Source organism: Sporolactobacillus pectinivorans (genome assembly GCF_002802965.1).
GTDB classification, from domain to species: Bacteria; Bacillota; Bacilli; order Bacillales; family Sporolactobacillaceae; genus Sporolactobacillus; species Sporolactobacillus pectinivorans.
Window position 1 is genome coordinate 1 of sequence record NZ_NXGA01000001.1, and the last position, 57,671, is coordinate 57,671.

Consider the following 57,671-nt stretch of genomic DNA (forward strand, 5'->3'; position numbering starts at 1 on the left):
AGCAAAAATTTTGAATTGACTTAAGGGTTTCACCCTTTAAATCACGCTTGGCTTTTGTTCAGTTTTCAAGGAACATTTCTTTTAGATAAATGGTGGGCCTGAGTGGACTTGAACCACCGACCTCACGCTTATCAGGCGTGCGCTCTAACCAGCTGAGCTACAGGCCCATTTATAAATAAAATGGAGCGGGTGATGGGAATCGGACCCACGACCAGAGCTTGGAAGGCTCTTGTTTTACCACTAAACTACACCCGCATCGTGAAAATGGTCGGGAAGACAGGATTTGAACCTGCGACCCTCTGGTCCCAAACCAGATGCTCTACCAAGCTGAGCCACTTCCCGATAAATCATGCGCCATGAGGAAGTCGAATCCCCAACCTTCTGATCCGTAGTCAGACGCTCTATCCAATTGAGCTAATGGCGCATAATAAAATGGTGCGGTCGAGAGGACTCGAACCTCCACGAAGTTGCCTCCACTAGCCCCTCAAGCTAGCGCGTCTGCCATTCCGCCACGACCGCATAATATTAAAATGAAGATGGTGCGGGTGAAGGGACTCGAACCCCCACGTCGCAAAACACTAGATCCTAAATCTAGCGCGTCTGCCAATTCCGCCACACCCGCTTAAAATGAGCCGCGAGGGATTTGAACCCTCGACCCTCTGATTAAAAGTCAGATGCTCTACCCCTGAGCTAGCGGCTCACATGAATAACCCAGCCAAATCCGAACTAACAATTCCTTATAAAAATCATTATTTTCCGAATAGCTGACATTGAAAAGAGCTATGTAAATGCATTGCTCATTTTCCGCCAAAGCTCGCATACCTGCGATAAATTGGAAATGCCATGGGCGGCATCATCCTCTTGAACCAACGCATTGGTTCTGAAACCATTCCGCCCCGGCTGCATAATTAAGGTGACCTGTGCGGGATTCGAACCCGCGGGCTGCCATATACGGCAGTGTCTTAACCGATTGACGAACGGGCCATAAAAAATAAATGGCGGAGAAGGAGGGATTCGAACCCTCGCACGATTTACACCGTCTACTCCCTTAGCAGGGGAGCCCCTTCAGCCAGCTTGGGTACTTCTCCATGGCTCCACAGGTAGGGTTCGAACCTACGACCGATCGGTTAACAGCCGATTGCTCTGCCGCTGAGCTACTGTGGAATAAGTGACCTTCCCACAACAAAGTCAAGGGATATTCTACTCTTTCAAAATCCACTTGTCAACACGGCATGAGAGACATCAACTATCTCTTGTCCTTTTGACGACCTTAATAATTTAACATAAAAGCAAAGACTGCGTCAACCCTTTTTTTCCTTTTCGTTTTCTTTATTTTGATTGACTCGCTCTTTTTGTATAAAAAGGATCTTGCCACCACATTTAGCGCAGACATATCTTCTGGTATCAAGGCGCCGCTTTCTAATGATGGGCAGGCCGCACTTTTTGCATTGATACATATAGCGGAGACCAGACAGATTCACAGCGCCCGGAATAGTGCCACAAAATCTGGAACCTCCAACCATTTGGAGCAGTTTTCGAAAATCAGAATCCCGGTGACGATATCCGGATCCGGTGAGATGAAGATGGTAATGGCAAAGTTCATGCTTTACGATTCCCACAAATGCGTCCAGTCCAAAATGAACCAGTTGGCGTTCATTGAATTCAAGGTTATGACTCTGAAGCAGATAGCGGCCGCCCGTGGTCCTCAGGCGTGCGTTGAACTTAGCCCGATGGCGGAATGGGCGATGAAAATAGGTGAGCGAAATTTCCTGAACCAGGCTCTGAAGTTCTTCATCTGTCATTTTATTCTCCTCCGCTGCCAAAATCTCTTTTAAATTGTTTGCAAATCCTCTTATATATCCGCTTTTCCCCTTGGAGCGACCATCGTCAGAGAAACACGCCCCTTGTCGAAATCCACCCCATCCACCCATACCGTGACAATCTGCCCGACATGAACAATATCCAGCGGATGCCGGACAAAATGGCCGGACAATTTGGAAATATGAACCAATCCGTCCTGCTTAACACCAATATCAACGAAAGCGCCAAAATCAACGACATTCCGTACTGTTCCTTCCAGCTTCATCCCTTCATTCAAGTCCTCAAGTTTCAGTACATCCGTTTTCAGCAGCGGTTTCTTGATATCGTCACGCGGATCGCGTCCTGGTCGGTCAAGTGCTTCAACGATATCCCGCAGCGTCGGCTCACCGATCGATAGTTCTGCGGCGGTGCGGCTAATATTCAGCTGCCCGAGAGCTTTTTTCAGCGCCTCCGTACCGAGATCGCCGATCCGGCAACCCGCTTTCGTCAAAAGTGTCTGCGTCTCAGAATAGCTTTCCGGGTGGATCGGCGTATTGTCGAGAGGCTCGCTTCCCCCTTCAATTCTCAAAAAGCCCGCACACTGTTCAAAAGCGCGCGGTCCAAGCCGTGGCACGTCTTTCAGTTGTTGCCTGTTTTCAAATCTGCCCCTTCTGTTGCGTTCAGCGACCAGATTGCCTGCAGCTGTTTTGGACAGCCCGGCTACATATTGAAGTAGTTCTGGAGATGCCGTATTGACATTCACGCCAACCCTGTTTACGACTGTTTCCACGACAAATTTAAGCGACGATTCAAGTTCACCCTGAGATACATCATGCTGATACTCCCCCACGCCTACTGATTTTGGATCAATCTTAACCAGTTCGGCAAGCGGATCCTGGAGCCTTCTTGCAATCGAAACGGCGCTGCGCTCTTCAACGTGGAGCTCTGGAAATTCTGATCTGGCAACTGCCGATGCTGAATAAACACTGGCCCCCGCTTCGTTCACGATCGTATAAAAAACCGCCTTGCCCTTAATATTTTTTATGGTATCCGCGATAAAGGCTTCCGTTTCACGCGACGCAGTGCCGTTGCCAATTGCAATGAGCTCAATGGGATACTTGTCAATCAGTGACAGTACTGTTTTTCGCGCCCCGAGAATATCAGATTTAGGGGGTGTCGGAAAAATCAGAGAGATGTCCATCACCCTCCCGGTCGGATCAACGACAGCAAGCTTGCAGCCAGTCCGGTATGCCGGATCAACGCCAAGCACTGTTTTGGCCTTCATCGGAGGCTGAAGGAGCAGTCCGCGCAGATTTTCAGAAAAAATATGAATCGCCTGTTTTTCAGCTTTTTCGGTCAGTGCCTGGCGCAGTTCACGCTCTACGGCAGGAGCAATCAGCCGCTTATAGGCATCTTCTGCACTGGCATCCAGAACTTCCTGTGCAGAAGTATCTCTCCCTTTAACAAGAAAGCGTTTAGCAGCAGGTAAAATGCTCTCCTCAGGAGCAATGACGGCAATCTTCAGAATGCCTTCCTTTTCACCGCGGTTTATAGCAAGAATACGATGGGGCGCAATCTTTTTTGCCATTTCCTGATAATCATAGTACATTTCATAGACCCTTTTCTCATCAAGGCTTCGGTTTTTCCCGGATTTGACTTGTATCATACCTCCGCCAAATGTCTCGCGCCGCGCCAGAGCTCTCAGTTCCGCGTGTTCGGCAACTCTTTCCGCAATAATATCCTCTGCCCCGCGGACCGCATCTTCTACTCTTTTCACCTCTTTCTCAGCAGAAACAAACTTGATTGCCTCTTTGGAAACCGGTGTCACGGGCAGATCCATCAACCAGTCAGCAAGCGGTTCCAAACCTTTTTCCCTTGCGGCCGTCGCGCGTGTCCGCCTCTTTTGTCTGTAGGGAAGATAAAGGTCTTCAACATCCTGAAGTTTTTCCGCCTGCTGTATCTTTTTTCTCAGTGATTCATCAAGTTTACCCAGCTCGTCTATTCTTGCCAGCACTTCATCCTTGCGCTTTTCGAGCTGGCAGCTGTATGCGTAGGCATCGTGAATGGTCCCGATCTGCACTTCATCAAGCCCGCCGGTCATTTCTTTACGGTAACGGGCAATAAATGGAATCGTATTGTCCTTTTCAAGCAACCGGATAACTTGATCCACCTGACCGGCGCCGATCCCCATCTCTTTTGCAATATGTATAAAAACAGTATTCATAGCGTCTCCCCCTGCCTCTTATCATACCAGAACCGCCATTCACAGTCTCCGTCATTGCAAATACTTTTTCCAGTGCTAAAAAAGCAGCCCAAAGATCGGGCTGCTAAAAAATATGTTGTGGAAAGTCAGAAAGTCAGATTCCGGAGCTTGACCATCCGTCATCAGCCGGCAGAACATCGCGAAGTTTCTGCAGCGCCCTTCTCTGAATCCGCGATGCATGCATCTGAGATATGCCAAGGCGATCACCCGCTTCTTTCTGGCTGAGATTTTCAAAATAAGTAAAAAGAAGAATTTCTTTCTCACGTTTGGAAAGCAGCTTAAATGCAGTCTCAAGGATCATTTTTTTGTGCACTTTTTCATAACCCTGGTCGCGGGTACCAAAAGTGTCCAGCAGCGTTAATGATCCGCACCCGGAATCTTCGTTGATCTGTGAGTCAACGGAAAGAGCATTGTAACTGCGTACCATTTCCATAGTCTCCAGAACCTTTTCCGTGCTTTCGCCAATGGCTTGGGCGATTTCATTGATATTAGGAGAACGCTGGAGGCTTCCCGTCAATTCCTCTGACGCCCGCCTGATTTTCGGGCTGAGCTCTTTAATACACCGCGGGACATGAACGCTCCATGTCTTGTCGCGGATGTAGCGTTTGACTTCGCCGATAATCGTGGGCACAGCATATGATTCGAAGCTTCGCCCATAAGAAGGATCATACTTTTTCATAGCAGAGAACAGACCAATCATCCCTACCTGAAAAAGGTCCTCACGCACTTCGCGGTTGCCGGCGAATTTTCTGGACAGCGCTCCGACCAGATTTTCATAATGACCAATGAGCTTGTTCTGCAGCGTTTCGTCATCAGGACTCTTCTGATAGGCAGCTATCAATTGACGAATTTCATTTTGTTGCAGTCGGGACTTTGTTGGCACAACGCTCCACCCCGTCTCATAGTAAAAATTGATCACGTTGCAATTGCCGCGTATTCAGGCCTTCGAACACCCATCTCATTATTTCTACAATATTCTGCAAATTAATATCTCAATCTATTATTTCATGAGAACGCTCTTATGGCAAACATAAAGGCTGGAAATGGGAAAAAAATAAAAGACATCAATCCGCAAACGGATCGACATCCTGATCGTTCTTATTCATTCTGCAATTGTCCGTTCACTTAACGTCTGATGACCGGCCACCACGTTTCCACTTGAATGTTTAAAAATCGACAAGGCTGAGACTAATTTGTATTGCCTTATTGACCCTGTTCATCATTTCTTCATCCAAATGAGTGATTTTATCTGTCAGCCGCTGCTTGTCAATAGTTCTTATTTGTTCAAGCAGGATGACCGAGTCCCGGTCGAAGCCATAACGTTTTGCATCAATCTCTACATGAGTTGGAAGTTTTGCCTTCTGAATTTGTGCGGTAATGGCTGCGACAACAACAGTCGGGCTGAACCGGTTGCCAATGTCATTCTGAATAATAAGAACCGGACGTACGCCGCCCTGTTCCGATCCCACTACCGGAGAGAGATCTGCAAAGTAAACATCGCCGCGCTTAACAATCACACCGTCACACCCCGCTAACGGAGCGTTCCAGAGTGACCTCTGCCTCCTCTTCAGCAAGGAATGCCTCAGAAGCAATGTTAAGATTTATTTTAGCCATTTCCATGTAGCCCTGACGCATGATCTCACGGACATAGCCCTTATTTCGCTCATGCAAATACATTCTAATTGCGCGATGGAGAAATTCACTGCGGTTCATCTTGTCACGACTGGCAATCCCATCAATTTCATTCAGTAAATATTGCGGTAAACTCAGCATGATTTCTTTCAAATTTGATTCCGGCATGCCTGCACCCCCACCACTTTAGTCAGAATAATTCTTTTTTATCTAAGAAACATCGTATCATTTTCAAAATAGTTTTTCAAAGCTATTTTCGGCAAAAAGTGAGGATTTTTATCCCTCTGGATAAAAAAAGTATTTTTTTGTTGAATAATGGAGGTCTTTACTGCTGCATATTACTGATCAGGACAGGATTGACTGTCCCCGTTTTTTTCCCGTCTTTCCAGAAAACTCTCGGCACACGCGGATGAATCATACAGGTTATTTCATAGTTAATGGTCTGCAGTTTCTGAGCCAGACCATCTGCTGTAATTTCTTCACCGCCGTTTTTACCGATCAGAGTTACTTCGGTTCCCAGCGGAAATTCATGCGGCAGCCGGCACATAAACTGATCCATACAAATCCGGCCAACGATCCGGCATCTTTCTCCTCCGATGAGCACATCCGAACCAGACAGGGCGCGCAGCCAGCCGTCTGCATAGCCGATCGGTACAGTGCCGATCCATTCCTCTGATTCCGCCCGATAAGTCGCCCCGTAGCCAATAGCCGATCCCGCCTCAACCTTTTTTACATTTACGAGCCTGCTGTGCAACGACAACGCTCTCTTCAGTGGAAAGGGCAGCTTATTGGCCATCTCTGTAGACGGTGACAAGCCATACATTGCGATGCCGTAGCGCACCATATTGAAAAGATGCCGGCCCTCTGCAGGATACTTCAGTGTTGCTGCGCTGTTTCCACAGTGAATCACCGGCGGGTGGATTCCCAGATCATGGATCCAGTCAATCATGGTTTCAAACCGGTTATATTGTTCATTAAAATAAGCTTCATCATCCTGGTCTGCCGTCGCAAAATGAGTAAACAGCCCTTCAACGACGAATCGTCGGTCTTTGCCAATCTCTTCAACCAGTGCTTCAGCCTCTTTGTCATTACGGATGCCAATTCGACCCATTCCTGTATCACAGGCAATGTGGAGGAAAACCGGTTCCTCATTCCGGTCAGCCTTTCGGGCCATACTGATCCATTCTTTCTGGAAAACAGTCAAAGAAATATGATATTTCGCTGCAAGCCCCGCATCTTCCGGTCGGATTGGTGACAAAACGAGGATGGGTGCCTCAATTCCATTCTTCCGAAGTGCAAGTGCTTCGTCGAAGATCGCTACCGCCAGCCATTCAGCACCGTTCGCCAGCGCGGTCCTGGCTACCTGCAAAGCTCCATGCCCATACCCATTTGCCTTGACGACAGCCATCAGCGCCGTCTCTTCCGGAATTCTTTTTTTCATATCCGCCACGTTATCGGCGACTGCATCCAGATTGATATCCGCCCATGTTTCTCTATAGAAAGACGTTTCCATTGTCATGTCCCAGCCTTTAATTAATAGTATGGATTTGACAGACAGCCAAAAACGCAACCCGTCCATCTAAATTCGACAAAGATTTCTTTTCTATTTAAGCACGAATCACGAAAAAACGAAAGATGCGGACCAGAAGACGTTAACAAAGAAACCTGAAAAAAAGCGGGTTTTTCCCTACACAGCCTTTTCGATAAATATGCATATGCAAAAAGCCCCCGGCCCGTTTCAGCCGGGGGGATTAATGACTGATTTACTTGATTACCGTTCCGTTCATCGATTGGGCGACTGAAATCAGTTCATCCTGCGTCAGTTTGTCTGAAGCCAAATAATAATCCGTTCCTCCGCTAGACCATGACAGCGTATTGTCGCTCACTGATCCGATTGCAAATCCCAAGTTGGCGGGATCACCTGTCGCCAAGGCCGGTATAATGGATAGAGACGCCACGCTTTTTGATTCAATCAGAGTGAACGGTTTCTTGCCGCTGTACTTAAGCACGTATTTTTCACCTGCCTGCGTGACTTCCGGCTTCATCATAGAAAGTTTTGTCCCCGAAATATCAGCCGTCGGATACTGCAGTCTAAATGTCGCATTGTCCGCAGAGACAGTCTGAGTATTTTTAATCCTGGCAGCAGTCATATTCTGTTTCACATCAAATGTTTTCTGATCAATCGGTGGATTGACTTTAAAATGGCTGAAGTTCACCGTTACAATAATATTCTGGTCCTTGTCCTTGACCTGGACCATTTCGGGTGTCAGGTTTTTGTTCAAAGTGATGCTCTGGTTGGCAAGCTGCGTGGTATTGTAATTTGTCTTTGTGTCAAAGATATATTGATTATCTTTGATCTTAAATCCGGGATTGGGGTCATTTTGTATATCCTGATTCAATGAATGATAAAGATAGGCCTGGCTTCTGTTGTTCGGCCAGGTACTCTCGAACTGATAGCTCTTGTTCAGCTCGGGCGTCAGCACAAAAACACCGTCAGCATTGCGAAGAATCATCTGTTTATTTTCATTCTTGCTGTCAGTCAGAGCCACTCTGTAGTAATATGGCTTTTTAAAAGTAATATTTGCCTGGTATATCTGTTTCTTGCCGTTATGCTGAAAAGTCATTGTCGCGTCAGTCTGATAACTGTTCATTTGCTCAATTTTATTGCCGAGATCCTTAATAACATCTTTTTCAGACTTTGCGCCGCATCCCGATAACAGAACAGCCATCAGAATCGCCGCCAGCCCTACAACCGACCATTTTTTCATTTATAATCCAACCCCTTTGCCTCTATTCGGTGACAAAGGAGGGCCTCTATACTAGCGCGTCGCATTTTGATAAAGATGATGCAAGACGGGAGGAATATGTTCAATCAGATCCGATGCCAGCACATCCAATTCCGAGTGGTTGGCACGCACCAGATCATCAGCCAGAGCGCCATGCAGGTAAACCGCATTGCATACAGCATCCATCGTCTTCTTGTGCTGCAGGAGAAAAGCGAACAGGATACCTGTCAGAACGTCTCCGGAACCGCCCTTCGCAAGAGCCGCGTTTCCTGTAGTGTTTACGACCTGACTGCCATCAGGTGCTGTAATAATCGTGTTTTTACCTTTCAGCACAAGATAAACACCAAATTTTGCCGCAAACATCTTAGAAACATCGAAACGGCTGCTTTCTACATCGCCGATAGTCATTCCCAGAAGATATGCCATTTCCCCCGGATGTGGTGTGAGAACAACGGGACTCTTTCTTTTTTTCAGCAATTCGGTCATGCTGCTCAGATGATAGATTCCGTCCGCATCAATCACACAGGGAATGCCCTCACATGCCACTACTTTCCTGACAAGATCGGCCTGTTCCGGTTTGCGACCGAGTCCCGGGCCGATGGCAATGCCTGAAAGCCCCTTGAAATCCAGGACCGAACGCTGCATAAACATCGTTTCCGGAAGATGGGACGCGACAATCGGTTGTATCTGATCGGGAACGCTCAGCCTGAGAAGACCGATACCTGAACGAAGCGCTGCTTTAGCTGAAAAAAAAGCGGCTCCGGGCATCTGTTCCGCCCCGGCAATCAGGAGTCCCTTCCCATGGGATCCCTTGTGTGAAAAAGGATCCCTCCGCGGCAGCGTGCGCAGGACATCTTCCTTCTGCCATATTTTTCTCCTGACACCTGCCTGGTACACTGCTGACTCCGGTATTCCAATGGACAGTGTCCGGACAGTCCCGAAATAGCGGGCGGCCGGCTGGACGAACTGTGCCAGCTTCGGGCACTCAAGTGTCAGCGTCAGGTCAGCGGATACAGCCGGGTGAGAAAAAGGCTGTCCGTCTGCCGGAACGCCACTCGGCAAATCTACTGAAACAACTTTTGCTTTGGACTGATTGATCCTATTGATGGTACTTAGATACTCCGCATAAGGCGTCCCATGGAAACCTGTGCCAAGCAATGCGTCAATGATCAAGTCAGCCTCGCTGATGTTCAGATTGAAAACTTCCGGTTCTTCCCGAATGTTCCTGATCTTTCCTCCGGAAGCCAGAAAAGCTTTCATGTGGTAGGCGGCATCGCCTTTAATTTTAAGCGGGTCCGGCAGAAGCCATACCTCCCCGTCCGCCGCGCTGTCCAGAAACATTCGCGCAATAACGAATCCGTCTCCCCCATTGTTCCCCTTGCCAATGACAATAATCACTTTTTCATCTTTTCTCAATGCAGGAGCAAGAGCGGCATAGACTGCCCGTCCCGCATTTTCCATCAGCAGCGGCCCTCCCAGTCCTATCTGCTGAATGGTGTAACGATCAATCGCCTGCATCTCTTCCCGCGATACGACGTGCACAATAGCCCCTCCCAGCGTAATAAACTATATGAGACAAAGTATATGAATATGCAGACTAGCATGACAGGCTTTCAATCACGCAAAACGCGGCAGCTGTCTGGTCCGTATGTGTGATTGAAAGGTGAACTCTTTCTTCCCCGGCACTCGAATTTCTGAGATACGGTTTGCCGGACGGATCATTGAGAATGGTCAGATCCTGAAATGAAACATCCCCGCCAATGCCCGTGCCCCTTGCTTTGGCATAGGCTTCTTTGGCTGAGAAGCGGCCGGCGAGAAACTCTGTTTTTCTCTTCTCTCCCAGTGTGCCGAAGCATTCGCGCTCCTCCGGCGTCAGAACACGGCGGATAAACGTGTCGTCGTTAATGTGCTTCCGAATCCGGTCCAGTTCTGTGATATCCAATCCGATGCCAGAGATCATCCGGCTCCCTCCAGTAATTATAAAAAGTTTGTGCTGTGTCAAGTATGTAAAAAGTATATCCCAGTGAGTTTCTGAGTTAATCTGCTTTAACTATCATTACCGTCTATTTTACCCTATACTTAAATGAAGATCATGCTTTGAGGAGGACAAGTTTTGTTTATCCGTACCGAATCTTTTAAACAGTTTTTAAAGCATTATCCTGTCACATCGGTGATTCTGGCGGTTAATATTCTTATCTTTTTAATGTTTTATGTTGCTTTACAATGGGGAGCGCTGTACGGATTCGCAAACGTTGTTTTTCAGTTCATGCTGGCTTCCAACTATGATATCATGCATGGTGCCTGGTGGCAGCTCATTACAGCCGTTTTTCTGCATACAACGTTCGAACACATCCTTTTTAACGCTTTCTCCATACTCATCTTTGCACCGGCACTGGAAATGATGCTTGGCAAGTGGCGTTTTACTCTCGGTTATCTGGGAACAGGCATTGTCGCAAATATTGCCTCACTTTTTCTGGAATCACAGGGCTTCAGTCATTATGGAGCAAGCGGCGCGGTGTTCGGTCTGTTCGGTATCTACCTCTATCTGATTGTGTTCCGGAAGGAATGGATTTCCAAACAGGATCAGACAATTGTTCTTGTTACACTGGCTATCAGCCTGATTTATTCGTTTATCATTCCGAATATCGACGTCATGGGGCATCTGACCGGTTTCCTCTCCGGGCTGCTTCTCGCTCCCGCCCTGTTTACAGGCAAGACGTTCCGGTGAGAAGAAAGTATTTTCTTTTCCGGTCAGGGATTGAATTATCACTTGAAAGTAGTCATAATGGAATGGAAAAAATGTGCTTTTTATCTTTTTGAAGGGAGATTTTTCTATGGCTTTTGTTATTACTTCTGCCTGTGAAAATGAAAAAGCAGGCGAATGCATCGAAACCTGTCCGGTCGACTGCATCGTTGAGGGTAAAAAGCAGATGTATATTGACCCGGACGTTTGCATTGACTGCGGCGCCTGTGAAGCTGTCTGTCCGGTCGAAGCAATCTATCCGGAAGATGAAGTTCCGGAAGAAGAACAGAAATATATCCAGTTGAACAGAGATTTTTTCAAGAACAGATAATGGAAATTTCGAAACACCCGCCCCGCTGTGCCCTGTGCAGCGGGGCTTTAAAATAATCGCTCATTCTTCTTTATCTTCATGCTGGTGATGCGGATAAGCAGAAATCACCTTTGTGCTCTCAACAATAGCTGTCAGCATGGTCGCTTTAGCCTGTTCAGTCATCAAATCAGCCTTAACGTATGCGCTTCCCGCCTGAAGACGGACATAATGCGGTTTAAGCCGGTTCAGGCTTAAAGCAAGCACATCCGTTTTGCATTCTCCGCAGTGGCAGGATACCGTCAGATTGTCCCACTGTTTCTCAAGCAAGTCTTCAACCGCGTCTTCCATCATGTTATGAACATGCATCATTAATCATTTACCTCTTAACCGAGTAAAAATTTTTCGACTTTTTCTACTGAATCGTAGCACAGAAGCGAAACCCGCTCAATAGAAAAAGTTCGGCATTGTCCCCGCCTGCCACTGGCCCCTACGATTACTTTTTTCGCACATCGTTTCTCAAGGCCATACTGTAACTGCAAAAAGAGCCGATTGCTTTAGCCTGGCGGCAAAAACATCTGGCTCGTCGCACTGATATTATACTGCTTTCTTTTCAAAAAAATCATGCATCTGAAAATGCTCAGCCATTTTCCAGGCCTGTTCCTAGTTCAGGATTTTAACTTTGACCGTCCTTCTGCCCCATTGCAGCGCAGTTCCGTTATCATTGAAGAAAACATCGATTTTTCTTCCCTTGATCGCTCCGCCTGTATCTCCGGCCACCGCGTAACCATAGCCCTCCACGTACAACTTCGTACCAAGAGGAATGACTGACGGATCAACGGCGACCACCTTTGTATCCGGATTCTGCAGCAGATTGATGCCCGTAGCTGTAGTCCCGGAACATCCCGCACATCTCGCTGTATAAGCGGTACTGTTCGCATAAAATTCCCTGACTGAAGCAATCTGTTTTTGAACGGGACGTTTCATGATGTGACTTTGCCTGGCTTCAGAAGGGGCTTTAATCATTGTCTTCGGCCTGGTCGCCTGGCCCTTGTTTTGTTCCATGCTCAGTTTCTCAATACTTCCCCAGGTTATTGGACCGACAATTCCGTCTACGGCTATATTCGTGCCCTTTTGCAGCACAATAACTGCATGCTCTGTCTTAATGCCAAATATTCCATCAATTTCGTCGTCATAATAACCAAACCTCTGCAGGTAAGTCTGAAGATATTTAACATCTTCACCGATGGAACCAACTGACAGCAGATTCATCTGCCGATGAGCGGCGGAAATAAGTGCCTGCTTTGTCTGAGTACCCACGATACCATCCACTTGAATTCCATTGACGCTTTGAAACTGTTTCACCGCTTTTTCAGTTGCGCTGCCAAAATATCCGGTTTCCTTCCTCAGCGAATACTGGCCGGTTGCTTTCAAGATAGATTGAACCGTTCTGATATCTTCGTTGTTCATGCCTTTATACAGTAAACTGTCGTCATTGATCAGATGTGCAGCGGCATACGATGGCAGTATAAAAAACGATGAGGTGAACGTGGCAGCAACCGCTGCGCTTTTTGCGATGGTCGAACCATAAAGCATGAGCGTCTCCTCCTGTCTTTTTTTCATTTTTACTATTATGACAGACGGAACCGTTCCATACTTTACAATCAGATGACAGGACGCGCATTCCTGCGACAGGGACGCCCACTCTTTTCTCCCCCCGGACATTTCTGTCATTTTTTCTGCAAGGCTGTGTCAATCGCCTGCTTCAAAATCGCATAATTCTGAGCCGCTTCAATAAGCTTGCCATTCACGAACACAGCAGGAGTGCCCGGCACGCCGAGTGACTCGGCCATCTCGTTATCACTGTCAATCGCCTGTTTATGCGATTGGGTGTCCAGCGCGTTCTGAAATGCCTTCATATCGAGCGAAGGAACCGTCTGCTTAGCAATATCAGTCAACAGGTTTTTTGTAACCCATTCCTTTGTTTCACTGCCCTGGGCCTTATAAAGCGCTTGATGGAACGCCCAGAACCCTCTTGGATTCTGGTGAAACACTTCTTCTGACGCCTCAGCAGCAAGAACTGAACCCGGACCAAGTATTGTGTAGTTAATAAAATAGAAACTGACTTTATTCGTTTTGATATAGTCTTTCTCCAGTCTTGGTACGATGCTTTCCTCAAACGCTTTGCAATACGGGCAGCGGTAATCCGCAAATTCAGCAATTTTAACCGGCGCACTCGTACTGCCGATAAAGGGCTGTCCGTCATAGTCAATCTGAGCAACCTGTTCCGTCCGGTGCGTGGCCGGTTTCTTTACAGGTTTCGCTTCATTTTTCTGCTGATCTTTGAAGATCATGATGCCAATAGCGGCGATCAACAGAATGACGATTGCCGAGCTGAACAGAACAATTCTTCTGCGCTCCATACTTTTTTTGCGATCTTTTTCTGTCTGATTCGCTTTACGTTTGCTTCCGGCCATACTGCACCTCATCTTTCAATGTACTAAATGTTTATGCTGAACTTCACGGATTGTCGATTCTGGAACAGTTCATCGATGGTAACAAATTGATAGCGGCCAGCAGTCTCTTCAAAAATATCCGCCAGTGCTGCAATGGTATTTTCCGGTGCGTCATTGTCCGCTCCTGGATTCTCACCATCATCGTGCAGGCAAATAAGAGCCCCATCCCGTAAATGGCGATAAATCCTTCTTTTCAGCCGTTCCTTACCAAGCTTTTTCCGCCAATCGCCAAGAATTGCCGACCAAAGAACAATCCGGAAAGAATGTGCTTCCAAGGGAAGGAACAGATTGATATGGCCCCACGGGGGACGGTAATAAACCGGCCGCACACCGGTTATCGCTTCAACAGCATCCGCAGCCATGTTGCACTGTTTTCTTGTCCCGGTGGGCGTAAGGAACCAGTTGCTGAGATGCCGGTAATGATGGATGCCGATCAAGTGACCATCAGCAGTCATCCTTTTCAATAATTCGCTATGTTCCGAAGCACGTTCTCCAACGACGAAAAATGTTGCATGCACATGATATTTTTTCAGAAGATCAAGCAGCCGGTTTGTGTACATTGCACTTGGTCCATCGTCAAAAGTCAGACAGATTTGCTCCTTTGCATCGCCGGATGGCTTGGCCCCGCGGAAAAAAAGCGGACGCATGACTACGGTTGGAATAATGCCGTAAACAACAACTATTGAAATAATGATAAAAAAAATTGCCCAAACTATATGTAGAAAGTGAATCAAACACTTTCGCCTCTTTTTGAAGGATGTTCAATATACCCGGAAAATATTACCTCCGGATTTTTGAAAAAAAGCGGATAACCGAATCGGGAGCTGGAACAGATACAGGCTTGCTGGCGCACATGGCCACCCCATGATCAACATCGGTCATGGTCATTGCTTGCTCACTGGCTATTATATCGGAAAAAGCCTCATGATGAAATACAGAAGGTATACCGTTCTGATGTCAAAGCGCTGAAATGCCCTTATATCAGCTTTCCGTTCTTCATGACTACAGTGATTCAAATCGGGAAAAGATAAATCAGCGGCTCGTCCTGCATCAATGGGCTGCCCCGCTCAAAGAAAATTTATCGTGTTGTATGAACATAAAGCCTGTATAATAGTTTTAATGAACTGCTGCTTCAGCTAAATGTTTCAGATAAACACGTCATTTTGCTTCCGTTCACAACGAATATATTATAAACTTGGTATTGGATATGCCACAAAAATGATGAAAATAGAAAATAAGTTTCAGGCAGAGGAGATTAAATGATGGATATTGCCAGAGTGCTCATATTAACAGGATCCTACGGCAGCGGCCATAAACAAGCTGCTTATGCACTTTCCGAAGCCTTCGCCGCCCATCCTTCAAAATATACAGCACGGGTACTGGATGTGACATCACTGGTGCCTTCAAAGCTTGATTCGCTGGAAAAGCATACATTCCTGTCCGGAGTCACTCACTTTCCGTCACTTTACCACTATATATACAAGAAGACCCAGAAAAACAACGCGGCAGCGTCATTGCTCAAAACCATCAACCATTTTGGCATTGACCATCTGATCACTGTTCTGGAGGAAGAACGCCCCGATCTTGTGATCAGCACCTTTCCCGCCGCTTCGGTGATGATGTCTCAGATCAAACAGGAAGGCTGGTTCCCCTCTTCTCCGTTTCTGACGCTGATAACGGATTATTCCTTCCACAGCAGTTGGGTCAACCGCAATACGGATGGCTATCTTGTCGCTTCCGACGCAGTGCGGGACAAATTGGTCGAAATGAAAGCTGACCCCCTGAAAATTATCACGACAGGCATTCCGATCCAATCCGGGTTTTCCATCCGGCAGAACACTGACAAGCTGAAAGAGAAACTCCATATCCCTTTGAATCAGAAAGTGCTGCTGATGATGGGCGGAGGCTGCGGCATCTTCAGAAACATGCTCCCGGTGCTCAGAGCCGTGGATAAAATGGAGACAGATTTCAGAATTGCCTTGATCTGCGGGCAAAACCGGAAGGCCTATCATGATTTTTCGAAGTTCGGCCAGACTTCACGCCATCCGGTTCATGTCGAAGGCTATGTCGACAACATGAACGAATGGATGTCCGTTTCCGATCTGCTTGTGACAAAACCCGGCGGCCTGACCATTTCCGAAGCCATTGCCTCGGAACTTCCGATGATCATTTATAGACCGCTTGGAGGACAGGAAGCGGACAACACACAATATCTTCTGTCTTCCGGACTTGCTGTTGCAGCCCCGGGTCAGGAAGAACTGATCGAAGACGTGAATAATCTGTTCAGCCACCCGTCTGCAGTGGGCATCATGCGCACCAATATGAAGCTTTACAGTTCCCGCCAGAGACATTCTTCAGAACGCGCTGTCAAAGCAGCAGAACTTTTTTTATCGGCAGCCCGGTCAATCGAGTTTGCCTGAGTTTCTGATGTTGTTCTGTCCGCTACAATTTCTTCAGATTTACCAATGGGATCACTATCAGACAAGATAAATCAAACAGTTTTCAGCAAAATCTATTTATAAGCGTTTTAATCGGCCAATCCAGTATCGTTCAGCTCTTTTATTATTCTATAACTCCTGAAAAGATGAAAAAGGCGGCCATATCCGGCCGCCAAAATTAATTTTCTATTTGTTTAAAATAGTGAACCAATCGCTTTAAAGATGGCCGAGAAGAAATTTGCGATTGCTGTAAATACTTGAGACAGGAACCCGCTGGTCTGACTTGAATGGGCCAGCTGGCTGATTTTATCTTTGACTTGCTGCATTTGGCTGCCCATCTGATTCCAGTCAATATTCATTGTCCGCATTTTATCAAAAAGATCCACCAGTTTCTGAATATCAGCATCGCTCAGCTGAACATTGACTTGCTGAGCGGCATTGCGGACGGCTTTCTCTACATCTGCTCTGGATTTGGGCATATTCTTCGCCAGATTATCTTTAATGGCCGTCACCAGCTCTGCCGCCTTTGCCTGACCGACGCCGTTCTGTTGTCCCAGTTCTGCCGTTGTCACGACTTCCTCATTTGCGACCTGTTGCTTTGCCTCTGGAATGACTGTGCCTGTTTTCACTTCATAGGCCTTAATCAGCCCTGTCAGCGCGGCCGTCCCGGAAACGGGGAAGGGGGCTGTGACGTAAACATCCGCATCTTTGACGCCCGCGGTGGCAAGCGCATTAATATACATGTCCTGTGTGACGTAGGTAATATTATGCGTGCTCGCCTGCAGCCCGGAACCCTTCTGCCCCAAAGTGATTTTGGAAGAACTGATCGCCCGCGTACCGATCTGGGACTGAGACAGATAGTTATCCAGATATTTATGTTCTTCACTGTTTGTCACTTCAATAATCTGCGCCGTTTTTGGATCAACATCCATCTCATTCAGCATTGACTGCCGCTGTGCCGGAGTCAGGTCTGCACCAAGCGTGACAATCACATCACCCGGGGCACTGTCGGCATAAGCCTTTCCCGTTCCGATCCCGCTAATCGCCAAGGCAGCAGCAAAAGCAAGCAAACAAAATTTTTTCAGTTTCATAATCAAATTCCTTCCCGGATCCAATCCATACGAATAAAATCTGGATTGTCCCATTAAAATTAGTACTTCATTCTATTCGCCAGCATTCATAAAAAGATGCACGTGAATCAACCTGCCACAAAAAAGTGGATATTTTGCGTCCAGCCATAACAGCGGGATGAAAAGCCGGAGTCAAGTATTAACAATATGGCGGAAAGCAAAAAAAATCCGTTCTGGCGTGAAACTTCACGCGGAAACGAATTTTTGCAAAAGAAATTATTTTTCAGAAGAAATTTCGAAATCAACAGCAAGTGAGTCGATCAGTCCAATTTCCTCCAAATAAGAATGAGCAGCCTGATGTTCCGGAGACGGCGTGTAATGCTCATGATCCTCTTTAGATCGGAACAGAACAGTCAGTGCCATCGAATAGCCCTTGCCGCGTGTTGAGTAATTCTGCCCGGCCTGTATGTCAATGATGCCCGGGAGTTCATGTATCAGGTGGCGCAACCTGCTGGCTCCCTCTTCCTTTTGTGCCTCAGTCGTGCTGTCGCTAAATTTAAACAAAACAATATGTTCAATCATCATGAACCCTCTCTTCGCTTATAAGCTTTGTATCACATAAACTATCATAACACGATTAATCTGTCTTAGCGGATATGCCTTAATTCATGCCGTCTTTAGATCACATTTTCCCGAAGCAGATTAAACGGTACCTCCTGTCCTGCGGCCGAGAACTGCGTGGAGCAGGCGCTCCTTCTCTTTTACATACTTAAGTAATTCAACAGTCATGGAGTATTGGCCCATCGGCGTAATCAGATAGATGCCCCTGAAGCACTCCATGGCTGTGTCAATCAATTCTTTCGCAATGCTCATACTTACATGCCGTGTCTCTTCTTCAGTTTCGGCATTCGCCATCCGGTCACGGACATCATCCGGAAGGCGGATGCCCGGCACTTCATTGTGAAGAAATTCCGCATTGCGTGCCGAAGTCAGCGGCATAATGCCAAGGTATACAGGCGCGGAAACGCCGCGCAGTGCTTCGCTTGTCTCAACAATCTGCTGCCTGTCAAACACGGGCTGAGAAATGAAGTAATCCGCTCCGCATTCGATCTTCCTTTTCAGCCGCTGCACCGCCCGATCAAGATTGCGGACGTTCGGATTGAAAGCGGCAGCCACACGGAAATGCGTTGGCCGCCTCAAATTTCTTCCCGAGTAGGAAATGCCGCGGTTAAATTGTTTCACTAGCTTGATCAGTTCCATTGACGATACGTCGTAGACCGAAGTTGCACCGGGAAAATCGCCAATTTTTGTCGGATCGCCGGTTACAACGAGCAAATCATGGAGGCCGAGCACGTCCAGGCCCATCAAATGGGACTGGAGACCAATCAGGTTCCGGTCACGGCAGGTCAGATGGACAAGCGGAGGGACGGTGAACTTTTCTTTGATCAGCCGGCCGATGGCTGCGTTGCTGATTCTCGGTGAAGCCAGTGAATTATCTGCCATCGTGACCGCATCTGCTCCGGCATCCTGTATCGCTCTGATCCCTTTAAAAAAGCCCGATGTATTCAAATGCCTCGGTGTGTCAAATTCAACAAAAACGGAACGCCCCGCTTTGGCTTTTTCAAAAAGCGGTGTGTCCGGATGATTGTCTGAAATGATGATTCTGTCGATACGTTTGCTTACGGATTTTTCTTTTATAGGTTCCAGTTCTGAGATTCCCTGCTTGAACGCCTCGATATGCACCGGTGTTGTGCCGCAGCAACCGCCCAAAAGCCGAATCCCTTCATTGCGGAAATCAATCGCATATTTTTTAAAGTAGCCGGGTTCGCTTTCATAATGGAGCTTGCCATCACGATAATCCGGAAGGCTTCCGTTCGGATAAGCCGAGAGAAACGCACGTTTCGGCAAAGGAATTCCGCGTAATGCCTGGATCATATGGAACGGACCAAGGCGGCAGTTTGTGCCGACAATATCAGCCCCCAGGCTCTCAAGTTCCCTCAGCGCCTCTGCAAGCGGCATGCCGCTGATCAGGACGCCGGGCTCCTGCATGGAAACATGCGCGATGATTGGAAGGCTTGTTGCCTTCCTGGCAATTTTCAGTACCTCGCACAGTTCGCTGAAATCATAATAGGTTTCCAGCAAAAGCCCGTCCACACCTCCGGCCAGCAGCGTGTCCGCCTGCTGCCGAAAACTTTGTTTGATTTCATCCAGCTGCAGAGACTGTTTCTGAAAGCCGCGGACCCCTCCGATTGTGCCGAACACATAAGTCTCGGGATTTGCTGCTTTTTTTGCAAGCTCAACTGCTGCCGTGTTAAAGTGCCCCACCTCATGCTCTAATCCATAGCGCGCCAGTTTAATTGTATTGGCCCCGTAGGTGTTCGTTTGAATCACATCTGCTCCGGCATGAATATATGCCTGATGAACATGTGTAATCTCATCCGCATGGGACACATTCAGTTCCTCAAAACATCGGTCAATACCATAAGAATATAAAAGCGTCCCCATGGCGCCGTCCCCGATTAAAATTCTCTTTTTCATTTCATCAAGAATCGGTGTCTTCATCATTTTTCCACTCCCAACCCGACTGCCTGGCTGAAGTCAATCATGCGGTGATCACCGGCAGACAGACCAGCCATTCACCGCAACCGCGTCCATTGAAATCATTTTCAATCCGCGCTGTTTTTGTTTCTTGACAGCATTACAGAAATTCTGGCCCAAGCCGCGCTTATAATCCGTCAAAATTTATTACTTTATTTTAGTGAAATAAAAGCCTTCTTCAGGAAGAAGAAGGCTTTTTCAGCAAATTTCTTCTTATCCCTCAGGCACACTTCTGTACCTGCTGGAATTAGCACCTTGCCACCATTTCCAGGCGACGGTTGCTGAAGCGTCATCGGGCCAGTCCCTCGACTTCTCTTGATAAGAATATAAAACTCAAACATTGTTTAATTGTTAGATAGTTTACAACAACAAATGGACTTTTTCAAGGAATTTCTTAACCAGCTTATTCTGAAATGCCCCAAAAAAGAACAGATGTTAATAAATCGTGAAAATCATGCATATTTTCCAGTAACCTTCACTGAATCGGCAATCCAGTTCATTCAATAGAAAAAAGCCCTCAAATGAAGGCTTTTCATCAGCTTTCTTCTTTTTATTTCCCTTGCTCTCCCCAGTTCGCTTCTATAAAAGCATCACGGCCGGATTCAGTACGTTCCTCAGCATAGCGATCCGGATGCTTTTTATAAAACATCTGATGTTCTTCCTCGGCAGGGTAAAAAGGAGCCTCAGGGAGAATTCGCGTGACGATTGGCTTCCTGAATCTGCCGCTCTCTGCGATTGCGCTTCTTGATTGTTCTGCGAGCTTTTTCTGCTGCTCGCTGTGATAAAAAATAGCCGTTCGGTAATTGGATCCGCGATCAAAAAACTGACCTTCGTCATCGGTTGGGTCGACCTGGGTCCAGTAAAGTTCAAGCAGCTTCTCATAGGGAAAGACCGCCGGATTAAAGGTAATCTGAATGGACTCCATATGACCGGTTGCGCCGGATTTGACTTGTTCATAGTTCGGATTTTCCACATGCCCGCCGGCATAGCCGGAAACGACTTTTTTTATTCCGGGCAGGGTGTCAAAAGGCTTGACCATGCACCAAAAACAGCCGCCGGCAAACGTTGCTGTCTCCAGCTTATGATTTGTCATCGGTATCCTCTCCTTCTATCTTATATTGATGCAGAGAATCACCCGAAGTCAATCGTTTGGTTTCATTTTCTTTTTTGACCAGAGGCAAGTGGACGGTAAACGTTGTCCCTTTATGAAGAGTGCTGCTGACTTCAATTTTGCCGCTGTGTTTATTCGCTATCCACTCAGCGATCGAAAGGCCGAGCCCTGTGCCCTTCTGACCGGTTCGCGAGGTGTCTGCCTGAAAGAAGCGATCAAAGACATGGGGCAGATCTGCTTCAGCAATGCCGAGCCCGCTGTCAGAAACGGAAAGCCTGGCCATTCTGTTTTCTTTGTCACATGTCACGATGATCCTCCCGCCCTTTGGCGTGAATTTCATGGCATTATCAAGCAGTATCACGAGCAGCTGATGGATGCGCTGTTCATCCGCCAGAATCATGATAGAAGCGGAATCTTTCTTCAGACTGAAACTTTTTTCTTCCAGCTCAGCCATCTCTGAAAAAGGTTCAGATACTTTTTCCAGCACAGAAACAAGGTCCAGTGGTTTCAGACTGACTTCAAGCCGGTTGGCATCTGAACGGGCGAGTGTCAGCAGATTGCCGACCAACTTGGACAACCGGCGCGTTTCATCGAGCATGACTGCAATGTCTTCGCCTGTATCCTGAATTCTCCGACGCGGTTGTTTGAGAAGCCCTTCAATTTTCAGCTGCAGGATCGACAGCGGCGTGCGCAGCTCATGCGAAGCATCAGCCACAAAACGATTTTGTTTATCCCAGGCATTCTGGATCGGCCGGAGCGCCCGCCGCGCCAGATAATAACCGGCAACCAGCGACAGTGCTGCCCCGATTGCCAGTCCATAAAGTATGATCGACAGCAGCGTATGAAGCAGATTCATTTCCGGGCTGACATCAATGCCGTAAATCACAGTAAAAGATCCGCTATTCAATTCCAGTGTCCGGGACAGGACATGATAATAACTTCCATGTGCTTTCTTTTCAATAATTTTATCATTCGCCGAAGTCATTAGCGGTTTAAAAAACTGTTTTGTTTCATCGTCGCTCAGCAGATTGCCAAAGCTGGAAACCAGCGGATTATTATTTTTGTCCATGATCGCTCCGACCAGCCTTGGATCATGCATGCCGGGATCGACGGCTCCTGGCATGCGCGATGGGCCCCTCATGACAAAAACCCGCGCGGGAGTGGCATTTTTCAGTATCGTATCACTATTCCGGAAGGTTATGCTTTTTTCATAAAAGTAAATCGTTCCGCCGAGCAGCGCAAGCATAAGAATGAGCAGCGCAGCGTTGATCAGCGTTAATTGAATTAGCGTTTTTTTAAACATCGTCCGGTTTCACTCACTTATCTGAAAGCATATAGCCGATGCCTCTGACTGTCTGAATGTCTGCTTCATAACCATACTTTTTCAGTTTTTTACGCAGCTGGTGAATATATACTTCGACGATTCCGACCGTCGTATCGGAATCAAATCCCCAGATCCGGTCAAAAATCTGTTCACGTGTCAGGATCTGTTCAACATTTTGGATCAAATACTCAAGAAGATCGTATTGTTTTGTTGTAAGCGGAAGATCTTCGCCATCAACTGTCACCTGTTTGCGCTTATCATCCATCTCAATACCTTTGTAGCAGAATGTGTGGTTCAGCGTCATCGGCGAACTGCGTCTCAGAATAGCGGACAGCCTGGCCTGCAATTCCTGATTCTGAAACGGCTTTACAATATAGTCATCACCGCCCAGATTCAGGCCCTTCACCCGGTCATCCAGCGCATCGCGGGCTGTCAGAAAAATAATCGGTGTATCGATGTTCTTATCCCGGAGCTGTTTCGTTACTTCAAAACCATCCATCCCGGGGAGCATGACATCCAGAACAAGAGCGTCGTAGATACTCTGTTCCGCCAGATACAACGCTTCCTCGCCGTTTTCCGCCGAGTCCACATCATAGTTGTCGGCAAGCAGCCTGACTATTTCCTTCAGCAGTGGGCGGTTATCTTCAACAACAAGCAGTCTCATGTCTGATCCTCTTCCTGATCGAAAATTAACATGCGTAAGATTCTTCTAGTTATTATTGTACACGTTCTTCGCCCTATTTTAAAAGGCCGCCGTTTATTCAGTGCGCAATGCTTCGATCGGACTCAGTCGGGAAGCCTTATACGCCGGGAACACTCCGAACACGATCCCGACCGCCGCAGAGAAAAGGAAAGCAAAAGCCATGACGGAGATCGAGTAAACGGCAAGTCCTCCCGTAGCCGATGCATAAATCTGCGCAGCCAGAATACCGAGCGCGACCCCGCACAGGCCGCCCAGCATGCTTAACACGGCCGATTCAATCAGGAACTGCAACAAAATGTCACCGTTTTTTGCACCGATCGCCTTGCGAATACCGATTTCCCTTGTGCGCTCTGTCACCGACACAAGCATGATATTCATGATTCCAATGCCGCCGACAAGCAGCGAAATGCCTGCAATACCTGCCAAGAGCATCGTCATCGTGCTGGTTACGGAACTCATCGCCTGCATGACATCCTGCTGATTGACCACAGTGTAATCATCCGTGCTGCTGTAGGTCTGACTAAGCAGTCTAGAAATACCGTTCACTGCCCAGTTCACATCGCTCTGATTATCCGCCTGGGCATAGAATTGCGTGATATACGTCGTTGCCATTAACCGCTGTGCCGTTGAGAATGGAATATATACCGCATCATCGCTGTTCTGGCCCATCGAACCGCCTTTACTGTTCATCACACCGATCACATTGTAACGTTCGCCGTTAATTAAGACGTTTTTGTTGACCGGAGACTGGGTGCCAAACAGTGTTTGAGCGATGTCGCTGCCCAAAACCACATTTTTCGTCCGGTTGTTTTCGTCAAAAGATGAAATAAAACGGCCATCCGCCACCGTAAGCTGCCTGATGCTCATATAGGCTGAGGTCGTTCCTGTCACGCTGACAGTGGAAGACGTACTGCCGTTCGCCACAGTGTCTCTGCCGCTCAACACCGGAGCGACTTCCTTAACACCATAGACCTGTCCGACCTGATTCAATTTGTCCATTGTAAAATGTGTATCCGTATTGGTAATATTGACCGTAATCAAGTTCGTTCCCAGACTGTTAACGCTATTCGCAACAGACTTGCTGGATCCCTGGCCGATTGCGAGAAGAGCAATCACTGATGCGACGCCGATAATGATGCCGAGCATCGTCAGAAGGGCTCTCGTTTTATTCGCACGTATATTTCTGAATGCCATGATTATTGAAGTCATCAGATTCATCAGATATGTTCTCCTTCCCACAGTCTGCCGTCACGGATACTGACCGTCCTTTTGGCCTTCCTGGCGACATGCAGATCATGTGTGATCAGGATAATCGTCCGCCCTTTTTCATTCAGGTCCGTCAGAAGATCCATAATTTCCTCACTCGTCCGGCTGTCAAGCGCACCGGTTGGCTCATCGGCCAGCAGTATCTGCGGCTCTCCGGTCAGTGCCCGGGCAATCGCGACGCGCTGCTGCTGCCCGCCAGAAAGCTGATTCGGAAGATGACCTGCCCGCTTTCCGAGCCCCACCTGTTGCAGACAGACCATTGCCCGGGCGCGCCTCTCCTTTGCCTTGATGCCCCGATAGAGAAGCGGAAGTTCCACATTTTCCACGGCTGTGAGTTTACCAAGCAGATTAAAATTTTGGAAAATGAAACCGATTTTCTTATTTCGGATCGCAGCAAGGTCCCGATCCTTTAATTTGTCAATATGGCTTCCAGCTAGGACATATTCTCCTGAATCCGGTTGATCAAGGCAGCCCATCATATGCATGAGTGTCGATTTGCCCGATCCCGACGGGCCGACGATCGATAAAAAATCGCCGTCTTTAATGGTCAGACTGACATGATCCAATGCATGAACCACGTTTTCGCCCAATTTATAGCTCTTTTCAATTTGGTTCATGGTGATGATCGGTTCTGTCATTGACCATTGCCGCCTCCATTTCCCATCTGGCTACCTTGTCCACCACCAGTGCCTGTGCCGCTTCCGAACCCACGGCCTCCGCCGCCTCCGAAGCCACGACCTCCGCCAAAGCCCTGACCTCCGCCAAAGCCACTCATCATGCCATATGAGCTCTGACTATTTGAAGTGGAATTCGTGCCGGATTGCCTTGTGATCGCGGTAAGCTGCACAGACTGTCCGGCTGTGAGTCCAGAAGTGATCTCAATTGACTGATCGTTGCTTATGCCCGTTTTGACCGCTACCATACTGCCCTGCTTCGTATCCATATTCATCAAGCGTCGGCGACCGAAGCCGCTTTGCTGACTCTGAGAAGCCGTATTTGATGAAAGGTAAACGTAAGACTGATTGCCGGCCTGATGAACTGCTCCGGTTGGCAGGTAAAGCACGTTAGCCTTTTTTTGAAGTACGATATTCCCGGTTGTCGTCATGCCGGGTTTCAGACCTGACGAACTGTTCAGGTGAACCGTTACATTGAAAGTGGATACACCATTCGTATCGGTTCCCTCCGCTGCAATTGATGTCACTGTTCCGCTGAATGTTTTGCTCGGATAAGCATTCACAGTCACCGCTACGTTCTGTCCGTCCTTAACTTTCGGTATATCGAGCTCATCAATCTGAAGTACAGTGTTCAGATCACTGTAATTGGTCAGATGCATCACAGCCCGGCCCACAGTGACCCTTTGTCCAGCGTACGCATTCACAGTGGTAATTGTCCCTGCGGCAGGCGCGTCTAGGGTTGTCCCGTCCGTATACGTCAGCAGCGCAGCGCCCTGCTTGACGGTGTCATTCGCTGCTACATCAACTGTAGAAATAGTTTTCGAGGCATCACCTGATCCGATGGTTATATCCTCATCAGTGGCAGGCACGAGATCCCCAGAACCGCTGACATCCGTTTCAATCGTTCCTTTCTGCACCGTCGTTGTTGGGTACAAAACTTGTGCAGCTGCAGATTTGTTTTGTGTGAGAAACCAGAATGCCCCTCCTCCGACAATAAGTATAAGAACAATGATCGTTATCCAGACCCGTTTCATTACAAATGCTCCCTTCGCTGTTCGCAAATAACTCTTTGAATGTTCTCAGTTTAAGTGGACAATCTTAAGATTTGCTTAAACCCATGATGAAGAATTTTCCTGATGCCTATTTGGCCTGTCTGACCAGGAAACGGGCCTCGTTGATCTTGGTTCATAAATCTCAAAGCATAAAAAACCTCCTGTGAGTGCTCTCAGGAGGTTCTTCTTTTCATTTATTCAAGTCCATCAATTTCCGATGCTCTGCCCCTCGCTTTTCGGATCTTTTCTGCTACCTATGCGTAGTCAGTGCTTGGGTGGATCAAAACGGCGTACTGATTTGGAAAAAAGTCTCGTCGGATTAACCCGACGAGACTTTTGTTTGCTGCTCGGAATGTTTTTGGTGCCGGGCCATCAGGCTGAAAAACGGCGGGAGAATGATACAGATGGCAAGAACCCTCAGCACTTGTACCGCAACGACAAAAGTGGAATTGGCATGAAGCACCACCGATGTCACGGCCATGACATCAATACCGCCGGGCGAAAAGGCCAGGATAGAGGTAACCGGATCAATACCGGTCACATCGGTCACAAGTAGGGCGCACAGGAACATCGCCGCCATCAGGCCAAGCGACCCGAGCAAACCCATGACGACCGTTCGCGCGACGCCCGCGAACATTTTACGATTCAGGCGCGCTCCGACACTTGCGCCAATCATTAATTGAGCGACAATGATCAGATCATGAGGCCACCAAATCGGCAAATTTTTCCCCGCTATCAAACCCGTCAAAGCCTGGGCGATACCCACGCCAAGCATGCTCCCCAGCAGCCACGGAGCCGGCATACGCAACTTTTTGCCTGCTAAAGCACCCGAAGCAGCGATCACCACAGCAAAAATGAGCCCTGCTGCTGTCACAGGATTCAGCGTCGCTGCCACTCCGCTAACGACCGCCTTCCCGCTGCCCAGCCCGCTCCATGCAGAAACAGTGACTGGGATCGTACCTTCAACGAGAATGACCCGCATTGTCTGTATAATACTGACGATGGCCACATTTGCACCAACGTCGGCCGCGATGCCAAGCATTGAAGACAGCCCTCCAGGAGTCGTCCCATACAGGCTCGTGATCAGATCCGTCTTGCTAAAGTGAAACAGAACAAAGCCGCTCGCTAGTGATAAAATAATTGAAATCAGAATCATCGCTGTTATCGTCAGCCAACCCTGGGTCAAAACATTAATTACCGATAAATTGATTTGCTGGCCAATCTCGATGCCGAGTAGAAGTTGACCGGTTCTAAGCCAATAGCCTTCAAGTCCTTTTTCACGGTGGAGACCCCTGATCAGTTTCGGATTCAAAAGTGAAAGTATCCCAGCAACAATCAATGTACCAATCATCCAGCCGATCGACAGGCCGGTCAGTGACAGGACGAGTCCGCCGATGCCGCTAATTATTATAAAAATCAGGTTGCTCCGGCCCAATCTAAAACTCATTTTCATTTGTCGATTCATTCCCTCCGATTCCCGGGCTTGTTATACCGGGACTTACACTGTACTTATAAAATAAGCATAGCCGTCGACCTGCCATTGGTAAAATACCATATTTAAATCAACAGCCATCAAGAAAATAAATGGCTGGCTGAAAAAATCAAGAAACAAAACGGAGTCCGATTGCTGATTAAAACACCGCTGCAGTACTGCCGGAACTTTTTTCCTCCAAAGTCAATAGAAGCATTCAACCTGTCGCCAAGAGTTTATGGCATTAAAAACCGCATAAAATTTTTGATGCCATTTGATGCCATAGGTTCGGTTTTATTCATCCAAGGCTCCCGGTGACACAATAAAGTCAACAAAAGCGCGGACAACATTCAAAGTCAGCATTTCCTTGAAGTAGATCAGCCAAGTTTCACGCAAAATAGGTTCACCGTTCCCATTGAGCAGATCCACCGATTCGAGCTGATCTTCCGGACTGATAATCAGGCTTGGAACGATCGCGTAACCTAATCCGCTCAAAACCATTTCCTTGCACATATCCGCTTTGTCCACCTCAATGCTGACGCGTGGCGGTTCTGAAAAATGTTTCGCCCACCAGTCATCAACAGACGCTCTTAGCTCATAATCTGAGTGATAATCAATACGCGGAAGTTCAGGCAATTTATCCATTTTGATTTTATCTTTTGAAATCAGACAAAGTTTTTCAGAAAAGAGCAGGCTTTTTTCACCTTTCCAATGATAATGGCCACGGATAATCCCGATATACACTTCCTGACGATAGACACGCTGCAAAATATCGCCGCTGCGGTGAGTCACAACTTTAAACTCGACCTTAGGATAATGATCTTTAAAGCGCTTAAGCACAAGAGGAAGCTTGTGGTAAGTGAATGAGTCCGACACACCGATAGAAAGTGTCCCGACAACATCTTCAGACATATCGGCTACATGTTCTTTTGCTGTCCGAATGACGTTAAGCACGCGATCGGCGATACCCGCCAGATACTCGCCCTGCGGTGTAAACTGAACACCTCGTCGGCCGCGATTAACGATCGTTACGCCAAATTCTTTTTCAATCTGTTGCAACCGATGGCTTAATGTCGGTTGAGAAATGTACAGACTCTGAGCGGTCTGCGTCATATTTTTCTTTTCATAGAGCCTCTGCAAGATAATCCAGTCGCGATAATCCAAAGCATCACCCCTTAAACCATTAAAAAAAAAGCAAAACCGCCAAAACGATTTTGCCAAGTCAAATAATCACCCGTCTATAAATCATTTACTTTTTAAAGTGGAACGGAACTGTTGCAATGACAACATCGGCATGACGGATCAGGCTGGCCTTGATCAGCACGCCAGACTGGTTGTGCAGCAGACTCTGCCACCATTTTTTCGTGTAAAACTGCGGGAATACAACCGTGACAGTTGCGCCATCCTTATCTGCCTTCCACTTTATCGTATCGACAAAGCGGTCAAGCGGACTAACAATGCTGCGGTAAAGCGAATGAAGGGTAACAAGACGGATGCCTGTATTCCATTCTTTCCACTCCCGCTCCATTTTTTCAATTGCCTCAGGACTGTCCCCCACATACACAGCAATCACATTGCCGGAGAGCGACTTGGCATAAGTCAATGATTGTTCGACAACTTTAGTGATTCCCGCAACCGGGACAACAATAATATTATCTGTCGTATTGATTGAGCGCAGAGGTATGGATAAATTGACGCGCAATTGCTCTGCCACGTGCATATAGTGCTGATGGATTTTATGAAAAATTATAATGACAATAGGAACAAAAATCAAAACCGGCCAGATCTGGCTGAACTTTGTCAGGAAGAAAATGATCAGAATCAAGTAGCAGATCAGTGCGCCAATAAAGTTAGTGAGAAGTCGAGATAGCCAGCCCTTCGGCTTTTCTTTCACCCAATGGACGATCATGCCTGTCTGAGACAGCGAGAAGGGAATAAACACGCCGACCGCATAGAGTGGAATCAGGTTCTCCGTCCTTCCGCCGGAAATAATAATCAGTATAATAGACATCACACCGAGCGTGATAATCCCATTCGAATAACCTAAGCGATCTCCTTTTATCTTAAATGGACGGGGCATATACTTATCCTTTGCCAAGTTGAAGGCAAGCATCGGAAAAGCAGAATAGCCTGTATTCGCTGCAAGCACAAGTATAAGTGCCGTCGACACCTGAATCAGATAGTAGAAAACATTTCTGCCGAATATTGTCCCACCAAGCTGGGAGAGCACTGTCTGATTGCTCATCGGGTGAATGCCATACCAATAAGAAAGAAAAACAATGCCACTCAAAAGAAGAGCAAGAATCCCGCCCATCATCAGCAGAGTTTTAGCTGCATTTTTAGGTGCAGGATCTTTAAAGCTTGGAATCGCATTTGAGATTGCCTCAACACCGGTTAAAGCCGTACAGCCGGATGAAAAGGCACGCAGCAACAGAAACAGGCCAATACCCATAACCGGAGTACCGATCGCTGCATGAGGATGAACCGGAACCGCATGTCCGGTTGCGGCTTCAAAAAAACCGACACCAATTACAAGAAACATCATCAATACGAAAAAGTATACTGGAAAAGAAAGCAAGGTCGCAGAATCCGTCAATCCCCGCAGATTCAGAACGGTAATGATTACAACGATAATCACCGCAACCAAAACTGCATGAGCGTGAAGGGCCGGAAATGCCGACGTGATCGCATCCGTACCAGCAGAAACACTAACGGCCACAGTCAAGATGTAATCGACCAGCAGTGAGCCGCCTGCCGTCAGGCCAAAATTGGTACCCAAGTTTTCTTTTGAAACCATATAGGCGCCGCCGCCCTGAGGATAAGCGAAAATAATCTGGCGATAGGAAAGAACCAGTGCCACCAATAATACAAGGACGCCAAGTGCTATCGGCAACGAATACCACAGCGCAGCGCCGCCCGCTGCAATGAGTACAATCAAAATCTGTTCAGGTCCATATGCAACTGATGAAAGGGCGTCAGATGACAGAACAGCCAGCGCTTTTAATTTATTCAATTTTTGGCTGTGCGATTCATTTGACTTAAGCGGTCTGCCAATCAGCAGCCTCTTAATTTTCGTAAGCATAAATTTTTCACCTTCAAAATGAATTCAAAATAATGATATGAATAAACCGTCTTTCAAAAAGAAAGGGCTCTGAGCGAAATCTCTCGGTTCACTCGAATGCCCATTTTCTGTCAATACAATTTTGTTGATAAACGGCAGTTTTCCTATAAAAAACTTTCCTTGTGCATACTGATTCTATGCTAACCTGGCAAAAGTTGCAACACTCAAATTATAGGATCATAATAAAAAAAATTGCGAAATTTCCCGGGAAATTCCCAACAACCGACAGCATTTTTCTTAATTCCTGATCTCTATGTGTCGTTGCCCTGCCTTCCGCGACCATGACAGGACAACTACCGTTGACACAATACAGGCTGCACCCAGCCAATCCAGTGCCGTAAAGGGAACATTCAGCCAGACCACACTGACGACCGCCGCTGACAACGGCTCCGCACAGCCGAACAGGCTTGTTTCAATGGGTCTCAAAAATTTCAGGCTCACCAGGTAAAGATAAAATGCGGCAAGCGTGCCAAATAAAATGACAAAAGCTACACCAAATAATGTTTCCGGGGTCAGCTGCCCATGAAAAATCCATGGTGGATAAAAAAAACTCATGGTAAGTCCGCCAACAATCATGCCCCAGCCGACAATCACCGCTGCTCCCCACTTTTTAAGCAGTGCAGCAGGCTGGGTTGAATAAACCGCTCCACCAAATGCTGATAAAATTCCCCAGAACAGTGTAGCCGGTGCGATTGAAATCTGGTCAAGATGTCCTTTGGTCACAAGAAGAAACACTCCGGTAAGAGCCAGGCAAATGGCTGATAGCTCTCTTCCGGTCGGCCTTTTTTTCCACTTAATCAGAAAGTAGACGATAATAATGACCGGATTAAGATATTGCAGAAGCGTGGCCGTAGCAGCGTTCCCGGCAGCAACAGCCTCAAAATAAGTGTATTGAGCGCCGATCATCCCAAAAGTTCCGAAAATCAGCAAGCCGATCCTTGATTTTCTTTCAGTCCAAACTTTCCATACTTTCCCCCGCTCGACGGTTGTCGCCGCAGCAATGAATAGCGCCCCGGCACTCAGCATGCGGACCGAAGTCATCCAGCCCGGATTAATGCCATGCGCGCTGAACAAATATTGCGCAACGTTTCCGGAAACGCCCCAGAGCATCGCTCCGCAAACGACAAGCATCATGCCAAATAGGCGATTCAGGGATCCTCTATCGGTTAAAACGTGCGCATGATCTGTCACTCTGCTCTTCCTCTCCCACCGTAATTTCCATATTAAATGAGACCTTATCGGGCGTCAACGTCTTCAGGTTTTTTCTCTGTTGAATTCTTTATCTTTACACGGTATGATAAAGTCAGTTTAGCAGAGTCAGGCAGAGAAGAGCAGAGTTGAGAAGAGAAGCACATCGGGACAATAATAATTGCTCCCTCAGGATTATTATGTCTTTGAATTTTCCATTCTGATTCAAGATGCTCTTCTGTATAAAATCAATTATACAGGGGGTCCCCAAATGAGTTTGTTGTCACATCTCCATGAGTCAAAAGAATCCATCATTTATTCAACTGAAAAGAATTTGCAGATTATCCGCAGACAGTCGGCTGTATCTGCAGATGAGACTGTCTCACAGCTAACCGGCCAGCTTGACGAGTATAAAGGCGCTTTATTTTCAAGCAGCTACAACTTTCCCGGCCGCTATTCAAGATGGGATATTGGTTTTATCAATCCCCCCATTGAGTTGACGGCAAAAGGAAAAACATTCGATATCAAGGCACTTAACACCAGAGGGCAAGTGATCCTTGCCTATTTTTCAGAAAATCTTAGCGATCCGGCCTTTTCATTGACAAGAAAAAAGAAAGACGAATTGTCCGGCATGATTCATACGGACAGCAACAGCATAATTAAAGAAGAAAGCAGAACGAAACAGCCGTCCGTTTTCAGCCTGTTGCGGCAGATTCAGCTGCTTTTTCATACAAATGATGATTTTCTTGGTTTGTATGGTGCTTTCGGATTCGATCTGATCCTTCAATTTGAGCCTTTTCCCCTTCATAAGAAAAGAGAGACAGAACAGAACGATTTGCAGCTCTATCTTCCAGACGAGCTTATTGTTGTTGACCGAGAGAAGAGTGAGGCCTTCAAGCTTTCCTATGACTTCCGGCTTCGGGATCTGTCAACAGCTGGCATTGAGCGAACCGGACAGCGCTTCCCCTTCCGCTCGTTCAGCAGGAACTTTCAGCCTTCCCGGTCGTTTGCCGACAAAACAGGTGATTATGCAAAGATGGTACAAGAAGCCAAACATGCTTTCAAAAGCGGTAATTTATTTGAAGTCGTCCCCAGCCGTATCCTTTCCAAGCCGTGCAAAAGCAGACCATCAGAGGTCTTCAAGAGCCTCCAGCACATCAATCCAAGTCCCTACGGATTCTTGATCCATCTGAACAATGAAGAATTTCTCGTCGGCTGCTCGCCAGAAATGTTTGTCCGTGTAGATGGAGCCACGGTAGAAACCTGTCCGATCTCCGGCACCATCCGTCGCAAAGGTTCAGTCATTGAGGACGCCGAGCAAATCAAGACACTGCTTGGATCGGCAAAAGAAGAATCTGAGCTGACTATGTGTACCGATGTTGACCGAAATGACAAATCAAGAGTCTGTGTTCCCGGTTCGGTCGAAGTCATCGGACGCCGGCAGATCGAAGCCTATTCACATTTGTTCCACACGGTGGATCATATCAAGGGCCTTCTCAAGAAAAATTTTGACGCGCTCGATGCATTTATCAGCCATATGTGGGCCGTAACAATTACTGGTGCGCCAAAGCTCGAAGCCATCAAATGGATTGAAGAGCATGAAAAAACACCCCGCGGCTGGTACGGCGGTGCTGTCGGCTGGTTCGGATTCAATGGCAATATGAATACCGGGCTTACACTGAGATGCCTGCGTCTCCAAAGGGGAACAGCCCAAATTCGTGTCGGCGCGACTCTTCTCTATGACTCCGTTCCTGAAAACGAGGAACAGGAGACACTGACCAAGGCAGGGGCACTCGTCGCAGCGCTTCATTCTTCAGGGACATCAGTAAACCGCAATGGAACTAGCCTTCCCGCAGTGCAAAAGTCAGGAAATGGGCTTCACATCCTTTTCGTTGATCATGAAGATTCTTTCGTCCACACATTGTCCAGTTATTTTCAGACTTTGGGAGCCAAAGTGACTGTATGCAGAAGCCCAGCCGCGCGAACATTGATCGAACGAGGAGATGAGCCTATTGATCTCGTCGTGCTTTCCCCGGGGCCGGGAGAACCCGGCCGCTTTCATATGAATAATACCATTGATCTCTGCCTGAAGCGTCATCTTCCGATCTTTGGGATCTGTCTCGGGCTTCAGGGCATTGTCAGCTATTTTGGAGGTAAGCTGAATATTCTCCCCGTTCCGGCTCACGGAAAACAGTCTGTGGTGATTCAGAACGGCGAATCCCGGCTCTTCAAAGGCATCCCTCAGCGATTTAAAGCTGGTCGCTATCACTCGATCTGCGCTGCACAGTTACCGTCTGAACTTCTTGTTTCAGCGGAAACCGAGGATCACGTCGTCATGGCTGTCGAACATCGGAGCCTGCCGATTGCCGCCGTTCAATTCCACCCGGAATCGATTATGACGATGAACGATCAGGTAGGCATGAAAATCCTTGAAAACGTGCTCCTTATGATTGACATGCAACCTGCATTGAAATAAGCAAGTGGAACGTATCATCTTTTATGAACCTTGAGCATGATAAACAACAGCAACGATACAGCGGCAAAGAGCAGGGTCTGTAAAGGCATCAAATTTAGATGCTTTTAATTCAGATCAAGCGCAATAGGACGGAAAAAAGGTTGTAAGGGAACCAGAATGCCTATATAGTGTACAGGGAGTAAATACCGTGGATTTGTAAAGTTATAATATCACCGAAGTGTATTTCGCATAATATGATTGCCCAAGGGTATCTTAAACCCTTGAGCTATTTTATTAGCTAATGCATTATAATCTGCATAACTTAATGTACTGAAGACTATACCCGGCCACTTTGTGCAGTCAAAACGGATGGCGGCCATAACAAAAATAAACATGACATCCGACACAGGCAAGTTAGTAGTTAGTTAATATTTCACCGACATTCACTGTTCAAAAAGGCCCGAAAAATTTACGCTGCGTGGCAGACAATACACGTGCGGTCAGATTGAATATTGTTTGATCGATATCTATTTTAGGCGATTTGTACTGAAGCTTAATCATAAACCGCTTGTTACAGTAACGAGGGGGTACTTTCATGAAGACTGCGATTTTTGCCCACCGCGGAAGTAAGTCAAACCGTCCGGAAAACACGCTCTCTGCATTTGAGGAAGCGATGCATGTCGGAAGTGACGGAATCGAATTGGATGTCCACTTAACAAAAGATCAGGAAGTTGTGGTCATGCACGATGAAAAAGTAAACCGGACAACGAATGCCAAGGGACAGATCAAAAGCTTTACAGTAAACGACCTGAAAGAGCTGGATGCCGGTTCCTGGTTTTCCCCGCAGTTCAGAGGTGAACGCGTGCCGACACTTAAAGAGGTGCTTGACCTGCTTTCCGATTTTCCCGGCGTTCTGAATGTCGAGTTCAAGACAGATCATAATGTTTATCCTGGAATTGAGGAAAAAGTTGTGCGCCTGATCGACCTTTACCGCTCTAATCTGCCTGTTGTTTACTCATCTTTCAATCACGAATCACTGATCCGGATGAAACATATCGATCCAAGTGCCGACGTTGCCCTGCTTCTCTGGGAAAGGCTCGCTGATCCCTGGCGCTACACTGAACAGGTAGGGGCATCTGCTCAGCACTTATGGGAGGCTTCCGCTTTGACTGAAACCTCGGCACAGCTTCAGGAGCATGGTATTAAAGTCCGCGCCTGGACCGTGAACAAACCTAAAAATATGCAACGCACGTTCGAAATGGGAATTGACGCCATGATTACTGATTATCCCGAGGTGGCGCTTGATCTCCGGAAAAGTTTTGAAGAGGCAAAGGCTTTACGCCGGTAACCTGTATCGGAAAAGAACAATTCCAATTCTTCTAAATTTATTATTGAATCGCTTCAGCAATAATCATATTAAACCATGATTTTCAAATCCAGGGGTGGATAAGCACCTCTGTTTTTTTTGCACCTAATGTTTAAGATATTGTTCTTTATTCTTTCGAATACCATGATATAGAATGGATACGAAGCTATTATTACTTCTTAATTTTTGAATCATAAATAGTAACCGCTATCATGAGTTAGGGGTAATGACTTCATGCAAAAAATTGATAAAATTTATTCAACGATTCAACAGCATATCAACAATTGGAAAGACGGCCTGACTGCTGCCGATCTTGCCGAATCTTTGCGTCTCGACCGTTCTACTGCAAGCCGCTATTTGAATGAACTGACGAAGAATCGGAAATTAATCAAATCCGGGGGCAAACCCGTCCGCTACTTGCTGGCATCACAGGATCATTCTGTCCCTGACACTGAGGATGATACGCGAAACAAAGCGTCGGGAAATCGTTCAATTATCTGTTTGCCGGATCACCTGGAAACTCAATTTATCGGAACTAATGCCAGTCTGAAACCGATTATCGAGAAGGGTATGGCTGCCCTTTTCTACCCAGAGCAGGGACTCCATATTCTGCTATCCGGTGAAACAGGTGTCGGCAAGAGTTATTTCGCAGAATATCTGGCAAAGATCGCAGCCGCCCAGCCATGGAATAAAAATCCTGCTCCATTCATCACATTCAACTGCGCAGACTACGCCCAAAATCCTGAGCTATTAATGGGGCATATTTTCGGTATTAAGAAGGGCGCCTTTACAGGAGCAGCGAATGATGAAGCGGGGCTTGTAGAGCAGGCTAACCATGGAATTCTTTTCCTCGATGAAATCCACCGTCTCCCTCCCAGCGGTCAGGAAATGCTTTTCTACCTGATTGATAAGGGCCTGTATCGAAGGCTTGGTGAAACAAGCAGCGTTAGGCATGCAAAATTGATCCTGATTGGTGCCACGACTGAAACCCTGGAATCCACTTTGCTGCCGACATTGCTGCGCCGTTTTTCTCTCAAACTGTCAATTCCGCCGCTTAGAGAACGATCGGACTCGGAGCGTGAAACTTTTCTCACTCATTTTCTGAAACAGGAAGCAAAGAAAATGAAAGTTCCGCTTCTGATTGAAGACCACTGCCGCAAAGCTTTCTCGAAATATGCCTGTCCCGGAAATATCGGACAGCTGAAGAGCGACATTCAAATATCCTGCGCGCGTGCCTTCATGCGCCATCTTCAGGGAAGCACAGCAGAGGTCACGATCCGGAACGATGATCTTCCATCTCATGTGCTTAGCAGCCTGCCGGAAAGTGATCGCGAGCATGAAGCGGCCCACCTTGTCCCCTCTCTGAACCAGGGCGAAAAGATGCCCATTCAAAATATCTACTCAATCCTAGCTTCTATGGAGGGAAAAAGTCCGCCCTATTCCCATTACCCGTCTTCGGAGCAAGATATGCAGCTCGCGGTTAATCATTACCTTAAAGAGCTGCAGTCACTGTCTGAAAAAAGGATGGAATCCGAGCCCGGCTGGGCCCGTTTTGTCGATCATGACCTGCTTGACGCGCTTAGAGATTCAGAATTTTATTTCAGGGATGAGTTCCCCTTTGAATATAATACAAAACAGTTGATCGCCATTGGTCTTCATCTGGAAGCATATCGCCGGCAAGTAAGGAAAGGCAGCAGCTCCCCTCTCCCAGCTGTGCCTCACGCCGGTTCTGTTTACAGGACGGCGGCAGAGAAGCTTGCAGACTTTCTTGAAAAAAGGATTCACCTTCAGCTGCCGGAACGTGAAAAAGAGCTGCTTGCACACTTGATGGCGTCAACATTGCCGGAATACAAGCGAGAGAACGGCGTCGCCGTTTATCTTGTTACACATGGGCGGTCAACAGCCAGTTCAATGGCTGAAGTAACCAACTATCTGCTCGGAAGCCCGGTGATCCATCCGGTGAACATGCCGCTTACCGAGGCAACGGGTATAACCTATAAAAAAGTCCGCCAGCTGATCATGCAGCAAAAAAACTATTCCGGAATATTGATGCTTGTCGATATCGGTTCGTTGGTCACAATGGGAGATGCACTCAGTCAGGATCTTGGTATCCCGATCCGGACATTGGCTAACGTCAATCTGCCGATGTTGATTGAAGCAGGCCGAAAATCATTAATCGCCGATAATAGTCTGAAAGCGGTCTACAATTCGGCAAGATCGGCTTTTATTGCCCTCGCTCCAGAAAGTCAGCTGCCGGAACATCGCGAAGAAAGACAGAGGCTGATCGTTACCGTATGCTTCACAGGAGAAGGAACAGCACAGCTGCTCCATGACTGGCTCACCGAGCAGCTCTCCGTTGAAGACGGTGATGTTGCTGTAAGAGCCATTCGTATCGATCCGGTATCGAAAGACTCCGCAATGCTTGAAACTTTTCGGAACCAGTACCGAATTATTGCGATTGTCGGCACCGTGCAGGTGGCATTCAACGATATTCCGTTTATCCCCGCCCTTGAATTGCTGACAGATGACGGACATACCCGGTTGCATAAGTTGCTGGAGATTTCACGTCCTGCAGTTGTACCTGCTGTCTCTCGGCTGCCGGAATCATCAGCAGGTGAGCAGGAATTGATGCTGCTCGCCAGCACGGGTCTTGGAAAAATAACACAATTTTTGAATCCGCGAGCCTTCTTTCAAGCCATATCCTCCAGTTCCGAACAGATAAAGATCTTCTACCATTGGGATAATGATATGGAACTGGGCATGTGGATGCATCTGGGCAGTCTGGTTGACCAAATGATTCAGTCCGGCCTTGCCGGTTCAACCGAATCTTTTCTTCCTGAAGATCAGCCGAACAGCCAGACTGCTGTCAGCCAGAAAGACCAGGAAGTATGGGGACCGCTCTTTAAGCAACTTGAATCAACATTCAGGATCAGTTTCACGATGCGGCTCAGGAATGCCTTAATAATACTTGGAAAAAGGGATCAGAGTACTGTGTAACAGTTTGTGTAAAAGCGTTTGCACACTCAACATAATCACTTGCACAGTTTGAATCACCGTGCAAAGAGAAAAACTTCGGCAAAAACGGCAGAGGTTTTTCTCTTTTTTTATGGCTTAAGGACGGCGCTCCCCAGCAAGCGTGTCCACAGTGCCGTCTCTTCATCCACATTGGCATGAAATTTGCTTGTTATAAAGTGTACGGCAAACAGACAAGGAGGTGAGGAACATGAGCAGTTTTGCTAAATTTTATGTCAGTGTTTTTTCTATCATTTGGGTTGGTTATGGTCTTTTCAGTGTACTGATGAAACAGTCGCACAGTTTGGCATTGCTCTTGTTCGGTATCAGCTTTGCAGTTGTTTTTTTCCTGACCACCTGGTTCAGTCAGTGGATCTTCCGCAATTACAAGCGCATTGATGCAATGGCAAAGACAATTTTTGCAAAGAAAGCTGTTAATCGTAAGTAGCTATTATTTTTCATGACGTGTTTACTTTTTTGTCTGTTCGGCCTCGATTTAAAATAACAAAACACACATTTTTAGGAGGGGATTAATGATGAGCGAACCGATCAAATTGATCATCCTTTGCAGCTGGGGTGCGACTTCAAGCCAGCTGGCCGTTCAGGTTGAGAAAGCTGCAAAGAAAAGGAATATTGAATTGACTGCCGATGCCGGGGGTACGGGGGAATTCAAGAAGAAAGCCTCAGAATATGATGTTGCACTTCTGGAACCGCAAGTCCGCCACCTCAGGAAAGAAGTGACCAAAATCGGAGACGCAAACGATGTTCCGGTTGAGCTTGTCGATCAACGTGCTTTTGGTCTGATGGACGGTGACCGAGTTCTTGACCAAGTGCTGGAAATATTAAAAAACAAATGATTCATTAATTGGGGGGAAATAAAATATGAACGATGTAATTGACTGGATAGAGGATAAATTCATGGGTCCTCTTGGTAAAATGGCTCAGAATATCTACCTGCAATCCATCCGTGATGCTTTTGTCATCTTTGCACTGCCCGTTATTCTTACCGGAGCACTGTTCCTGATTGTAGCCAATCCGCCGACTTCGGTAAACTGGCCGATCATTCAGGCCTGGGCGCATGCCGTCGCACCAATCACGCCGCAGATCATGTTTCCTTTTAACCTGACATTCGGCATTATGGCCATCACTGTTGCCTTTGGTGTTGGCTACAGCTTAGGTGAACGCCGCGAACTTGACTCGGTAATGTCCGGCATGCTTTCAATGCTGGCATTCTTCATGACTGCGTTCCCTGTAACGGATATCACGAAAGTTCCTTTTGGCGATGTTCTTAACTATCTAGGTGGCCAGGGGCTGTTCGTTGCAATCATCTTAGGCATTCTGACGACTGAATTTATGCGTTTTCTGATCAGTAAGGGCTTTGCGTTTGAAATGCCTGCAGGGGTTCCTCCTTATGTCATGCGTGTCTTTCGCGCCCTTGTTCCATTCATGATTACACTGCCGCTTGTATGGGCGCTGGAATGGATCTGCTGGGCCAACCTTCACATTACGATTCCGCAGGCAGTACTTGAACTTTTTAAGCCCTTGGTTTCGGCATCCAACTCATATCCCGCCGCTCTCGGCATGATTCTTCTGATGCTGCTGCTCTGGTTCATGGGGATCCATGGTATGAACGTTGTTTCATCTGTCGTCTACCCGTTCTGGATGAGCAACCTGGCGGCAAACGCTAAAGCAGTTGCCGCCGGCCAGGCTGCTCATGGTATCGTTGTGGAACCATTCTTCCATATGTTCGCTCATATCGGCGGTTCCGGCGCAACTTTCGGCCTTGCGATCTTTATGCTCTTCTCTGCTTCGAAGCAAATCAAGCAGATTGGGCGCACTGCTATCATTCCGACGCTCTTTAACATCAACGAGCCCATTCTTTTCGGTCTCCCGATTGTCTTGAACCCGATTATGTTCATTCCGTTCATTCTCGGACCTACAATCATTGTCACGCTCAACTATATCTTGTTTGCCACGGGCGCACTTCCTCCTGTAATCATTCAGCCGCCATTCACTGTTCCGATCTTCCTCGGCGGGTTTATCGCAACGGGCGGACACTTCTTCGCCGGCCTGATTCAGGTTGTTGACGCTGCCATCGCTGCACTAATCTACTGGCCTTTCTTCAAGAAATATGAAGCGCAGCTGGTTCAGCAGGAAAAAGAAGGCGCCGAAGACTCGGTTGAAAAAGCAGCCGAAGCAAAATAACAGCGCTATATCGTTTAGATTGGAGGGTGAAAAATGACAGATCGATCTGAAGCAGCGGTTTTCCAACTGATCCTTCATGGCGGAAACGCCCGGGGTGAAGCTTATGAAGCTCTGGATGCCGCAGAAGATTTCAATTTTGATGAAGCGCAGAAGCATATTGATGCTGCTGAACAGGAATTCCTTCAAGGGCATAAATGGCAGACCGAAACCATTCGCAGTGCCAGCGAGGGCCATACGCCAAGTTTTCTGATGGTTCACGCACAGGATCATGTGATGACAGCTCAGGCTGAACTGAATCTGATCAAGCGCATCATCACAAATTACAAACTGATAGAGAGACTCGAAAAGCGGGTTGAAGTCTTGGAGAATAAATGATCTGCAAGATTCCGTTCGAAAAGGTGACGAAGAAATTTGTTGCTTATCATTCGGTACCTCTTTGAACGCCCTCTATAAGATTGCTACTAAAAGCCGTTCGTTTTCCGGGAACGGCTTTTTAGTGTGCTCCTTGACTGTCGCAGGAGCTAAGAAATACAATGTTTTTAGACAGACAAAATACAAATCGGGTGATATTTATGGACGGTAAAGAAGCCGCCGGACGAAAAGCAATTGATGAAATCAGAGAGGGCATGACGGTAGGCTTGGGAACAGGCTCGACTGTTTATTATTTTCTTCAAGTTCTGGCTGAAAAAGTCGCTGAAGGCTTGTCGATCACAGGAGTTGCTACTTCACAAAAAACAGTGAAGTTGGCAACGGAATGGCAGATTCCCATGAAACCACTGAACAGTGTTGATCAGATTGATATAACAATAGACGGGGCAGATGAATGCGACCCTTCCTTGAACGGGATCAAAGGCGGTGGCGGGGCGCTTCTCTACGAAAAACTAGTTGCCAAAGCCTCGAAAAAACGAGTTTGGATTGTGGACAGCCGCAAAGAAGTGGAGCAGCTAGGCAGCTTCCCTCTGCCTATTGAAGTAATCCCATTTGGCTGGAAACAGGTACGGCAAGCTATGGAAAACAAGGGATACCGCCCTGAACTGCGCCTCAATGAGCAAGGCGAGCCCTTTGTTACAGATGCTCACCACTATATTCTCGATCTTCATTTGAGAGCGATTCAGGATCCTGCCTCCTTGGCCGCTGAATTAGATCATGTGACAGGGATAGTGGAACACGGTCTGTTTGTCGGCATGACCGATGAAATTCTGATTGGTTATCCCGATGGGCATGTCGGAACTTTGAGCCGAAAAGACATTTTAAGGAGAAGCGGGAAATAAATTTTACCTTTCTTTATAAACCATTTTGTATTGTTTCAAAAAATGAAGCAACATACCATATGGATTTTGCCCTTCTCCCAGCTGTCATTAAAAAATAAATGGCAATAGTACTGAGAGAGATGTCGGAACTGCGGGCAAACAGAGGAAAAGCGTTCTAAGATCAATGACCTGTTTTCTTTTTCATTTAAAAAGGGCCCCTGCCGTTATGAGCAGAGGCCCTTTTTAATAGCTGATTTATAGGATTTTTTCGTAAAAATTCGCTTCAATGTATGCCATTAAATAGCCAAGTTTGTTACTCATGAATGGGACAATTTGAACAGCACAAACCGGCTTGCTATTTCTGTCTGCGCAGACTTAAGCAATAATCAGATTGTTCAGTTCATGAAGTACTTCTTTGCAAGGCTTTGTAATTGACTCGGATCCAAAACAACCTCATCGTTGTCCGACTTTAGCATATCATCATACAGCACTTCATTCGTTCCCTTAATTTGAAGGTAATGAATTTGCTGCTGCAGATGGAGATGACTCATGACACTTAATCCGGCACTAATCATATCTTCTTGGGTCATATTAGTGGCAATCAGATATTTTGAAACGGAGCCCAATAAGCTCGGCAGCTTTGTCACATTAGCAGGCTGACCGACCTTTTTAGCGATACCAATCAGTGCAGCTTCCTGTAATTGCTGACGTCCATAATCGGTTCCGGGAACCGAATCACGTTCGTGGACGATTTCATTGACCATTTGACCGTTCAAAGCATGTGTACCTGCTGTAAATGTCTTATTCTTATCTTGCGGATACCACGGGTGGGTCAGGGTGACATCAAACGGAAGCGTCATATCGATGCCTCCAATCGAGTCTACCATATCCTGAAAGCCCCAGTTATTTGTCTCAGCAAAGTAGTTAATCGGTACACCCGTAAGCTGTGAAATCGCTGCCACGGCGTCAGTGGACCCCTGTTTGATGCCATGGTTCAGTTGATCCATGTAGTTAACACTGGTCAATTTTGTATAGCCAACCCCCGGCATATAAACCCGGGTATCGCGGGGAATGCTTAGTATGTTGTAGGTATGGTTGTTCAAGTTCGCATGCACGAGAAGCAGTGAATCACTGTGACCAGCAGGATCTCCCGGCCGTGCATCTGAACCCATCAGCAGCAAATTGAATGTTCCAGTCCGTTCTTTAATTTTGCTGGTCGTTTTCCCAATAGACGGTAAGTTATTAAAGTGATGTTGCGGCCTGAGATTATAATATTCATAAGCGCTGCAGCTGGCCGCTGCTATAAGAAGGACAGCAAGAATCACTAGTATATAGCGTAAAAATCTGTGCCGTTTTCTTACTCCTTTTTGACTGCGCGATTCCTCAGGTGAATTTTTCCGTGCCATTATATTCCTCCTAAATTTGTATAACATCAAAAGATTATTATTTCATGTTATAGATAAATTCGAATGGTGACTGCTTTACTTTGACATTGCAAAGAAATTTTATGTTGGATTACATCATTTTTTTTTGATTAAGGAATCATTTTGTCGTAATTAAAGAATTATTATCCGTTTATTAGTTTGATTGTAATAAAAATAAAGCTCCATAGAAGTCATAGATTTTATCTTAAAAGCGGCAAATAAAAATAAGTACAGCAACATTTCAGGCAGATAAATAAAAACCTTCTGTCCTATTTATCGTATACAGAAAGGTTTCACATTCGTTCGAAAGCCAGGCACTTTTAAAAATCAGAAAAAAATATTTTTTCTTTTTACGGCATGAGGCTCATCTTGATTAAACAGAAACTGCCAGCATACCCGCTACACTGACCCAGCTTTCTTTAAAAATAAAAATGTGACAAAGTATTGACAAATAATCATCCTGTAATTAAAATGGTTACAGGTGGTGAGGAAAATGATCAACAGTCGAGTCGCAGTAGCCATTCACATCCTAGTGCTGATCGCTTCCAAGCCGCACGATGATCTGCCTTCTGATTATATTGCATCAAGTGTTAACACCAATCCGGTCGTGATACGCAGGATACTCGGGATGCTCAGGAAAGCCGGGCTGATTCATACAACGATCGGCAAGGCGGGAGCATCACTGTCAAGATCTCCGGCCGAAATCTCTCTGCTCGATGTCTATAGAGCGGTAGAGCCGGATGACGAATTATTTGCGGTTCATGAAAATCCCAACCCGCACTGTCCCGTTGGCAAACGTATTAATTCGGTGCTTGATGAGGCATTTCACGGCGCGCAGTCAGCGCTCGAAATGAAACTTGCCGGTCAGAACATTCAGGATATAATGGATCATCTTTTTAGTGAAGGATGATTTCGTTATCGCCAAGATGTAACTTACTTAGTTACAAATATTTGTGGAGGTGAGAAATTGAAAATCGCAATTATTGGGGCCGCAGGAAAAGCGGGTTCCCGCATACTGAAAGAAGCCAGCGATCGTGGTCATCAGGTCACCGCGATTGTCCGCCATCCGGAAAAGGTCGACAAGAACATCCCCTATCTTCAGAAGGACATTCTTGAATTAACCCGAAGTGATCTTGAACCTTTTGATGTCGTCGTCAATGCCTTCTCCGCGCCGGCCGGCAGAGGAAATATCCATATAGAAGCCGGCAGGGTTCTGATCAGGGCGCTTTCCGGCACGGATACACGCCTGATTGTGGTCGGCGGTGCCGGCAGTCTTTATGTCGATGAAGCAGAAACAGTCAGGTTAATTGATACGCCGGAATTTCCGAAACAGTTTTTTGAGGCAGCTTCCAAGCAGACCAAAAATCTGGAAGAACTTCAGCAATCCGAAAATTTGAACTGGACATTTCTGAGCCCTTCAGCGATGTTCGCTCTTGGAAAACGCACAGGCCACTATAAAACAGGTCACAATCGCCTGCTCGTTAATTCTGACGGAAAAAGTTACGTCAGCTATGAAGATTATGCTGCAGCTCTGGTTGATGAAATGGAACACCCTGAACATTTGAATGAGCGCTTTACCGTCGTCTCCGAGTCTGAATGATCCAGCCGGGGACGCTTTAAAAATAAAAAAGACAATTAAAGGGAGTGGATTTACATGGCAAATTGGACGATTGACACAGCGCACACGGAAACGGCATTCTCGGTAAAACATATGGGCCTTTCAAATGTCAGAGGAAATTTCCAGACAACAAAGGGAACAGTAACGACAGATGACAGTGGCAAAATCACAGCAATTGATGCCATTATAGAAATTGGAAGCATTACAACACGAAACGCAGACCGCGACAATCATCTGAAAAGTGCAGACTTCTTTGATGCGGAAGAATTCCCGGAAATTCACTTCGTGTCAACATCGATCACGAACAAAGATGCCGAAGAATACACGATCAAAGGCGATCTGACAATCAAGGGCGTCACTAAATCTATCTCTTTTGATGCCGAAATCGGTGAACCGATCAACGATCCATACGGTCTGAAGCGAAGCGGAGCCAGCCTCTCGTTCTCTATCGACCGCCGTGACTATGGACTGACCTGGAGCCAGGCACTGGCAAACGGCAACCTTGTTGTCGGTAACAAAATTAAAATTAACGTCGATGCCGAAATCACCCAGAATCCCGCAGCGTAACGATCTGCGAAACAGTAAATCCAGGTATGCAATATGGAGTGCCTGAAAAGCTGGTGCTTTTTCAAATAAAATATAAACACCTGTATCAAAAAAGGCGACTCAAAAATTCAGAAAATGAATTTGGGCCGCTTTTTTTATACAGATTGATTTTATCTTCAATTAGTTGAATCCGCAGTACGGACTGATTCTTTGTGACTACCATGCAGGCTTGTTCTTCCTCACTAGTTCCCTTTGTCATTGTTCTCTCTCTCTCGTACCATTACTCACCTTTAAGTCTTGAAACCCTTGCGGTTCTATGGCTCCCGGATTTTCTAAAATATTTAAATATCTTTTAAAAGATTATAAGACGCGCGGCCTTCTTACCTGAAGAAAAACTTTCAAAAGAACAAAAAACGTTGCCAGATTCGGAAAAGCCATTCACTTGATATTGATGGACCCATTTCAGGACGGTATCGTGTCCGGATATATGGATATTTATGGTGTAGCGAAGTGCTGCCTGCCCCGGCTAGGTATTCACTAATAATTTTTATCTTAAAATATCATTAGAATACTTTGTCATATGAAAACCCCCCTGAAGTTGGTTTATTGTCCAACTTCAGGGGGTCACTTCACCTATTGTTCTCTTTATTTAATTTTTACAGTGTAAGGTTTTGTAATTGTTTGGTGATGTTTTGCCCTACGTTATAGTCTGATTGGCTAATATCTCCGTTCTTTAAAAGAACATCTAAGCTATTAGACATGTAAGAACCAAATTCTTTATACGTGTCTAGAGAATTTAAATCTGAATTAGTATTTCCAATGAAATTCTGGAAATTGAATAGTAGTTGACCACCGATATTGGCTCCCTGGTTTTCCTCTGCATCTAAAATATTACTGATCGCGTTACGAATTTTTCCAGGCGCAGATACGGGAGGGAAGGTGACTAATCCTTGTTTGACGTCATCAAACGATTGTATGGAGAAGTTTACGCCAGACCTTTTGAGATTCTGATATAGTTTCAAGTCTGCTGAACGTTCGTCAGGGTCCGTTTCTTTATTTATTTCAACGATATTCGGATCAATAGTACTTGTATCAGAGTCACTTGCTCCATCAAGCGCAGATTGAAACGACGAAGAATCGGTTTTATTGTTATTGGTCATAGATGTTCCTGATGTCTTTAATGAACTGTTAACATAAGAGTTGGTTCCTAATTCAGTATTCAAATAAACCATTATCAAAACCTCCCAATTGGATATAATCATCCATAATATCGTCTAATTTAAAAATATTTTCAAATTCCACCATCCTTGCCTTGCTTTCAATTACAAAATCATGTAATTTTTCAAACCGATATGCCACTCGGCCATGACATCGAACGTCCCATTTGCCACTTCGTCATCACCAGTAATATTGATCAGGTCACCATTTTTTGAATCGTCCAGTGCCATTTTTTCGGATCCTGTGGGCCTGTCAGCTCCTTATCCTCCCTCGCTCCGCTCAGTCCGGTACCGTTGAAACGCCCTCGTAACAAATAAATATATTATATAATCATTTCAAGAGATGATTATATATTCACAATATAGAATAATATGGGTTTTTTTCTCTCTGGTTGCCACTCTCAATTTTTTTGGCAGTAATTGCAGCAACTGTTTGGGTTATAGTTCGATTATTCAAAAGAAAGTTAAAAAAAACGAAGTGGTAATTTCACTTCGTTTTTACCTAATATCTGATTTTAATTTTTCAATAATAGTTAAAAAAAGCGTTAGTTGCGTAGCTATTATCACCCACATAAAGTGCTAAAGTTTCGGTGGTCTAGTAAATTCCACTATGCATCTAAGATTAAGGTCGAGTGAAGCTTGCGCTTTTCCAGAAGCACTTTCGGTACTTTTAATTATACCAAAGTGAGTAAATAGGGCATTAATTTTTCTTCTTCAGTTTTTGGGATGCGGCCTCACATCGATTTACCCACTGTTCGACAAACTGATCATGCGGCAGAATCCGATCCTTCAAATCACTGATGAACATGATCATCTCTTCTCTGCACCACTTGAGACAAGTTTGATAGACTTCTATGTCCAGATCGTCTTCGTCCCAGTACACGGGAATCATTGAAATTTTGCTACAATCATACAAATAGGCCCGTGTGTGTCCGTCGGTCAGAAATACTTCCCCACCAATCTTTTTGACTGGTAATGGCATATTATTTCTTATATTCAAAGGATCAAACTGTCCTTGAAGCCGGTCTATTTTTGATTGATCCAGATATAGTTGACTGGGGCGGATCTGGTACAGGTCCAGAAAAAATTTTTGCACAATGGGTCCTTCCTTTTTTACCTGATTTTCAGGCTTTTCTCCCGATAAATATAAGATAAACCAAAAGTGCCCCGATGTCGCAGAAAAGTATTAAAAGCGCCATTGGAAAATAGGTCCCGCTACCGCCGAGGCCGACAAGCGGAGATAATAGTGCACCAACTAAGTTCATCCCTAATCCAAGTATTGCCGATGCACTTCCGGCCGCTCTCCCCTGCGTCTGCATCGCAAGCGAAAAGGCTGTGGTGTTGACAAGTCCAACCATAGAGACGACGAAGAACAGCGGAAGCATGACGGCAATCAGCCGTGGCGGATTGAGCAGCAATCCTGAGAAAAGCGCAATACTGCCCGCCGCCGCGATCAGCGTGCCGGTGCGCAGCACTTTCTTCGCACCTGCCCTGCCTGAAAGAATTCCTGCCAGCTGCGACATAGCGACAATCCCTAGGCCGTTTGTCGCAAAAAACAGGCTGAATCCAATCGGCGAAACGCCGAACATGTCCTGCAGCACAAAAGACGATGCGGAAATATAACAGAACATCGCGCCCATAACCAGCCCAAGAACTGCCGCATAACCCATAAACCTCCGATCACGGCATATGTTGCCCATGGCGGAAAGCGTCCCGCTCAGTCCACCGGTAATCCTCCTTTCCATGGGCAAAGTCTCAGGCAGTCCGAAAAAAGCGCCAAGAAACAGGATTATACCGATCACACCAAGAACGACAAAAACACCATGCCAGGATGTAAATTTAAGAATCAGTCCGCCCATTATCGGTGCGAGTATCGGAAAAATTCCGTTGATCGCCATCAGCATCGAGAAGAATTTCGTAAGTTCCGTCCCTGAGTACAGATCACGTGCCACAGCTCTGGAAATCACCAGTCCCGCAGCGCCGGCCAGTCCCTGCAAAAAGCGGAGAATGACCAGCAGAATGATTGAAGAGACCATCGAGCAGAGAAATGAAGTACCGGTAAACACAATCAGGCCGGCGAGCAGCGGTCCTTTCCGCCCGTGATTGTCACTGTAAGGCCCGATAATAATCTGACCGATGGCGAGCCCGATCAGGCAAGCTGTAATGCTTAGCTGACCAAAAGACGTAGTCGTATGTAAGTTAAGCGTCAGGGAGGGCAGTGATGGCAGATACATATCCATCGACAAGGGTCCGAATGCCCCCAGTGCGCCCAAGATAATGACAAGCCAGGTTTGTCTTCGACGACCCGGCTCTGTGACTACTTCATTTCTAGAATCAGATAAACTCGCTTTCACGTGCAACAGCCCTTCTCTCTATTATTGAGTTTTTAAAACGATCACCTATACAAAAGTGTCTAACATTCATGTTATCACAGAATAAAAAGGAAGAAATCATTGAATTGTTTGAAAAGATTAATGAAGATGAGAAAGAATCCGCATATAATTATCTGCAGTGTCTGGACAAGTTTAAATACTGAACATGCAAAAGTTACAGCTGACTGACAAATAAAAGTTTAATAAAAATGTGGGGTCCATCCGTTTGTTCGTAAATCGTATGGACCGTTAATTTTTAATGAAATTAAAAAGACACGGCTGCTCATGTTCCAACTTGAGTGTAGTGTTTTTGGTTCGGTTCTTTCTTGTTTTGGTCCAGTTTTCTGATTTCGATTCGAATCCACCGCATTTCGGTTCCGTTTTCTGACTTTGGTTCGAGTCTGCTGTATTTCGAGCGTGTGAAGCATTCTATAGCTCAGTTATCCACAAGTCGATATTTTTATAATTTTCAAGAGACAAAAAAACACCGAATACTCAATTCCGGTATTCGGCAACCTGTATAAAAATATAGGGGGTCAACATTTTTAATAGAATTGTCTTTCAGTTACGGCCGATTTTTTCTTCAGCCAGCATGATCTGTTTCTCAATCTGATGAGGCGCAGTGCCGCCTTCGCTTTCACGGGCGCGCATCACATTTTCCGGCTTCAGATCTTCAAAAATATCCTCTTCAAATAAGAGGCTGAACTGTTTGTATTCGCTCAGCTCCAGATCAAGCAGATACTTTTTATGTTCAATGGCATAAAGCACCATTTTTCCTGTAATCGCGTGGGCTTCCCGGAAGGGCATCCCTTTTCTTGCCAGATAATCGGCGATATCGGTTGCATTGGAGTAGTCCTTCTCAACCGCGTGACGCATCCGGTCTTTATTAACCGTCATTGTCTCCAGAATCGGAGCCAGCAGCTGCAAGGCGCCCGTTATCGTTTTGACTGTATCGAAAATGCCTTCCTTGTCTTCCTGCATATCCTTATTGTAAGCAAGCGGCAGTCCCTTCAAAACTGTAAGCAGGCCGACCAGATGGCCGAATACGCGTCCTGTTTTTCCGCGCAGCAGTTCGGAAACATCTGGATTCTTTTTCTGTGGCATGATACTGGATCCCGTGCAGAAAGCGTCATCCAATTCAATGAACTTGAATTCCTGACTGCTCCAGAGCACCATTTCTTCCGACAGCCGCGAAAGATGCACCATAATCAGCGAGCAGGCAGATAACGCTTCAACCACAAAATCCCGGTCACTGACTGCGTCCATGCTGTTCGGATAAATGTCGTCAAAATCAAGCAGTTCGGCCACGCGCCGGCGGTTGATCGGAAAAGTCGTTCCCGCCAGTGCCCCGGCGCCAAGAGGCAGTATATTGATCCGTTTCACGCTGTCTTTCAGTCGGCCTTTATCCCGTTCGAACATCCAGAAGTAAGCCAGCATGTGATGGGCGAATGAAATCGGCTGCGCGCGCTGCAGATGAGTGTAGCCCGGCAAAATGGTATTTACATTGGCTTTCGCTTTCTCCAGTAAAGCGGATTGGACATTTTCCAACAGCTCAATAAGCAGTTCTGTTTTACCGCGCATATAGAGGTGCATGTCGGTCGCAACCTGATCATTGCGGCTGCGGCCGGTATGGAGTTTGCCGCCGACCGGACCGATTTCATCAATCAGCATGCGCTCGATATTCATGTGGATGTCTTCCTGATCGACAGAAAACTCCGCTTGGCCTTTTTCAACTTTGTCGAGGATTTTTTGCAGGCCATCCTGGATGGTTTGCGATTCTTCCGGCGTAACAATGCCGCATTCACCCAGCATCGTCACATGGGCGAGACTGCCCTCAATATCTTCTTTCGCCAGTTCCCGGTCATAGGAAATCGACGCGGTATATTCGTCAACCAGCTTATTTGTTGACTTCGTAAACCGGCCGCCCCATAGCTTCGCCATGTTCTGCCTCCGTTTCAGCGTCATCTTTGTGCACTTCCGCGTTGACCTTTGTCGGCAGTCCCCACAGTTTGATGAACCCTACAGCAGCATTGTGGTCGAACGCGTCACCCTTGGTGTAGGTCGCCAGTTTTTCATTATAAAGGCTCTTATCCGAAGCGCGGCCGACGACGATGTGGTTCCCCTTGAACAGTTTGACCTTTACTTTTCCGGAAACTACTTCCTGTGTTTGGTTAACAAACGCTGAAAGTGCTTCTCTGATTGGTGAGTACCAAAGGCCGTCATAGATAACCTGCGACAATTCTTTATCAATCAGCGGCTTGAACTTAGATACTTCCTTAGTCAGTGTGATCGTTTCAAGCGCCTGATGCGCATTGATCAGAATCAGGGCTGCCGGGTTTTCATAAACTTCACGCGATTTAATGCCGACCAGACGGTTTTCTACATGGTCGATCCGTCCGACGCCGTGCAGTCCGCCGATTTCATTTAATTTTTTAATCATCTCTACAAACGGCAGTTTTTCACCGTTCAGAGAAATCGGAACGCCTTTTTCAAAAACAATTTCGATGTATTCCGGTGCATCCGGTGTTTTTTCAATCGGATTGGTCCACTCAAAAGCCGCTTCAGGTGCTTCGTTCCATGGGTTTTCCAGAACCCCGGCTTCGCAGGCACGGCCCCAAATGTTGGCATCGATGGAGAAAGGATTGTCGAGATCGACCGGGATCGGAATCCCGTTCTTTGCAGCGTATTTGATTTCCTCATCACGCGTCATGCCCCATTCCCGTACCGGAGCGACGACTTTCAGAGAAGGATCAAGCGCTTGAATCGATACTTCAAAACGGACCTGGTCGTTGCCTTTGCCCGTGCACCCGTGGGCAACAGCCACAGCGCCCTCTTTATGTGCTACGTCAACTAAAAGTTTTGCGATCAGTGGACGGGACAGACCCGATGAGATCGGGTACACGCCCTCATACAGGACGTTGGCTTTAAGAGCCGGAGCAAGGTAGCCTTCAGCGAGCAGATCTTCAGCGTCAACGACGTATGATTTGATGGCGCCGACATCCAGTGCCTTTTGCTTGACCATCGACAGATCTTTGCCCTCACCAACATTAATGCTCAACGCGATTACATCGTAGCCGTACTTCTCCTGAAGCCATTTAATACAAACAGAAGTATCAAGACCACCGGAATAAGCCAACACAATTTTTTCTTTTGCCATAATTGAAATCCTCCTTTTTTTAGTGCTTATATTTTAATTGCTTTCCATCAGACATTTTAGAATAGCTTTGTGTGCATGAAGTCGGTTTTCTGCTTCATCAAACACCACAGAATGGGGCCCGTCAATAACGCTTGGAGCGACCTCCTCTCCGCGATGCGCAGGCAGGCAGTGCATGAAAAGGTAGTCCGGTTTTGCCAGAGAGGCCAGAGCACCGTCAACCTGATAGCCCTGAAAATCATGCAGCCGTTTCTCCTTTTCCGCTTCGTCACCCATGCTCAGCCATGTATCTGTAATCACAATGTCACACCCTTCCGCCGCTTCCTGCGGAGAGTTTGTGAATCCTACATGACATCCGTTTTTCTCGGCCCTTGTTTCTGCTTCATGCAGGATAGCCGGATCAGGCTCATATCCCTCCGGACTGGCGACGGTCAAATTCATGCCGACTGCCGCTGCACCCTCAAGAAGTGAATGTGCCATATTGTTGTAGCCATCGCCGATAAAGCAGGCCTTCAAGCCGTCCAGGTGTCCCTCGTGTTCGTAAATCGTCAGCAGGTCGGCGATAACCTGTGTCGGATGATGCATGTCCGTCAGTCCATTAATGACCGGGACATCGGCGTATTCAGCCAGTTCTTCCACTTTCTCGTGGGCAAATGTGCGGATCATGATACCATCAACGAATCTTGACAGAACTCTCGCCGTATCGGCAATTGTTTCTCCACGCCCAAGCTGCATGTCGCGGCTGCTTAGAAAAAGTGCCGACCCACCCAGCTGATACATACCGACCTCGAACGCCACTCTTGTCCGGGTTGATGATTTTTCAAAAATCATTGCCAGTGTTTTCCCGCCCAAATAGGGATGGGGAATATGTTTCTTGGTTAATGCTTTCATATCAAGCGCTTGTTTGAGTAATAAATGTAATTCATCCGTCGTAAAATCGGCGATAGTCAAAAAATCTTTGCCCTTTAAGGCAAACGCAGTCTCTCTGTCCGTTGCCACACCAGTCACATCCCTTTATTCGTCATGTAGTGATAATCCCGATATTCTCCAAGCGTGTGAACCGACAGTTCAAAGTTCCCGCCAGCCGCGGTCAGGGCCGCAAAAACAGTATCAATGCACGTGTAAACCGGTACCTGGTAGCGGAGCGCGAGAGCTCTCATTTCAAACCCGAACGACTTTCGGTTACGCCCCGCAGTCGGTACATTAATCACTGCAGCCACATGTCCTGAGGCAAACAGTGCTTTCATAGCTTCAGGATTTTCAGCAATTTCACCGCAGCTGACATCCGCTTGCTGATAGAAGTCGGCCGTGCTGTCCGTCGCCATGATCCCGAATCCCCTTGCAGCCAGCTGCCTGACCGCACTCAGGCTTTCATTTCTCGCCCTGCCGGCAACCGAACATAAAATCATTTCTCCCTGCGCCGAACGTTCAAATGGATTTCCGGACCCGAGAAAATAGGCCTTCATAAAAGCTTCAGCCACTGTCTTTCCCATTCCCAGCTGTTCACCGGTTGATTTCATCTCAGGTCCGAGTACCGGATCGACACCGGGGAGTTTGGAAAAAGAAAAGACAGGCGCTTTGACTGCATAAAATTGCGGCCGCGGGCAGTAACCCTTGATTAAATCGAGATCAGCCAGCTCACAACCCAGCTGTATACTAATCGCTTTTTCCACCATCGGAATGCCGGTAACTTTGCTTATAATCGGTACCGTACGGGAGGCACGCGGATTAACTTCCAGAACATAAACCGTTCCGCCTGCAATGACGAACTGGATATTGACCAATCCCTTAACGTTGAGCCGCTTGCAGATCTTTAGCGTATCATCCGCAATTTCCTGTTTCGCCGCATCCGGAAGCGTGTGGGATGGAAAGACCGCAATGCTGTCTCCGGAATGGACCCCGGCACGTTCAATATGTTCGAATACGCCTGGGATACACACCTGATCACCATCGCTGATCGCGTCAACTTCACATTCTGTCCCGGGCACATAGCGGTCGACAAGAAGCGGGAATGACTGCGCACTCAGATGATGCTCACCCCGGATGTAATTGTCAAGCTCTTCCGGTTTGTGAAACAGAAACATTGATTGTCCACCGATAACATAAGAAGGCCGGACAAGAATCGGATAACCCAGCTGCCTGCCCGCATTAGCGAGATCTTCCAGTCGGTCGGCACTCAGTCCGCGGATATGCGGGATGGCCAGATCGGAAAGCAGTTCATAAAATTGTTCCCGGTCCTCCAGCCGATCGATGCTACCTGTTGACGTTCCCAGAATGTTTATACCGGCTGCCTCCAGCGCTTTGGCAACATTTACAGCCGTCTGGCCTCCGAACTGAACCAGTGCGCCCTGAACCTGCTCTTTCTCAGCGACATTCAGAATATCCTCCACCGCAAGAGGTTCGAAATAAAGCCGATCGGCAATCGAATAGTCCGTGCTCACCGTCTCCGGATTATTATTTATCACCACAGCTTCAAATCCGTTTTTCCTGACTGCAAGCGTTGCCTGGACGGAACAGTAATCAAATTCAATACCCTGGCCGATGCGGATAGGCCCTGATCCAATGATCAGAATCTTGGGTTTTCCACTGACCGCCGCCTCATCTTCACCTTGCCAGGTTGAATAATAGTAAGGGGTCTGTGCTTCAAACTCTCCGGCACATGTATCTACAAGATGATAGGAAGGTTTTAAACCGATTCCCAGCCTGCGTCTCCGGACAACCGCTTCAGTAACGCCCGTGAGTTCAGACAGCCGCCGGTCGCCGATATTCATCCATTTTGCCTGAATCAGCAGATCATCAGGTATCTCGTCCAGAGGTTGTGCTTTTATTTTTTCCTCAAGATCAATCATCCCTTTTATCCCGTTCAGAAACCACAAATCTATCTCTGTGATCTCATGAATTTCGTCTGCCGTCATTCCTCTTCTCATCAATTCAGCAATGGCAAACAGTCTCAGATCCGTAGCTTTCAGGAGCTGTTTTTTAAGGCCCTCATCCGACAGACGATGATTGGTTTCATTGTCCAATCCGGTAAAGCCCATTTCCATTGATCGAATCCCTTTGTTCAATGCACCTTCAAAAGTCCGGTCAATAGCCATGACTTCACCGGTCGCCTTCATCTGGGTGCCGAGGCTGTGGTCAGCCTCCGTAAACTTGTCAAACGGAAAGCGGGGAATTTTAACGACTATATAATCAATTGCCGGTTCAAAAGAAGCATAAGTCGTGCCAGTGATCGGATTGAGAATCTCATCCAGATGAAAACCGACGGCGCACTTTGCGGCAACACGGGCAATCGGATAACCGGTCGCTTTTGAAGCCAGCGCTGACGAACGGCTGACACGCGGATTCACCTCAATGATCGCATACTCATCGGACTCCGGGTTCAGAGCGAATTGAATGTTGCATCCACCAACGATCTTCAGTGCTCGGATGATTTTCAGTGACGCATTGCGAAGCATCTGATACTGGACATCGGACAGCGTCTGTGATGGTGCAACAACGATGCTGTCGCCCGTATGCACACCGACGGGATCGACATTCTCCATATTGCAGACGATAATGCAGGTGTCGTTAGCATCACGCATGACTTCATACTCAATTTCTTTCCATCCCTTAATGCTCTTCTCAATCAGCACTTCATGAATCGGACTGAGGTTGAGGCCTCTCTGCAGGACAACATCCAGATCCTCTTTGTTGTAAGCAAATCCACCGCCTGAACCGCCAAGTGTATACGCCGGCCGGACGATCACAGGATAGCCAATCTTTTCAGTGAATGCAGCCCCATCGTCAAAACTGCGGATAATTTTTGATTTGGGAACAGGTTCCTCGATATCAATCATTAATTGTTTAAAAAGTTCGCGGTCTTCTCCATGCCGAATGGATTCAACCGATGTGCCGAGCAATTCCACCCGGTATTTGGCCAGAATACCTTTTTCATAGAGTTCGACTGCAAGGTTCAGTCCGGTCTGGCCTCCGAGCGTTCCGATCAGTCCGTCCGGGTGCTCTCTGGCAATAATCTTTTCAATAGCCTGCAGCGTCAGAGGTTCAACATAAGTCCGGTCGGCAATCTGGTCATCCGTCATAATCGTCGCCGGGTTATTATTGATCAGCACCACCTCAATGCCCTCTTCTTTGAGTGCCAGGCAAGCCTGTGTGCCGGCATAATCGAATTCAGCAGCCTGGCCGATCACGATCGGACCCGAACCGATGACAAGCACTTTTTTTATATCAGTACGTAACGGCATGAATGACTTCACCCTTGCTCTGTTTTATCGTCGCAATGAACCGTTGGAAAACAGGATGCGTATCATCCGGTCCCGGATGGGCTTCCGGATGAAACTGAACCGTTTCAATCGGAAGCGAGCAGTGCTTCAGCCCCTCAACTGACCCATCATTCACATTCAGATAGGTGACAGCAAAGATCTGTTCATTAATGCTGCTCTTTTCCACGACATAGCTATGGTTCTGAGAAGTGATCCATACCTTGCCTGTTTCTACTTCTCTGACCGGATGGTTGGCACCGCGGTGACCAAATAGCAGCTTGCCTGTTTTCGCTCCGTAAGCAAGAGCGATCAGCTGATGGCCGAGACAGATACCCAATGTCGGATAATGAGACGTTATTTTTTTCAAATCGCCGAACTGGCTGCTCAGCTGTTGCGGATCGCCGGGGCCGTTGCTCAGCATCACGCCATCCGGACGCAGGGAATCAACGGTCTGCGAAGATGTATTATAAGGAACAACGGTCACTTTGCATCCTTCCGCTAACAGGGCATTCAGCATTGATTTTTTATAGCCGTAATCGATTAGCACGATGTGCGGGCCGACACCTTCATATGTTTTTATACTTGAGGTCGATACCCTGCTGACCGTATTCAATGGCAGCGGGAGGCTCCAGTCAACCGTCCCTGCATCGGGGGTGCCACTAATCGCTGCTTTCATCGTTCCGCTTTTACGGACAGCTTTCACAACGGCCCGTGTGTCGACACCGGCAAG

The 57,671-nt window shown here is 46.9% G+C and carries 50 protein-coding genes, 10 tRNA genes and 1 riboswitch (1 of these 61 running past the window's edge); of the genes, 14 read left to right on the plus strand and 46 right to left on the minus strand.

Features of this window, described 5'->3' with window-relative positions; translation table 11 throughout:
* Positions 1-90 precede the first annotated feature (90 nt).
* The 19 genes from COP04_RS00005 to acpS form a co-directional block, all read right to left on the minus strand.
* Positions 91-167, minus strand: a tRNA-Ile gene (locus COP04_RS00005).
* A 14-nt stretch (positions 168-181) separates the two neighbouring features.
* Positions 182-255: transfer RNA gene (locus tag COP04_RS00010), tRNA-Gly, on the minus strand.
* Between the two features lie 10 nt (positions 256-265).
* Positions 266-342 (minus strand) — tRNA-Pro (locus COP04_RS00015).
* 8 nt (positions 343-350) lie between these two features.
* Positions 351-424: transfer RNA gene (locus COP04_RS00020), tRNA-Arg, on the minus strand.
* 9 nt (positions 425-433) lie between these two features.
* A tRNA-Leu gene (locus COP04_RS00025) sits at positions 434-519 on the minus strand.
* 18 nt (positions 520-537) lie between these two features.
* A tRNA-Leu gene (locus COP04_RS00030) sits at positions 538-622 on the minus strand.
* 6 nt (positions 623-628) lie between these two features.
* A tRNA-Lys gene (locus COP04_RS00035) sits at positions 629-700 on the minus strand.
* A gap of 214 nt (positions 701-914) precedes the next feature.
* A tRNA-OTHER gene (locus COP04_RS19275) sits at positions 915-984 on the minus strand.
* A 12-nt stretch (positions 985-996) separates the two neighbouring features.
* Positions 997-1,088, minus strand: a tRNA-Ser gene (locus COP04_RS00040).
* Position 1,089: 1 nt separating this feature from the next.
* Positions 1,090-1,164: transfer RNA gene (locus COP04_RS00045), tRNA-Asn, on the minus strand.
* A 137-nt stretch (positions 1,165-1,301) separates the two neighbouring features.
* Entirely contained in the window at positions 1,302-1,802 is a 501-nt protein-coding gene (locus COP04_RS00050) for a SprT family protein (protein WP_100486016.1), read from the minus strand.
* A gap of 50 nt (positions 1,803-1,852) precedes the next feature.
* Positions 1,853-4,024, minus strand: coding sequence for a Tex family protein (locus tag COP04_RS00055; RefSeq protein WP_100486018.1), 2,172 nt, complete (start codon positions 4,022-4,024; stop codon positions 1,853-1,855).
* Positions 4,025-4,157: 133 nt separating this feature from the next.
* The gene (gene sigB, locus COP04_RS00060) at positions 4,158-4,946 is read right to left on the minus strand and encodes an RNA polymerase sigma factor SigB (protein WP_100486020.1); all 789 of its coding nucleotides are present in this window, start codon (positions 4,944-4,946) and stop codon (positions 4,158-4,160) included.
* A 283-nt stretch (positions 4,947-5,229) separates the two neighbouring features.
* Positions 5,230-5,580, minus strand: coding sequence for a type II toxin-antitoxin system PemK/MazF family toxin (locus COP04_RS00065; protein ID WP_100486022.1), 351 nt, complete (start codon positions 5,578-5,580; stop codon positions 5,230-5,232).
* Positions 5,581-5,584: 4 nt separating this feature from the next.
* Entirely contained in the window at positions 5,585-5,863 is a 279-nt protein-coding gene (locus COP04_RS00070; RefSeq protein WP_100486024.1) for a CopG family ribbon-helix-helix protein, read from the minus strand.
* Between the two features lie 157 nt (positions 5,864-6,020).
* The gene (gene alr / locus COP04_RS00075; protein ID WP_100489455.1) at positions 6,021-7,208 is read right to left on the minus strand and encodes an alanine racemase; all 1,188 of its coding nucleotides are present in this window, start codon (positions 7,206-7,208) and stop codon (positions 6,021-6,023) included.
* A gap of 250 nt (positions 7,209-7,458) precedes the next feature.
* Entirely contained in the window at positions 7,459-8,463 is a 1,005-nt protein-coding gene (locus tag COP04_RS00080; RefSeq protein WP_100486026.1) for a LolA family protein, read from the minus strand.
* Between the two features lie 51 nt (positions 8,464-8,514).
* Positions 8,515-10,023: an NAD(P)H-hydrate dehydratase gene (locus COP04_RS00085; RefSeq protein ID WP_100486027.1), complete on the minus strand. Its 1,509-nt coding sequence runs from the start codon at positions 10,021-10,023 to the stop codon at positions 8,515-8,517.
* A gap of 55 nt (positions 10,024-10,078) precedes the next feature.
* Complete coding sequence (gene acpS / locus COP04_RS00090; protein ID WP_100486029.1) at positions 10,079-10,441, minus strand: holo-ACP synthase; 363 nt, start codon at positions 10,439-10,441, stop codon at positions 10,079-10,081.
* Between the two features lie 153 nt (positions 10,442-10,594).
* On the opposite strand from acpS, the gene COP04_RS00095 reads away from it, so the two are divergent.
* Together COP04_RS00095 and COP04_RS00100 are read left to right on the plus strand one after the other, a co-directional pair.
* Positions 10,595-11,209, plus strand: coding sequence for a rhomboid family intramembrane serine protease (locus tag COP04_RS00095; protein ID WP_100486031.1), 615 nt, complete (start codon positions 10,595-10,597; stop codon positions 11,207-11,209).
* Between the two features lie 106 nt (positions 11,210-11,315).
* Entirely contained in the window at positions 11,316-11,555 is a 240-nt protein-coding gene (locus COP04_RS00100) for an indolepyruvate ferredoxin oxidoreductase subunit alpha (RefSeq protein ID WP_100486033.1), read from the plus strand.
* A gap of 60 nt (positions 11,556-11,615) precedes the next feature.
* On the opposite strand, the gene COP04_RS00105 is transcribed toward COP04_RS00100, so the two are convergent.
* From COP04_RS00105 to COP04_RS00120, 4 genes are all read right to left on the minus strand, one after another.
* Complete coding sequence (locus COP04_RS00105; RefSeq protein WP_239984708.1) at positions 11,616-11,903, minus strand: late competence development ComFB family protein; 288 nt, start codon at positions 11,901-11,903, stop codon at positions 11,616-11,618.
* Positions 11,904-12,194: 291 nt separating this feature from the next.
* On the minus strand, positions 12,195-13,127 hold the full coding sequence (locus tag COP04_RS20410; RefSeq protein ID WP_100486035.1) for a peptidoglycan-binding protein: 933 nt from the start codon (positions 13,125-13,127) through the stop codon (positions 12,195-12,197).
* A gap of 134 nt (positions 13,128-13,261) precedes the next feature.
* On the minus strand, positions 13,262-14,008 hold the full coding sequence (locus COP04_RS00115; protein WP_100486037.1) for a DsbA family protein: 747 nt from the start codon (positions 14,006-14,008) through the stop codon (positions 13,262-13,264).
* A gap of 23 nt (positions 14,009-14,031) precedes the next feature.
* Positions 14,032-14,781, minus strand: a complete 750-nt coding sequence (locus tag COP04_RS00120) for a polysaccharide deacetylase family protein (RefSeq protein ID WP_239984709.1) — start codon at positions 14,779-14,781, stop codon at positions 14,032-14,034.
* 528 nt (positions 14,782-15,309) lie between these two features.
* Here COP04_RS00120 and COP04_RS00125 point away from each other — a divergent pair.
* Complete coding sequence (locus COP04_RS00125) at positions 15,310-16,467, plus strand: MGDG synthase family glycosyltransferase (RefSeq protein WP_100486039.1); 1,158 nt, start codon at positions 15,310-15,312, stop codon at positions 16,465-16,467.
* Between the two features lie 212 nt (positions 16,468-16,679).
* Here COP04_RS00125 and COP04_RS00130 read toward each other — a convergent pair whose 3' ends face one another.
* The 13 genes from COP04_RS00130 to COP04_RS00190 all read right to left on the minus strand — a co-directional run bounded on the left by COP04_RS00130 (position 16,680) and on the right by COP04_RS00190 (position 32,066).
* Positions 16,680-17,570: a DUF1002 domain-containing protein gene (locus COP04_RS00130; protein ID WP_100489458.1), complete on the minus strand. Its 891-nt coding sequence runs from the start codon at positions 17,568-17,570 to the stop codon at positions 16,680-16,682.
* A 261-nt stretch (positions 17,571-17,831) separates the two neighbouring features.
* A complete protein-coding gene (locus COP04_RS00135; RefSeq protein ID WP_100486041.1) occupies positions 17,832-18,137 on the minus strand; it encodes a Dabb family protein in 306 nt (101 codons plus the stop codon).
* Between the two features lie 120 nt (positions 18,138-18,257).
* Positions 18,258-20,117, minus strand: a complete 1,860-nt coding sequence (locus COP04_RS00140; RefSeq protein ID WP_100489459.1) for a bifunctional homocysteine S-methyltransferase/methylenetetrahydrofolate reductase — start codon at positions 20,115-20,117, stop codon at positions 18,258-18,260.
* Positions 20,118-20,363: 246 nt separating this feature from the next.
* Positions 20,364-20,478: riboswitch (SAM riboswitch) on the minus strand.
* A gap of 225 nt (positions 20,479-20,703) precedes the next feature.
* Positions 20,704-21,246, minus strand: coding sequence for a peptide-methionine (S)-S-oxide reductase MsrA (gene msrA / locus COP04_RS00145; RefSeq protein ID WP_193437376.1), 543 nt, complete (start codon positions 21,244-21,246; stop codon positions 20,704-20,706).
* The gene (locus COP04_RS00150) at positions 21,233-22,567 is read right to left on the minus strand and encodes a sensor histidine kinase (protein ID WP_100486045.1); all 1,335 of its coding nucleotides are present in this window, start codon (positions 22,565-22,567) and stop codon (positions 21,233-21,235) included. Before COP04_RS00150 ends, msrA begins: the two co-directional genes overlap by 14 nt.
* 13 nt (positions 22,568-22,580) lie before the next feature.
* Positions 22,581-23,252 (minus strand): response regulator transcription factor, encoded by a 672-nt coding sequence (locus COP04_RS00155; RefSeq protein WP_100486047.1) that lies wholly within the window; start codon positions 23,250-23,252, stop codon positions 22,581-22,583.
* Between the two features lie 93 nt (positions 23,253-23,345).
* Positions 23,346-24,509 carry an ABC transporter permease gene (locus tag COP04_RS00160; RefSeq protein ID WP_100486049.1) on the minus strand — a complete coding sequence of 388 codons (1,164 nt, stop codon included), beginning with the start codon at positions 24,507-24,509 and terminating at the stop codon, positions 23,346-23,348.
* Positions 24,509-25,195 (minus strand): ABC transporter ATP-binding protein, encoded by a 687-nt coding sequence (locus tag COP04_RS00165; RefSeq protein ID WP_100486051.1) that lies wholly within the window; start codon positions 25,193-25,195, stop codon positions 24,509-24,511. The genes COP04_RS00160 and COP04_RS00165 overlap by 1 nt, the downstream gene beginning before the upstream one ends.
* The gene (locus tag COP04_RS00170; RefSeq protein WP_100486053.1) at positions 25,192-26,265 is read right to left on the minus strand and encodes an efflux RND transporter periplasmic adaptor subunit; all 1,074 of its coding nucleotides are present in this window, start codon (positions 26,263-26,265) and stop codon (positions 25,192-25,194) included. The genes COP04_RS00165 and COP04_RS00170 overlap by 4 nt, the downstream gene beginning before the upstream one ends.
* 337 nt (positions 26,266-26,602) lie before the next feature.
* Complete coding sequence (locus COP04_RS00175) at positions 26,603-27,736, minus strand: AbrB family transcriptional regulator (protein ID WP_239984712.1); 1,134 nt, start codon at positions 27,734-27,736, stop codon at positions 26,603-26,605.
* A 312-nt stretch (positions 27,737-28,048) separates the two neighbouring features.
* Entirely contained in the window at positions 28,049-28,918 is an 870-nt protein-coding gene (locus tag COP04_RS00180; protein WP_100486055.1) for a LysR family transcriptional regulator, read from the minus strand.
* 85 nt (positions 28,919-29,003) lie between these two features.
* Positions 29,004-30,836, minus strand: a complete 1,833-nt coding sequence (locus COP04_RS00185) for an APC family permease (protein WP_100486057.1) — start codon at positions 30,834-30,836, stop codon at positions 29,004-29,006.
* A 276-nt stretch (positions 30,837-31,112) separates the two neighbouring features.
* Positions 31,113-32,066: a DMT family transporter gene (locus COP04_RS00190; RefSeq protein WP_338062817.1), complete on the minus strand. Its 954-nt coding sequence runs from the start codon at positions 32,064-32,066 to the stop codon at positions 31,113-31,115.
* Between the two features lie 268 nt (positions 32,067-32,334).
* Between COP04_RS00190 and COP04_RS00195 the strand changes: the two genes are divergently transcribed.
* The 8 genes from COP04_RS00195 (at position 32,335) to rpiA (ending at position 42,372) form a co-directional block, all read left to right on the plus strand.
* Entirely contained in the window at positions 32,335-34,539 is a 2,205-nt protein-coding gene (locus tag COP04_RS00195) for an anthranilate synthase component I (protein WP_100486059.1), read from the plus strand.
* A gap of 574 nt (positions 34,540-35,113) precedes the next feature.
* Complete coding sequence (locus COP04_RS00200; protein WP_100486061.1) at positions 35,114-35,866, plus strand: glycerophosphodiester phosphodiesterase; 753 nt, start codon at positions 35,114-35,116, stop codon at positions 35,864-35,866.
* Between the two features lie 252 nt (positions 35,867-36,118).
* Complete coding sequence (locus COP04_RS00205; RefSeq protein ID WP_100486063.1) at positions 36,119-38,881, plus strand: sigma 54-interacting transcriptional regulator; 2,763 nt, start codon at positions 36,119-36,121, stop codon at positions 38,879-38,881.
* A 226-nt stretch (positions 38,882-39,107) separates the two neighbouring features.
* Positions 39,108-39,344 (plus strand): hypothetical protein, encoded by a 237-nt coding sequence (locus COP04_RS00210; protein ID WP_100486065.1) that lies wholly within the window; start codon positions 39,108-39,110, stop codon positions 39,342-39,344.
* A gap of 88 nt (positions 39,345-39,432) precedes the next feature.
* Positions 39,433-39,753, plus strand: a complete 321-nt coding sequence (locus COP04_RS00215; RefSeq protein ID WP_239984713.1) for a PTS sugar transporter subunit IIB — start codon at positions 39,433-39,435, stop codon at positions 39,751-39,753.
* 25 nt (positions 39,754-39,778) lie between these two features.
* Positions 39,779-41,101 carry a PTS sugar transporter subunit IIC gene (locus COP04_RS00220; RefSeq protein WP_100486068.1) on the plus strand — a complete coding sequence of 441 codons (1,323 nt, stop codon included), beginning with the start codon at positions 39,779-39,781 and terminating at the stop codon, positions 41,099-41,101.
* A 33-nt stretch (positions 41,102-41,134) separates the two neighbouring features.
* On the plus strand, positions 41,135-41,476 hold the full coding sequence (locus COP04_RS00225; protein ID WP_100486070.1) for a PTS lactose/cellobiose transporter subunit IIA: 342 nt from the start codon (positions 41,135-41,137) through the stop codon (positions 41,474-41,476).
* Between the two features lie 158 nt (positions 41,477-41,634).
* Complete coding sequence (gene rpiA, locus COP04_RS00230) at positions 41,635-42,372, plus strand: ribose-5-phosphate isomerase RpiA (protein WP_338062818.1); 738 nt, start codon at positions 41,635-41,637, stop codon at positions 42,370-42,372.
* A 374-nt stretch (positions 42,373-42,746) separates the two neighbouring features.
* On the opposite strand, the gene COP04_RS00235 is transcribed toward rpiA, so the two are convergent.
* A complete protein-coding gene (locus COP04_RS00235) occupies positions 42,747-43,757 on the minus strand; it encodes an LCP family protein (protein ID WP_100486072.1) in 1,011 nt (336 codons plus the stop codon).
* Positions 43,758-44,268: 511 nt separating this feature from the next.
* On the opposite strand from COP04_RS00235, the gene COP04_RS00240 reads away from it, so the two are divergent.
* From COP04_RS00240 to COP04_RS00250, 3 genes are read left to right on the plus strand one after another with little or no spacing between them, the layout of a single operon-like run.
* On the plus strand, positions 44,269-44,685 hold the full coding sequence (locus COP04_RS00240; RefSeq protein ID WP_100486074.1) for an Rrf2 family transcriptional regulator: 417 nt from the start codon (positions 44,269-44,271) through the stop codon (positions 44,683-44,685).
* Positions 44,686-44,742: 57 nt separating this feature from the next.
* Positions 44,743-45,375: an NAD(P)-dependent oxidoreductase gene (locus tag COP04_RS00245; RefSeq protein ID WP_100486076.1), complete on the plus strand. Its 633-nt coding sequence runs from the start codon at positions 44,743-44,745 to the stop codon at positions 45,373-45,375.
* Between the two features lie 54 nt (positions 45,376-45,429).
* Positions 45,430-45,960, plus strand: a complete 531-nt coding sequence (locus COP04_RS00250; RefSeq protein WP_100486078.1) for a YceI family protein — start codon at positions 45,430-45,432, stop codon at positions 45,958-45,960.
* Between the two features lie 635 nt (positions 45,961-46,595).
* Here the strand turns inward: COP04_RS00250 and COP04_RS00255 are convergent.
* The 9 genes from COP04_RS00255 to COP04_RS00290 all read right to left on the minus strand — a co-directional run.
* Positions 46,596-47,171, minus strand: a complete 576-nt coding sequence (locus COP04_RS00255) for a hypothetical protein (RefSeq protein ID WP_100486080.1) — start codon at positions 47,169-47,171, stop codon at positions 46,596-46,598.
* A 90-nt stretch (positions 47,172-47,261) separates the two neighbouring features.
* On the minus strand, positions 47,262-47,387 hold the full coding sequence (locus tag COP04_RS20415; RefSeq protein WP_275656824.1) for a hypothetical protein: 126 nt from the start codon (positions 47,385-47,387) through the stop codon (positions 47,262-47,264).
* Positions 47,388-47,856: 469 nt separating this feature from the next.
* Positions 47,857-48,252, minus strand: coding sequence for a hypothetical protein (locus COP04_RS00260; protein WP_100486082.1), 396 nt, complete (start codon positions 48,250-48,252; stop codon positions 47,857-47,859).
* Between the two features lie 28 nt (positions 48,253-48,280).
* Complete coding sequence (locus COP04_RS00265) at positions 48,281-49,510, minus strand: multidrug effflux MFS transporter (protein WP_100486084.1); 1,230 nt, start codon at positions 49,508-49,510, stop codon at positions 48,281-48,283.
* Positions 49,511-50,089: 579 nt separating this feature from the next.
* Positions 50,090-51,469 (minus strand): argininosuccinate lyase, encoded by a 1,380-nt coding sequence (gene argH, locus COP04_RS00270; protein WP_100486086.1) that lies wholly within the window; start codon positions 51,467-51,469, stop codon positions 50,090-50,092.
* Entirely contained in the window at positions 51,426-52,685 is a 1,260-nt protein-coding gene (locus COP04_RS00275; RefSeq protein ID WP_100486088.1) for an argininosuccinate synthase, read from the minus strand. The genes argH and COP04_RS00275 overlap by 44 nt, the downstream gene beginning before the upstream one ends.
* A gap of 33 nt (positions 52,686-52,718) precedes the next feature.
* Positions 52,719-53,681 (minus strand): ornithine carbamoyltransferase, encoded by a 963-nt coding sequence (gene argF, locus COP04_RS00280; protein ID WP_100486090.1) that lies wholly within the window; start codon positions 53,679-53,681, stop codon positions 52,719-52,721.
* Positions 53,682-53,686: 5 nt separating this feature from the next.
* Positions 53,687-56,923 carry a carbamoyl-phosphate synthase (glutamine-hydrolyzing) large subunit gene (gene carB / locus COP04_RS00285; protein WP_100486092.1) on the minus strand — a complete coding sequence of 1,079 codons (3,237 nt, stop codon included), beginning with the start codon at positions 56,921-56,923 and terminating at the stop codon, positions 53,687-53,689.
* Positions 56,907-57,671, minus strand: partial view of a carbamoyl phosphate synthase small subunit gene (locus tag COP04_RS00290; protein ID WP_100489463.1) — the 3' portion only. Its footprint extends 324 nt past the window's final position; only the last 765 of its 1,089 coding nucleotides appear in the window; the start codon falls outside the window, past its right edge; the stop codon is at positions 56,907-56,909. Before COP04_RS00290 ends, carB begins: the two co-directional genes overlap by 17 nt.

Coding starts and splice junctions, on each gene's coding strand:
- COP04_RS00050 (WP_100486016.1), bottom strand. CDS start 1,802: ATGACAGATGAAGAACTTCAGAGCCTGGTTCAGGAAATTTCGCTCACC.
- COP04_RS00055 (WP_100486018.1), bottom strand. CDS start 4,024: ATGAATACTGTTTTTATACATATTGCAAAAGAGATGGGGATCGGCGCC.
- COP04_RS00070 (WP_100486024.1), bottom strand. CDS start 5,863: ATGCCGGAATCAAATTTGAAAGAAATCATGCTGAGTTTACCGCAATAT.
- alr (WP_100489455.1), bottom strand. CDS start 7,208: ATGGAAACGTCTTTCTATAGAGAAACATGGGCGGATATCAATCTGGAT.
- COP04_RS00080 (WP_100486026.1), bottom strand. CDS start 8,463: ATGAAAAAATGGTCGGTTGTAGGGCTGGCGGCGATTCTGATGGCTGTT.
- acpS (WP_100486029.1), bottom strand. CDS start 10,441: ATGATCTCTGGCATCGGATTGGATATCACAGAACTGGACCGGATTCGG.
- COP04_RS00100 (WP_100486033.1), top strand. CDS start 11,316: ATGGCTTTTGTTATTACTTCTGCCTGTGAAAATGAAAAAGCAGGCGAA.
- COP04_RS00105 (WP_239984708.1), bottom strand. CDS start 11,903: ATGATGCATGTTCATAACATGATGGAAGACGCGGTTGAAGACTTGCTT.
- COP04_RS20410 (WP_100486035.1), bottom strand. CDS start 13,127: ATGCTTTATGGTTCGACCATCGCAAAAAGCGCAGCGGTTGCTGCCACG.
- COP04_RS00115 (WP_100486037.1), bottom strand. CDS start 14,008: ATGGCCGGAAGCAAACGTAAAGCGAATCAGACAGAAAAAGATCGCAAA.
- COP04_RS00125 (WP_100486039.1), top strand. CDS start 15,310: ATGGATATTGCCAGAGTGCTCATATTAACAGGATCCTACGGCAGCGGC.
- COP04_RS00135 (WP_100486041.1), bottom strand. CDS start 18,137: ATGATTGAACATATTGTTTTGTTTAAATTTAGCGACAGCACGACTGAG.
- COP04_RS00140 (WP_100489459.1), bottom strand. CDS start 20,117: ATGAAGACACCGATTCTTGATGAAATGAAAAAGAGAATTTTAATCGGG.
- msrA (WP_193437376.1), bottom strand. CDS start 21,246: ATGACAAATCATAAGCTGGAGACAGCAACGTTTGCCGGCGGCTGTTTT.
- COP04_RS00150 (WP_100486045.1), bottom strand. CDS start 22,567: ATGTTTAAAAAAACGCTAATTCAATTAACGCTGATCAACGCTGCGCTG.
- COP04_RS00155 (WP_100486047.1), bottom strand. CDS start 23,252: ATGAGACTGCTTGTTGTTGAAGATAACCGCCCACTGCTGAAGGAAATA.
- COP04_RS00160 (WP_100486049.1), bottom strand. CDS start 24,509: ATGAATCTGATGACTTCAATAATCATGGCATTCAGAAATATACGTGCG.
- COP04_RS00165 (WP_100486051.1), bottom strand. CDS start 25,195: ATGACAGAACCGATCATCACCATGAACCAAATTGAAAAGAGCTATAAA.
- COP04_RS00170 (WP_100486053.1), bottom strand. CDS start 26,265: ATGAAACGGGTCTGGATAACGATCATTGTTCTTATACTTATTGTCGGA.
- COP04_RS00175 (WP_239984712.1), bottom strand. CDS start 27,736: ATGAAAATGAGTTTTAGATTGGGCCGGAGCAACCTGATTTTTATAATA.
- COP04_RS00185 (WP_100486057.1), bottom strand. CDS start 30,836: ATGCTTACGAAAATTAAGAGGCTGCTGATTGGCAGACCGCTTAAGTCA.
- COP04_RS00195 (WP_100486059.1), top strand. CDS start 32,335: ATGAGTTTGTTGTCACATCTCCATGAGTCAAAAGAATCCATCATTTAT.
- COP04_RS00200 (WP_100486061.1), top strand. CDS start 35,114: ATGAAGACTGCGATTTTTGCCCACCGCGGAAGTAAGTCAAACCGTCCG.
- COP04_RS00205 (WP_100486063.1), top strand. CDS start 36,119: ATGCAAAAAATTGATAAAATTTATTCAACGATTCAACAGCATATCAAC.
- COP04_RS00210 (WP_100486065.1), top strand. CDS start 39,108: ATGAGCAGTTTTGCTAAATTTTATGTCAGTGTTTTTTCTATCATTTGG.
- COP04_RS00215 (WP_239984713.1), top strand. CDS start 39,433: ATGAGCGAACCGATCAAATTGATCATCCTTTGCAGCTGGGGTGCGACT.
- COP04_RS00220 (WP_100486068.1), top strand. CDS start 39,779: ATGAACGATGTAATTGACTGGATAGAGGATAAATTCATGGGTCCTCTT.
- COP04_RS00225 (WP_100486070.1), top strand. CDS start 41,135: ATGACAGATCGATCTGAAGCAGCGGTTTTCCAACTGATCCTTCATGGC.
- rpiA (WP_338062818.1), top strand. CDS start 41,635: ATGTTTTTAGACAGACAAAATACAAATCGGGTGATATTTATGGACGGT.
- COP04_RS00235 (WP_100486072.1), bottom strand. CDS start 43,757: ATGGCACGGAAAAATTCACCTGAGGAATCGCGCAGTCAAAAAGGAGTA.
- COP04_RS00240 (WP_100486074.1), top strand. CDS start 44,269: ATGATCAACAGTCGAGTCGCAGTAGCCATTCACATCCTAGTGCTGATC.
- COP04_RS00250 (WP_100486078.1), top strand. CDS start 45,430: ATGGCAAATTGGACGATTGACACAGCGCACACGGAAACGGCATTCTCG.
- COP04_RS00255 (WP_100486080.1), bottom strand. CDS start 47,171: ATGGTTTATTTGAATACTGAATTAGGAACCAACTCTTATGTTAACAGT.
- COP04_RS20415 (WP_275656824.1), bottom strand. CDS start 47,387: ATGGCACTGGACGATTCAAAAAATGGTGACCTGATCAATATTACTGGT.
- argH (WP_100486086.1), bottom strand. CDS start 51,469: ATGGCGAAGCTATGGGGCGGCCGGTTTACGAAGTCAACAAATAAGCTG.
- COP04_RS00275 (WP_100486088.1), bottom strand. CDS start 52,685: ATGGCAAAAGAAAAAATTGTGTTGGCTTATTCCGGTGGTCTTGATACT.
- carB (WP_100486092.1), bottom strand. CDS start 56,923: ATGCCGTTACGTACTGATATAAAAAAAGTGCTTGTCATCGGTTCGGGT.